This is a genomic window from Pantoea sp. SJZ147 (genome assembly GCF_007828605.1).
GTDB lineage: Bacteria > Pseudomonadota > Gammaproteobacteria > Enterobacterales > Enterobacteriaceae > Pantoea > Pantoea allii.
In genome coordinates this window covers 173015-230685 of record NZ_VIVB01000006.1, presented here as the reverse complement: position 1 = coordinate 230685, position 57671 = coordinate 173015, and the positions used below count along the sequence as shown (strand labels likewise).

At 54.6% G+C, this 57671-nt stretch carries 45 protein-coding genes and 1 riboswitch (2 of these 46 running past the window's edge); of the genes, 19 read left to right on the top strand and 26 right to left on the bottom strand.

The annotated features are described in order from the left end of the window. The 3 genes from FBY13_RS11150 to FBY13_RS11140 all read left to right on the top strand — a co-directional run. Positions 1 to 1178, top strand: the 3' portion of a protein-coding gene (locus tag FBY13_RS11150) for an amino acid permease (RefSeq protein ID WP_109717375.1). The gene continues 295 nt to the left of window position 1, outside the view; only the last 1178 of its 1473 coding nucleotides appear in the window; its start codon lies off the left edge, out of view; it ends in the stop codon at positions 1176 to 1178. Between the two features lie 134 nt (positions 1179 to 1312). After that, positions 1313 to 2389 (top strand): iron ABC transporter permease, encoded by a 1077-nt coding sequence (locus tag FBY13_RS11145; RefSeq protein WP_096010843.1) that lies wholly within the window; start codon positions 1313 to 1315, stop codon positions 2387 to 2389. Then, entirely contained in the window at positions 2389 to 3177 is a 789-nt protein-coding gene (locus tag FBY13_RS11140) for an ABC transporter ATP-binding protein (RefSeq protein ID WP_145394161.1), read from the top strand. The genes FBY13_RS11145 and FBY13_RS11140 overlap by 1 nt, the downstream gene beginning before the upstream one ends. A 36-nt stretch (positions 3178 to 3213) precedes the next feature. On the opposite strand, the gene fghA is transcribed toward FBY13_RS11140, so the two are convergent. From fghA to FBY13_RS11125, 3 genes are all read right to left on the bottom strand, one after another. Continuing rightward, on the bottom strand, positions 3214 to 4059 hold the full coding sequence (fghA, locus tag FBY13_RS11135) for an S-formylglutathione hydrolase (protein WP_063880216.1): 846 nt from the start codon (positions 4057 to 4059) through the stop codon (positions 3214 to 3216). Positions 4060 to 4070: 11 nt separating this feature from the next. Then, positions 4071 to 5195: an S-(hydroxymethyl)glutathione dehydrogenase/class III alcohol dehydrogenase gene (locus FBY13_RS11130; RefSeq protein WP_063880215.1), complete on the bottom strand. Its 1125-nt coding sequence runs from the start codon at positions 5193 to 5195 to the stop codon at positions 4071 to 4073. Positions 5196 to 5273: 78 nt separating this feature from the next. Continuing rightward, positions 5274 to 6185, bottom strand: coding sequence for a LysR family transcriptional regulator (locus tag FBY13_RS11125; RefSeq protein ID WP_063880214.1), 912 nt, complete (start codon positions 6183 to 6185; stop codon positions 5274 to 5276). A gap of 106 nt (positions 6186 to 6291) precedes the next feature. Between FBY13_RS11125 and FBY13_RS11120 the strand changes: the two genes are divergently transcribed. From FBY13_RS11120 to mglC, 7 genes are all read left to right on the top strand, one after another. Continuing rightward, positions 6292 to 7419, top strand: a complete 1128-nt coding sequence (locus FBY13_RS11120) for a YbfB/YjiJ family MFS transporter (protein WP_096010840.1) — start codon at positions 6292 to 6294, stop codon at positions 7417 to 7419. 125 nt (positions 7420 to 7544) lie between these two features. Further along, positions 7545 to 8210, top strand: a complete 666-nt coding sequence (gene folE, locus FBY13_RS11115) for a GTP cyclohydrolase I FolE (protein ID WP_014594111.1) — start codon at positions 7545 to 7547, stop codon at positions 8208 to 8210. A gap of 50 nt (positions 8211 to 8260) precedes the next feature. Next, positions 8261 to 9421, top strand: a complete 1161-nt coding sequence (gene yeiB, locus FBY13_RS11110) for a DUF418 domain-containing protein YeiB (RefSeq protein WP_145394160.1) — start codon at positions 8261 to 8263, stop codon at positions 9419 to 9421. Between the two features lie 142 nt (positions 9422 to 9563). Continuing rightward, entirely contained in the window at positions 9564 to 10604 is a 1041-nt protein-coding gene (gene galS, locus FBY13_RS11105) for an HTH-type transcriptional regulator GalS (RefSeq protein ID WP_109717372.1), read from the top strand. 317 nt (positions 10605 to 10921) lie between these two features. Next, positions 10922 to 11917, top strand: coding sequence for a galactose/glucose ABC transporter substrate-binding protein MglB (gene mglB, locus FBY13_RS11100; RefSeq protein WP_063881216.1), 996 nt, complete (start codon positions 10922 to 10924; stop codon positions 11915 to 11917). Between the two features lie 70 nt (positions 11918 to 11987). Continuing rightward, positions 11988 to 13508: a galactose/methyl galactoside ABC transporter ATP-binding protein MglA gene (mglA, locus tag FBY13_RS11095; protein ID WP_145394159.1), complete on the top strand. Its 1521-nt coding sequence runs from the start codon at positions 11988 to 11990 to the stop codon at positions 13506 to 13508. A 19-nt stretch (positions 13509 to 13527) separates the two neighbouring features. Next, complete coding sequence (mglC, locus tag FBY13_RS11090; protein ID WP_063880208.1) at positions 13528 to 14538, top strand: galactose/methyl galactoside ABC transporter permease MglC; 1011 nt, start codon at positions 13528 to 13530, stop codon at positions 14536 to 14538. 463 nt (positions 14539 to 15001) lie between these two features. On the opposite strand, the gene sanA is transcribed toward mglC, so the two are convergent. The 6 genes from sanA to metG form a co-directional block, all read right to left on the bottom strand. Further along, a complete protein-coding gene (gene sanA, locus FBY13_RS11085) occupies positions 15002 to 15718 on the bottom strand; it encodes an outer membrane permeability protein SanA (protein WP_063880207.1) in 717 nt (238 codons plus the stop codon). 134 nt (positions 15719 to 15852) lie between these two features. Then, positions 15853 to 17550, bottom strand: a complete 1698-nt coding sequence (locus FBY13_RS11080; protein WP_063880206.1) for an NAD-dependent malic enzyme — start codon at positions 17548 to 17550, stop codon at positions 15853 to 15855. 169 nt (positions 17551 to 17719) lie between these two features. Beyond that, complete coding sequence (gene cdd / locus FBY13_RS11075) at positions 17720 to 18610, bottom strand: cytidine deaminase (RefSeq protein WP_145394158.1); 891 nt, start codon at positions 18608 to 18610, stop codon at positions 17720 to 17722. Positions 18611 to 18729: 119 nt separating this feature from the next. Beyond that, positions 18730 to 19422, bottom strand: coding sequence for a CidB/LrgB family autolysis modulator (locus FBY13_RS11070; protein WP_145394156.1), 693 nt, complete (start codon positions 19420 to 19422; stop codon positions 18730 to 18732). Beyond that, positions 19415 to 19807 carry a CidA/LrgA family protein gene (locus tag FBY13_RS11065; protein WP_063880203.1) on the bottom strand — a complete coding sequence of 131 codons (393 nt, stop codon included), beginning with the start codon at positions 19805 to 19807 and terminating at the stop codon, positions 19415 to 19417. The genes FBY13_RS11070 and FBY13_RS11065 overlap by 8 nt, the downstream gene beginning before the upstream one ends. A gap of 118 nt (positions 19808 to 19925) precedes the next feature. Continuing rightward, positions 19926 to 21959, bottom strand: coding sequence for a methionine--tRNA ligase (gene metG, locus FBY13_RS11060; RefSeq protein ID WP_063880202.1), 2034 nt, complete (start codon positions 21957 to 21959; stop codon positions 19926 to 19928). A gap of 176 nt (positions 21960 to 22135) precedes the next feature. On the opposite strand from metG, the gene apbC reads away from it, so the two are divergent. Continuing rightward, positions 22136 to 23248: an iron-sulfur cluster carrier protein ApbC gene (gene apbC / locus FBY13_RS11055; RefSeq protein ID WP_109717369.1), complete on the top strand. Its 1113-nt coding sequence runs from the start codon at positions 22136 to 22138 to the stop codon at positions 23246 to 23248. Here apbC and FBY13_RS11050 read toward each other — a convergent pair. Next, complete coding sequence (locus FBY13_RS11050; RefSeq protein ID WP_145394155.1) at positions 23245 to 23700, bottom strand: GNAT family N-acetyltransferase; 456 nt, start codon at positions 23698 to 23700, stop codon at positions 23245 to 23247. The genes apbC and FBY13_RS11050 overlap by 4 nt on opposite strands. A 335-nt stretch (positions 23701 to 24035) precedes the next feature. Between FBY13_RS11050 and ahpC the strand changes: the two genes are divergently transcribed. Together ahpC and ahpF are read left to right on the top strand one after the other, a co-directional pair. Continuing rightward, a complete protein-coding gene (gene ahpC, locus FBY13_RS11040) occupies positions 24036 to 24599 on the top strand; it encodes an alkyl hydroperoxide reductase subunit C (RefSeq protein ID WP_096010829.1) in 564 nt (187 codons plus the stop codon). A 71-nt stretch (positions 24600 to 24670) separates the two neighbouring features. Next, entirely contained in the window at positions 24671 to 26239 is a 1569-nt protein-coding gene (ahpF, locus tag FBY13_RS11035; RefSeq protein WP_145394154.1) for an alkyl hydroperoxide reductase subunit F, read from the top strand. Between the two features lie 49 nt (positions 26240 to 26288). Here the strand turns inward: ahpF and FBY13_RS11030 are convergent, their stop codons facing one another. Together FBY13_RS11030 and FBY13_RS11025 are read right to left on the bottom strand one after the other, a co-directional pair. Continuing rightward, positions 26289 to 27248, bottom strand: a complete 960-nt coding sequence (locus FBY13_RS11030; RefSeq protein WP_145394152.1) for an AEC family transporter — start codon at positions 27246 to 27248, stop codon at positions 26289 to 26291. 93 nt (positions 27249 to 27341) lie between these two features. Next, the gene (locus tag FBY13_RS11025; RefSeq protein ID WP_096010827.1) at positions 27342 to 27539 is read right to left on the bottom strand and encodes a hypothetical protein; all 198 of its coding nucleotides are present in this window, start codon (positions 27537 to 27539) and stop codon (positions 27342 to 27344) included. A gap of 301 nt (positions 27540 to 27840) precedes the next feature. Continuing rightward, positions 27841 to 27937, top strand: a riboswitch (TPP riboswitch). A 31-nt stretch (positions 27938 to 27968) separates the two neighbouring features. Between FBY13_RS11025 and thiM the strand changes: the two genes are divergently transcribed. Beyond that, on the top strand, positions 27969 to 28769 hold the full coding sequence (thiM, locus tag FBY13_RS11020) for a hydroxyethylthiazole kinase (RefSeq protein ID WP_255474484.1): 801 nt from the start codon (positions 27969 to 27971) through the stop codon (positions 28767 to 28769). Continuing rightward, positions 28756 to 29556: a bifunctional hydroxymethylpyrimidine kinase/phosphomethylpyrimidine kinase gene (gene thiD, locus FBY13_RS11015; protein WP_145394150.1), complete on the top strand. Its 801-nt coding sequence runs from the start codon at positions 28756 to 28758 to the stop codon at positions 29554 to 29556. The genes thiM and thiD overlap by 14 nt, the downstream gene beginning before the upstream one ends. Before the next feature lie 34 nt (positions 29557 to 29590). Here thiD and FBY13_RS11010 read toward each other — a convergent pair whose 3' ends face one another. From FBY13_RS11010 to FBY13_RS10945, 13 genes are all read right to left on the bottom strand, one after another. After that, positions 29591 to 30277: a GntR family transcriptional regulator gene (locus tag FBY13_RS11010; RefSeq protein ID WP_145394149.1), complete on the bottom strand. Its 687-nt coding sequence runs from the start codon at positions 30275 to 30277 to the stop codon at positions 29591 to 29593. Positions 30278 to 30325: 48 nt separating this feature from the next. Then, positions 30326 to 31795 carry a mannitol dehydrogenase family protein gene (locus FBY13_RS11005; protein WP_145394148.1) on the bottom strand — a complete coding sequence of 490 codons (1470 nt, stop codon included), beginning with the start codon at positions 31793 to 31795 and terminating at the stop codon, positions 30326 to 30328. 156 nt (positions 31796 to 31951) lie between these two features. Next, entirely contained in the window at positions 31952 to 32854 is a 903-nt protein-coding gene (gene yegS / locus FBY13_RS11000; RefSeq protein ID WP_063880192.1) for a lipid kinase YegS, read from the bottom strand. Between the two features lie 230 nt (positions 32855 to 33084). Then, positions 33085 to 34458 carry a tRNA 5-hydroxyuridine modification protein YegQ gene (gene yegQ, locus FBY13_RS10995; protein WP_145394147.1) on the bottom strand — a complete coding sequence of 458 codons (1374 nt, stop codon included), beginning with the start codon at positions 34456 to 34458 and terminating at the stop codon, positions 33085 to 33087. 122 nt (positions 34459 to 34580) lie between these two features. Continuing rightward, positions 34581 to 35288, bottom strand: coding sequence for a two-component system response regulator BaeR (baeR, locus tag FBY13_RS10990; RefSeq protein ID WP_063880190.1), 708 nt, complete (start codon positions 35286 to 35288; stop codon positions 34581 to 34583). Between the two features lie 6 nt (positions 35289 to 35294). Then, positions 35295 to 36683, bottom strand: coding sequence for a two-component system sensor histidine kinase BaeS (baeS, locus tag FBY13_RS10985; protein ID WP_063880189.1), 1389 nt, complete (start codon positions 36681 to 36683; stop codon positions 35295 to 35297). Continuing rightward, positions 36680 to 38080 (bottom strand): multidrug transporter subunit MdtD, encoded by a 1401-nt coding sequence (mdtD, locus tag FBY13_RS10980; RefSeq protein WP_063880188.1) that lies wholly within the window; start codon positions 38078 to 38080, stop codon positions 36680 to 36682. The genes baeS and mdtD overlap by 4 nt, the downstream gene beginning before the upstream one ends. 12 nt (positions 38081 to 38092) lie before the next feature. Next, positions 38093 to 41170, bottom strand: a complete 3078-nt coding sequence (gene mdtC / locus FBY13_RS10975; RefSeq protein ID WP_145394146.1) for a multidrug efflux RND transporter permease subunit MdtC — start codon at positions 41168 to 41170, stop codon at positions 38093 to 38095. Continuing rightward, positions 41167 to 44289 (bottom strand): MdtB/MuxB family multidrug efflux RND transporter permease subunit, encoded by a 3123-nt coding sequence (locus tag FBY13_RS10970; RefSeq protein WP_145394145.1) that lies wholly within the window; start codon positions 44287 to 44289, stop codon positions 41167 to 41169. The genes mdtC and FBY13_RS10970 overlap by 4 nt, the downstream gene beginning before the upstream one ends. Next, positions 44289 to 45521, bottom strand: a complete 1233-nt coding sequence (locus FBY13_RS10965; protein ID WP_096010821.1) for an MdtA/MuxA family multidrug efflux RND transporter periplasmic adaptor subunit — start codon at positions 45519 to 45521, stop codon at positions 44289 to 44291. The genes FBY13_RS10970 and FBY13_RS10965 overlap by 1 nt, the downstream gene beginning before the upstream one ends. A 518-nt stretch (positions 45522 to 46039) precedes the next feature. Continuing rightward, positions 46040 to 47392, bottom strand: a complete 1353-nt coding sequence (gene yegD / locus FBY13_RS10955) for a molecular chaperone (RefSeq protein ID WP_145394144.1) — start codon at positions 47390 to 47392, stop codon at positions 46040 to 46042. A gap of 76 nt (positions 47393 to 47468) precedes the next feature. Next, positions 47469 to 50804: a diguanylate cyclase gene (locus tag FBY13_RS10950; protein ID WP_145394143.1), complete on the bottom strand. Its 3336-nt coding sequence runs from the start codon at positions 50802 to 50804 to the stop codon at positions 47469 to 47471. Positions 50805 to 50968: 164 nt separating this feature from the next. Continuing rightward, the gene (locus tag FBY13_RS10945; protein WP_063880181.1) at positions 50969 to 51583 is read right to left on the bottom strand and encodes a phosphatase PAP2 family protein; all 615 of its coding nucleotides are present in this window, start codon (positions 51581 to 51583) and stop codon (positions 50969 to 50971) included. Positions 51584 to 51862: 279 nt separating this feature from the next. Here FBY13_RS10945 and udk point away from each other — a divergent pair, with 279 nt between their 5' ends. The 3 genes from udk (at position 51863) to asmA (ending at position 54999) form a co-directional block, all read left to right on the top strand. After that, complete coding sequence (gene udk / locus FBY13_RS10940) at positions 51863 to 52504, top strand: uridine kinase (protein WP_063880180.1); 642 nt, start codon at positions 51863 to 51865, stop codon at positions 52502 to 52504. 84 nt (positions 52505 to 52588) lie between these two features. Continuing rightward, complete coding sequence (gene dcd / locus FBY13_RS10935; RefSeq protein WP_063880179.1) at positions 52589 to 53170, top strand: dCTP deaminase; 582 nt, start codon at positions 52589 to 52591, stop codon at positions 53168 to 53170. Positions 53171 to 53184: 14 nt separating this feature from the next. Continuing rightward, positions 53185 to 54999, top strand: coding sequence for an outer membrane assembly protein AsmA (gene asmA / locus FBY13_RS10930; protein ID WP_145394142.1), 1815 nt, complete (start codon positions 53185 to 53187; stop codon positions 54997 to 54999). A 10-nt stretch (positions 55000 to 55009) separates the two neighbouring features. Here asmA and FBY13_RS10925 read toward each other — a convergent pair whose 3' ends face one another. Next, positions 55010 to 56575: a TerC family protein gene (locus FBY13_RS10925; RefSeq protein ID WP_145394141.1), complete on the bottom strand. Its 1566-nt coding sequence runs from the start codon at positions 56573 to 56575 to the stop codon at positions 55010 to 55012. Positions 56576 to 57352: 777 nt separating this feature from the next. On the opposite strand from FBY13_RS10925, the gene wbaP reads away from it, so the two are divergent. Next, positions 57353 to 57671, top strand: the beginning of a protein-coding gene (gene wbaP / locus FBY13_RS10920; protein WP_063880176.1) for an undecaprenyl-phosphate galactose phosphotransferase WbaP. The gene runs 1115 nt beyond the window's last position; the window shows 319 of its 1434 coding nt (coding positions 1–319); it begins with the start codon at positions 57353 to 57355; its stop codon lies off the right edge, out of view.

Here is a 57671-nt window from a genome sequence, read left to right as displayed (position 1 = left end):
GCTGGAACTACTGGTACAACTGGGCGGTTACGATTGCTGTCGATCTGGTGGCCTCCCAACTGGTCATGAATTACTGGTTCCCGGATACGCCAGGCTGGATCTGGAGCGCCCTGTTCCTGAGCCTGATGTTCCTGATTAATTACATCTCGGTGAAGGGCTTTGGCGAAACGGAATACTGGTTCTCGCTGATCAAGGTTGTCACCGTGGTGATCTTTATCGTGGTCGGCGTGCTGATGATTGTCGGCATTATGCGCGGCGCTGAAAATGCGGGCTGGCATAACTGGCAGGTGGGGGACGCGCCCTTTGCGGGTGGGTTTGCCTCGATGATCGGTGTGGCGATGATTGTCGGTTTCTCATTCCAGGGCACTGAGCTGATCGGTATCGCGGCGGGTGAATCAGAAGATCCCGCTAAGAATATCCCGCGCGCGGTGCGTCAGGTGTTCTGGCGTATTCTGCTGTTCTATGTGCTGGCTATCCTGATCATCAGCCTGATTCTGCCTTATACCGATCCCCAGCTGCTGCACAATGATATTAAAGATATCAGCGTCAGTCCGTTTACGCTGGTGTTCAAAAATGCCGGTCTGCTGTCGGCGGCGGCGGTAATGAATGCGGTGATTTTAACGGCGGTATTGTCCGCCGGTAACTCCGGAATGTACGCCTCAACGCGAATGCTTTATAACCTGGCTCGTGAAGGCAAAGCGCCGCGTATTTTTGCCCGACTGTCAAAAGGCGGTGTACCGCGAAATGCCCTGTGGGCGACCACGGTGGTGGCGGGCCTGTGCTTTTTGACCTCGAAATTTGGCAATCAGGAAGTCTATCTCTGGCTGTTGAATACCTCCGGCATGACCGGCTTCATCGCCTGGCTGGGGATTGCGATCAGCCACTATCGTTTCCGTCGGGGTTATGTGGCGCAAGGGCGGGATCTTAACGCATTGCCTTACCGTTCGGGCTTCTTTCCTGTCGGTCCCATTTTTGCCTTTATCCTCTGCCTGATGATCACCTTAGGGCAGAATTATCAGGCGTTCCTGCAGGACAGAATTGACTGGTATGGTGTGGCAACCACCTATATTGGTCTGCCGCTGTTTCTGCTTATCTGGCTGGGTTACAGGCTGGTGCGGGGCGGTCGCATTATCAAATACAGTGAGATGGAATTCCCTCTCCATCAAGACGAGAAATGACCAGAAGCGCACGGTGAAAGCCGTGCGCTTTTTACCTTACGTCATCACTGTTAACATTCGATGAATTGATAATTATTATCACCTGCACTATTGTGGCTGCGTTTTTAATTTTGGAGCCATTACTGGGTTGAATCATGACAACGGAATCCTCGTTGATCGGTGCTGAAGAGGGCCATCAGCACACACTGACAAACTATCATCAGGTTGTGCGCCGCCGCCTGTTCTGGCTGGGCGCGCTGCTGATAGCAATACTCGCCTCACTCATTCTCGATTTTACGCTCGGTCCGGCAGGGCTTTCTTTATCCGTGCTGTGGCACACACTGCTGTCTCCCGAGAGCGTTGATGCGGGTACACGCGTGATCGTCTGGGATATCCGCTTACCCTATGCATTAATGGCCATTGTTGTCGGCCTGGCGCTCGGCCTGGCCGGGGCGGAAATGCAAACCATCCTGAATAATCCCCTTGCCAGCCCCTTCACGCTGGGCGTGTCCTCTGCGGCCGCGTTTGGTGCAGCGCTGGCCATTATTCTGGGCGTGGGTATTCCCGGTATTTCCGGGCAGTGGTTTATTTCAGCTAACGCGTTTCTGTTTGCCCTGTTCGCCGCATTAATGCTGGACGGGATTACACGCTGGACCCAGGTGTCCTCGTCAGGTGTGGTGCTGTTTGGTATCGCCCTGGTGTTTACCTTCAATGCACTGGTTTCGATGATGCAGTTTATCGCCAGTGAAGATACGCTGCAGGGACTGGTGTTCTGGACCATGGGCAGCCTGGCGCGCGCGTCCTGGGAAAAACTGGGTGTACTGAGTGCAGCCTTTGCGGTGCTGGTTCCTTTCTCCATGCTCAGTAGCTGGAAGCTCACCGCGCTGCGGCTGGGGGAAGACAGGGCGATCAGTTTTGGTATCGATGTGCGTCGCTTGCGTCTGGCGACTCTGCTGCGCATCAGCGTGCTTTCCGCACTGGCGGTCGCTTTCGTTGGCCCCATTGGCTTTATTGGCCTGGTCGCACCCCATATTGCACGCATTATGTTTGGTGAAGATCATCGCTTTTATTTGCCTGCCAGCGCACTTACCGGTGCACTGGTGCTGTCGCTGGCTTCCGTGGCGTCGAAGAACCTGATCCCTGGCGCGATCATTCCGGTCGGCATTGTCACTTCGCTGATTGGTGTGCCGTTCTTCCTGAGTATTATTCTGCGCCATCGGGGGAATGTGTGATGGAACAAGGTTTAAGCCTGGGCGGTTTCACCACCGGTTACCCTAAACGTCGGGTGATTGAAAACCTGAATGTCGCGCGTTTGCCGCGTGGCGAGATTACGGTATTGCTTGGACCGAACGGCTGCGGCAAATCAACGCTGCTGCGTGCACTGGCCGGGCTGAATAAAGGGCAGGGCGAACTGTGGCTAAACGGGGAAGACCTGATGACCCAGCCTTTCGCGCGCCGTGCCAGGCAGGTGGTTTATTTACCCCAATCCCTGCCGGCGGGTGTTCACCTGCACGTGCTGGAGTCCATTATTGTGGCGCAGCGTGCCTCTAGTGGATTACACAGTGCCGCCAGCGAAGCGGACGTGATGGTGTTGCTGGAGCAGTTGGGCATCGCTCATCTGGCCATGCGTTATCTCGACCAGCTGTCTGGCGGACAAAAACAGTTGGTTGGCCTGGCGCAGTCACTTATTCGCCGGCCTGCGCTGCTGCTGTTGGATGAACCGCTCAGCGCGCTGGATTTAAATTACCAGTTCCACGTGATGGATTTGGTCCGGCGCGAAACCGCGCTGCGCAATATGGTTACGGTGGTGGTGGTGCACGACATCAATATCGCCTTGCGCCACGCTCAGCATGCGTTGATGCTCAAAGAGGGCAAACTCATTGCTGAAGGCGCGCCGGATCACGTCATTACACCCGCCACGCTGGCGCAGGTTTACGGCGTGCAGGGCCGCATTGAGCACTGTTCGCGAGGAACACCGCAGGTCATGATTGACGGGCTGGTCCAGGAAGGGCTGGCGTAGAATCCGGGGATTGCTCAGGCAATCCCCTTTTTTATATCACCCTACCAACAGGTGTTGCGCATGGAAGCGCAGGTGATCTTCGACAAAACTGGCAATGAAGAAGTAACTGTGATCGTAGCCAGGCTGGATACGCAGTGTTAATGGAAAGCCCATCTCCTGGGCAATCGCTTCTAAGCGCTCCGGCTGGAGTTGATCGGCCAGGAACTGATCGCTGTCGCCCTGATCGATCAACAACGGCAGGCGATGCTGAACGTTATGCATCAACTGACAGCTGTCATACGCGCGCCAGGCCTGGCGATCTTCTCCCAGATAGGCCGTGAATGCTTTCTGACCCCAGGGAACGTCGCACGGGTTGACGATAGGCGCAAACGCCGAGGCAGACGCAAAGCGATTGCCCAGACGTAATGCCAGCATCAGTGCGCCATGTCCACCCATGGAGTGCCCCATGATTGACTGACGTTCACTGACCTTAAAGTTATCGGCAACCACTGCGGGCAGCTCTTCACTGAGGTAGTCGAACATACGGTAGTGGCTTGCCCAGGGCTGTTGCGTGGCATTAAGGTAAAAGCCCGCGCCCTGACCCAGATCATAGCCCTCGTCATTGGCGACCTGCTCACCGCGTGGGCTGGTATCTGGCATGATTAACACCAGACCCAGCTCGGCGGCAACACGCTGCGCGCCCGCCTTGGTGGTGAAGTTTTCATCATTGCAGGTCAGCCCCGCCAGAAACCACACCACCGGCGGTGGGGAATCACCGCGCGGGCTTGGCAAATAGATACTGAACGTCATCGGGCAGTTCAGCACCTGTGACTGATGACGCCAGCGCTGCTGCCAGCCGCCAAAAATTCGATGCTCTTCCAGCAGCTCCAGAGTAGATGTCATAGCGCCCCCGATTACTTATTAAAATGCACGACGGAGCGGATCGATTTTCCATCATGCATTAAATCAAAGGCGTCATTAATCTCTTCCAGCGGCATGGTGTGCGTGATGAAATCATTCAGGGCAAATTTGCCGTCCAGATAATCCTGCACAATACCAGGCAACTGTGAGCGGCCTTTTACGCCACCAAAGGCAGAGCCACGCCAGACACGACCAGTAACCAGTTGGAACGGACGCGTCGAAATTTCCTGACCCGCACCCGCCACCCCAATGATCACCGACTCACCCCAGCCTTTATGACAGCACTCAAGGGCAGAGCGCATGACGTTGACGTTACCGATACATTCAAATGAGAAATCCACCCCGCCGTCGGTGAGTTCAACAATCACATCCTGAATGGGTTTGTCATAATCTTTCGGGTTAATCAGATCGGTCGCGCCCAGCTTACGGGCCAGATCGAACTTGCTGGTGTTGATATCAATACCAATAATGCGACCGGCTTTGGCCATTTTTGCGCCGATGATTGCGGATAGTCCAATACCGCCCAGACCAAAGATGGCAACGGTATCGCCTTCTTTAACCTTAGCCGTATTCATCACCGCACCCATGCCGGTGGTCACACCACAGCCCAGCAGGCACACTTCTTCCAGCGGGGCTTCTTTACTGATTTTTGCCAGCGAGATTTCAGGCACGACGGTGTATTCAGAGAAGGTGGAGGTGCCCATATAGTGGAAAATGGGCTTGCCGTCTTTGAAGAAACGCGTAGTACCGTCAGGCATCAGACCTTTGCCTTGCGTGGTACGAATGGCCTGACACAGGTTGGTTTTACCGGACAGGCAGAACTTACATTTGCCGCATTCTGGCGTGTAAAGCGGGATCACGTGATCGCCCACTTCAACGCTGGTCACGCCTTCGCCCACCGCTTCAACAACGCCACCGCCTTCGTGACCCAGAATGGCCGGAAACACGCCTTCGGGATCGCTGCCAGACAGTGTGTAAGCATCGGTATGACAGACGCCGGTCGCGACGATACGCACCAGCACTTCCCCTTTCTGCGGCGGCATTAAATCCACTTCTTCGATTTTCAGCGGTTCGCCTGCGGCCCAGGCTACGGCGGCGCGGGTTTTGATCATGTTCATGCAATCCCTCTTACAGTCAGATTGTGACGCGACATGGCGTCTGGATGGTCGTGATAAGTTAAAAATAGCGCGGAAACACTATTCCGCTGCATGCAATGGATGCATCAGCTCATCATTGAGCGGACGATCGTGAAATTGTTCGATAATAAGGTACTTCAGCGCCTCAACGTTGGGCGTGAAGGCATCGCGTCGCCACATCAGCCAGGTGGCGGTGTCGCGGTATTCAGCCGGAAGGCTGTGTACCTGCACACGGGCGCGGTCTGGCATCTGTTTCAGGACCGACGCCGGTATCATGGCAACGCCAGCACCGCCCGCCACACAGGCCAGCATGGCGTGATAGGACTGAATCTCCATCACCGTGTTAGGTGCCGCCTGGCTGTCGCGATACCATGCTTCAAGTTTAACCCGGTAGGAGCAGCTGTTACGAAACGCAAACAAGGTATCCTCCTGGGTGTCCCGTGCGCAGGTCACCGGGATATGGTCAAGGTCGGTGATTAAAACCATTTCCTCGCGAAAGGCAATGCAGCCATTGAGATCGTCGTGTTGAACCGGTCCATCGACCAGGGCTGCCGCCAGGGTGCCTTCGCGCACCCGATCGATAATTTCTCCCGAGGTGCCGGTGATCAGCGATAAGGCGACCGCAGGAAAACGTTGATGGTAGGCAGCAAGAAGGCCGGGCAGGCGCGTCGCCGCCGTGCTCTCCATGGAGCCAAGCGCGAAGTTACCGCCAGGCTTACCCGCCCGGGTCATACTTAATGCTTCATCACTCAACGCCAGAATACGCTGTGCGTAATTAAGGAAATTATGGCCCATAGGCGATAACCGGATGCGCTGTTTTTCGCGAATAAACAGATCCACCCCCAATTCCTCTTCCAACTGGCGCAGGCGCGTGGTGAGATTGGACGGTACCCGATGCAAGTGTTCTGCCGCACGGGCCAGGGAACCGCTCTCTGCCACGGAACAGAACATACGTAACTGAACTAAATCCATAGTGTTCTCTTACCGTAAACAAGTTGCTTAAGATTATTCACTTTTTGTGAGTTTAAGCATCGTTCATGCTATAAGCAAGTTTCAACGCAAAAAACTGAGGTACCAGATGGCGTTTCGCGTGGCGATAAGTGCATTTTTAACCTTGTTTGTGGCTATGGGAATAGGGCGCTTTACCTTTACCCCGCAGGTGCCCTTGATGATCCAGGAACATCAGTTAACCCTCACCAGTGCCAGCCTGGTGGCGGCGTTAAACTACCTGGGTTATCTGTGTGGTTCTTTTGATGCCATGCGCGCGCACCAACGCGTTGAGCTGCGTCTGCAACTGGGAATATGGGGCACCGTTGTACTGACGGCGTTGTCAGCCCTGGCTGACGGGCCTGGATGGCATGGGGTGATCCGCTTTGTTATTGGTTGGGCCAGCGGCTGGGCGATGGTGCTGGTCGCGGCGTGGAGCAACGAGCAACTGCACCACCATGGCCGTCCCGGCCTGTCGGCAGCGGTGTTTGCCGGGCCGGGCGCAGGCATTTTTGTCAGCGGCCTGTTGGCCGTGGCGCTACACAGTTTACAGGTCAGCGCAGCACTGGCCTGGTCGGTTTATGCAGCGCTGGCAGCGGTACTGGTCGCGCTTATCAGCCGCAACCTGCCGCGCGCGGGTGAACTGCATCGGCCCGAACAGGCCCCGCAACCGCTGGTTCTGACCCGCAACCTGAAGCGACTGGTTCTGAGTTACAGTCTGGCCGGCTTTGGCTATATTTTGCCAGCAACCTTTCTTTCACAGATGGCGGCGGCGCGTTTCCCTGACAGTGCCACGGCCCAGTTTGTCTGGCCGGTATTCGGTGGGGCGGCAGTTGTGGGTATTGTGTTAGGCATTGCTACTCGCCGGACAGGCAGCAGCCATGCCCGCTTAGCCGTGGTGCTGTGGGCGCAGGCGTTGGGCGTGCTGGCGGCGGCGCTGCTCCCTGGATTCAGCGGCCTGCTAACAGGCGCGCTGCTGGTCGGCGGGGGCTTTCTGTGCGTGGTGCAGCTGTCGCTGCTCTGCGCCCGTGAGCTGGCACCGCAACATATGCGTTACATGGCCGGGCTGCTGACAACCGGATATGCGATTGGGCAGTTGGCAGGGCCGATGCTTTCCTCGCTTTCAACGCTGTTCTTACATCGCCTGGAGCCTGCCTTGTGGGTCGCCGGTGCCAGCCTGATATGGGCAGGGCTGCTGGTCTGGCGGCGGGCAGCATGAAAAGCTTTCATCCCCAATCAGATTGATTGCTGGATTACCTGCACAGAAAGTTTCACAATACGCGCTCAGTAATATGACCCGCTGGCAACAAACGGCGGGCGCAACACCTGCCGGAGAAGAGTAAGATGAGTACCTTAAGTCAGGAAGCTGCACTGGTCCACGAAGCGCTGCTGGCGCGTGGACTGGAAACGCCGCTGCGTGCACCCACGCGTGAAATAGACGATGAAACGCGTAAAAGCCTGATTGCAGGCCATATGACGGAAATCATGCAGCTGCTGAATCTGGATCTTGAAGATGACAGCCTGATGGAAACCCCGCACCGCATCGCCAAAATGTATGTCGATGAGGTCTTTTCCGGTCTCGATTATGCCAACTTCCCCAAAATCACCCTCATTGAAAACAAGATGAAAGTGGATGAGATGGTCACGGTTCGCGACATTACGCTGACCAGCACCTGCGAACATCACTTTGTGATTATCGATGGGAAAGCGACGGTTGCCTACATCCCCAAAGATAAAGTGATTGGCTTATCGAAGATCAACCGTATCGTACAGTTTTTCGCACAGCGGCCTCAGGTGCAGGAGCGTTTAACCCAGCAGGTTCTGCTGGCGCTGCAGACGCTGTTGGGCACCAACAACGTTGCCGTCTCGATTGATGCCGTTCACTATTGTGTCAAAGCACGCGGCGTGAAGGATGCAACCAGCGCGACCACGACGACCTCGCTGGGCGGCCTGTTTAAATCCAGCCAAAACACCCGTCAGGAATTTCTGCGCGCGGTACGTCATAACTAAAGCTGACAGGCGGGCGCGGCTGTCGTCTGCCTGATACTTCAGGATTCCACATGCAACGCTACCTCGTGCTGGATTTCATTCGGGGCTGTGCCATTCTCGGCATTCTGGTGTTAAACATTATTGGCTTTGGTTTACCTTCCGCCGCGTATCTCAATCCCGCCTGGCAAGGCAGCGTCACGCTCTCTGATGCCTGGACATGGGCCATTTCCGACATCTTTGCCCAGCTCAAATTCCTGACGCTATTCGCTCTGCTGTTTGGCGCAGGACTGCAAATGCAGCTGTCACGCGGCAGTCGCTGGCTGAGTGCCCGTTTATCCTTGTTAGTGGTGCTGGGATTTATTCACGGTGTCTTTATCTGGGAAGGGGATATTTTACTGGATTACGGCATTATCGGGCTGATCACCTGGCGTATGTTGCGTGATGTACCTTCAACGCGGGGGCTCATTAACACGGGCGTCCTGCTCTATCTAATGGGATGTGCCGTATTGCTGGTGTTCGGGCTTATCTCCAGCCCTGAACCTTCGCCATCGTGGCTGCCGGGTGCTGCCGGGATTCAGTATGAGCAGTTTTGGAAGCTGACGGGTGGGCTGGCTGCCGTGCAGATTCGTCTGGACCACCTTTCCTCGGGCCTGATGGCACTGGTGGCGCAGTATGGCTGGCAACTGGCCGGATTGATGATGCTGGGTGCTGCTCTGGTGCGCTGTGGCTGGCTGAAAGGCGCCTTTCCGGTGCACCACTACCGGCGCGTAGCCGCAATGTTATTGCCGCTGGGGTTACTGATCGCTACTGTCGGTGTTGCCGCACAGTGGTGGGTCGACTGGGATTACCGCTGGAGCGCTTTTTTTCTGCAACTGCCGCGTGACCTGGCCAGTCCATTGATCAGTCTTGGCTATGTCGCATTATGTTTCGGCTTTTGGCCTTCTCTCCAACGCTGGCGGCTGAGCTATGCCATCCGCTGCGTGGGCAGGATGGCGCTCAGCAACTATCTGTTGCAATCCCTGATATGCACCACGCTGTTTTACCGCTTCGGCTTGTTTATGCATTTCTCACGGCTACAGCTGGTTATGCTGGTACCGGCCATCTGGTGCGTTAACCTGCTGTTTTCTGTGCTGTGGTTGCGCTATTTCCCGCAGGGCCCAATGGAATGGGTCTGGCGTCGTCTGACGCAAATTGCGGCAGGTACCTCATCCACTTCCCCTTCTGAAAGATAATGACCGCCATCACAAAGGTTACAGAATTGTATGTAACCGTTTTCATTGATGTGACGTAATTCACGCTGCACGCCCGTCTTCCCTGACAAAATAGCGCCGGTGTTGTAACTGGCATAATGCCTTATCTCTCTGGAAGTGCTGCATGATAACGATTCGTGATGTTGCGCGTCAGGCCGGTGTGTCGGTCGCTACCGTTTCGCGCGTACTAAATAACAGCAGCGCGGTCACCGCTGAAACACGTGATGTGGTGTTACAGGCGGTTGACGCTCTGGGCTATCGCCCAAATGCCAATGCACAGGCGCTGGCAACCCAGGTGAGCGATACCATCGGGGTGGTCGTCATGGATGTGTCCGACCCCTTTTTTGGCGCGCTGGTCAAGGCGGTAGACACGGTGGCACAGCGCGTACATAAACATGTTCTGATCAGTAACTCCTGGCACCATGAAGAGAAAGAACGTCACGCGATTGAGGTACTGATTCGCCAACGCTGCAATGCGCTGGTGGTGCACGCGAAAACGCTTTCAGACGCGGAACTGGCTGATTTTATGAGCCAGGTGCCCGGTATGGTGGTGATTAACCGTAGCGTGCCGGGTTTTGAGCACCGTTGCGTCAGCCTTGATAATGTAACAGGCGCATTGATGGCCTCAAGAATGCTGCTGCAACAGGGTCATTGCCGCATTGGCTATCTGTGTTCCAGCCATCCTATCGAAGATGTCGCGCAGCGGCGGGAAGGCTGGCTGCAGGCAATGGCAGAGCAGGGTATTCGCCCGCAGGAAAGCTGGATTGCCAGCGCGGAGCCTGATATGCAAGGGGGCGAAGCGGCAATGGTGGAACTCCTGGGCCGCAATCTCAACCTCAGTGCCATCTTCACCTACAACGACAGCATGGCGGCGGGGGCCCTCACGGCCTTAAAAGACAACGGTATTCAGGTGCCCCAGCATTTTTCAGTGGTGGGCTTCGATGATATCCCGATTTCACGTTATACCGATCCTCAACTGACCACGGTCCGTTATCCTATTGTTTCTATGGCGAAACTTGCCACTGAGCTGGCGCTTCAGGGCGCGGCGGGCTGTATCGACAGCAGTGCAAAACACATCTTTATGCCGACGCTGGTACGCCGCCACTCGGTGGCGCAAAAGCAAATTGTGGAGTCCGTCACTAATTCAGGCGATTCAGCGATGTAACCGTTTTCAATCTGTGATTGTATTCACAGTTAATTAACATTGCTCTCACTATGATGGCAGCGTCTAACAGTACTGAAACATTATGTAACGCCACTCTCTTCATGAGGGGGCCGACCGGGCGTCGGTTTACATGGTTCATGACACGCACTATGGATGCATTGCCTACACGGAAGTCACGGAAGTCGAGTTTTGCATGGCACAGCAGGGGCTCCGCCTGATAAAGCGCATCCTGCCTCGCCGAATAATTCTACCTGATGTTCTGACGCCTTCTGGGCGGCTGAACAAAAAAAGACCCTGCAAAAAAAACCGGAGATACCATGAATAAGAAGGTTTTCACGCTCACAGCACTGGTTGCCAGCATGATGTTTGGTGCAACTGCTCATGCCGCTGACACACGCATCGGCGTGACCATTTACAAATACGACGACAACTTTATGTCGATGGTTCGTAAAGATATCGAGAAAGAAGCCAATACACTGGGCGGCATTCAGCTGCTGATGAATGACTCACAGAACGATCAATCCAAACAGAACGATCAAATTGACGTGCTGATGGCAAAAGGCGTGAAAGCGTTAGCCATTAACCTGGTTGACCCGGCTGCGGCGGCCGTTGTCGTGCAAAAAGCCCGTGCTAACGATATTCCCGTGGTGTTCTTCAATAAAGAGCCTAACGCTAAAGTGCTGGCCGGCTATGACAAAGCTTACTACGTGGGTACCGACTCTAAAGAGTCAGGCGTGATTCAGGGCAAACTGATTGAGAAGCACTGGAAAGCGACCCCAGCATGGGACCTGAATAAAGATGGCGTCATCCAGTATGTTCTGCTGAAAGGCGAGCCGGGCCATCCTGATGCAGAAGCACGTACCAAATATGTTATCGACACGCTGAACAAAGACGGCCTGAAAACCCAGAAGTTAGCGATGGATACGGCTATGTGGGATACCGCTCAGGCGAAGGATAAGATGGACGCATGGCTGTCTGGTCCAAACGCTAAGAAAATTGAAGTGGTTATCGCTAACAACGATGCAATGGCAATGGGCGCAGTTGAAGCACTGAAAGCGCACAACATGTCTTCCATTCCGGTATTCGGTGTGGATGCGTTGCCTGAAGCGCTGGCGCTGGTTAAGTCAGGTGCAATGGCGGGTACCGTGCTGAATGACGCGGAAAACCAGGCGAAAGCGACCATTGATATGGCGAAAAACCTTGCAGATGGCAAACCGGCTACGGCAGGCACCAACTTCAAGATGGTAGATAAGATCGTCCGCGTACCTTATGTACCGGTCGATCAAGAAAACCTGTCTCAGTTCCAGAAATAAGTTTTTGCAGATGGGCGCGGCAGCTGCTGCGCCTTTTTTATGTCATCACCGTTTTTTAGCCAGGTAAATTATGGCCAGTGATAATACGACCGCGCAGCGCGAATATCTGCTGGAAATGACCGACGTCAGTAAATCATTTCCCGGCGTGAAAGCTCTCGATAACGTTAATTTAAAAGTGCGGCCTCACTCCGTTCATGCACTGATGGGTGAAAACGGCGCTGGTAAATCGACGTTGTTAAAGTGCTTATTTGGTATCTATAAAAAAGATACCGGCAGTATTCTTTTTCAAGGGCAGGAAATTGATTATAAAAGCTCCAAAGAAGCGCTGGAAAACGGCGTATCAATGGTGCATCAGGAATTAAATCTGGTATTGCAACGCACCGTGATGGACAACATGTGGCTTGGGCGTTATCCACGCAAAGGCTTCTTTGTCGATCAGGACAAAATGTACCGTGATACCAAAGCGATTTTTGACGAGCTGGATATCAACATCGATCCTCGTGATAAAGTCGCCCATCTCTCTGTCTCGCAAATGCAGATGATTGAGATTGCTAAAGCGTTTTCCTATGACGCAAAAATCGTGATCATGGATGAACCGACTTCCTCCTTAACGGAAAAAGAAGTTAATCATCTGTTCACGATTATCCGTAAGCTGAAAGATCGCGGCTGCGGTATTGTTTATATCTCGCATAAGATGGAAGAGATCTTCCAGCTGTGCGATGAAATTACCATCCTGCGTGATGGTCAGTGGATTACGACTCAGCCGCTTGAAGGGCTGGATATGGATAAGATCATCGCCATGATGGTCGGACGTTCACTGAGCCAGCGCTTCCCGGATCGTATCAACGTCCCGGGAGAAACCATTCTTGAGGTGCGTAATCTGACCTCACTGCGTCAGCCTTCTATTCGTGATATTTCGTTTGATTTGCGTAAAGGGGAGATACTCGGCATTGCCGGGTTAGTGGGTGCAAAACGTACTGATATCGTTGAAACGCTGTTTGGCATTCGCGAAAAATCAGGCGGCACCATTAAACTGCATGGTAAAACGATTAACAATCATACGGCCAATGAAGCCATTAACCACGGCTTTGCACTGGTGACGGAAGAGCGTCGTTCTACCGGTATTTATGCCTTTTTGGATATTGGCTTTAATTCTCTTATATCCAATATCAAAAAATATAAGAACAGTATTGGCCTGCTGGATAATAAACGCATGAAAAGCGATACCCAATGGGTGATCGATTCCATGCGGGTAAAAACCCCTGGGCATCATACGCAAATTGGTTCCCTTTCTGGTGGTAACCAACAGAAAGTGATTATTGGACGCTGGTTGCTGACTCAGCCCGAAATATTAATGCTCGATGAACCGACGCGCGGGATTGATGTGGGTGCCAAATTCGAGATTTACCAGTTGATGGCGGAGCTGGCAAAGAAAGAAAAGGGCATCATTATTATCTCTTCCGAAATGCCAGAGCTGTTAGGCATCACCGATCGTATTCTGGTAATGAGTAACGGTCTGGTAGCCGGCATTGTTGATACGAAAACTACCACGCAGAACGAAATATTGCGTTTAGCGTCATTACACCTTTAATGAAGTAAGGGCTGTTAACATGAAAGCGACTACAAAAAAGAATGCGCTAACCTGGCTTAAAGAGGGCGGCATTTATGTCGTACTGCTGGTACTACTGGCTATTATTATTTTCCAGGACCCGACATTTTTAAGTTTAATGAACCTGAGTAACATTCTCACCCAGTCCTCGGTGCGTATTATTATCGCATTGGGCGTCGCCGGGCTGATTGTGACCCAGGGTACGGACCTGTCAGCAGGCCGTCAGGTGGGACTGGCGGCGGTTGTCGCGGCAACGCTGCTGCAGTCGATGGATAACGTCAATAAAGTGTTTCCACACATGGAAACCGTACCGATCCCAGTGGTTATTCTGATCGTCTGTGCAATTGGTGCAGTGATTGGGCTGGTTAACGGTATTATTATTGCCTATCTCAAAGTGACGCCGTTTATTACCACGCTCGGCACCATGATTATCGTTTACGGTATTAACTCCCTGTATTACGACTTTGTGGGTGCGTCACCTATCGCAGGCTTTTATGACGGCTTCTCAACCTTTACTCAGGGGTTCCTGCGTTTCGGTGATTTCAAGCTGTCGTACATCACGTTCTATGCGCTGGTTGCCATCGTTTTCGTCTGGATTCTGTGGAATAAAACCCGCTTTGGTAAAAACATTTTTGCCATCGGGGGCAACCCGGAAGCGGCGAAAGTCTCAGGCGTCAATGTTAACCTGAACCTGATTTTAATTTATGCCTTGTCCGGTGTGTTTTATGCCTTCGGCGGCATGCTGGAAGCGGGCCGTATCGGCTCAGCCACCAACAACCTCGGCTTTATGTATGAGTTAGATGCAATAGCAGCCTGCGTCGTCGGCGGGGTCTCCTTCGCCGGTGGTGTGGGTACTGTTGCGGGCGTGGTTACCGGTGTTCTGATCTTTACCGTTATCAACTACGGTTTGACCTACATCGGTGTGAACCCTTACTGGCAGTACATCATCAAGGGCGGCATCATTATCTTTGCTGTGGCGCTCGACTCGCTGAAGTATTCGCGTAAAAAATAACAGCAGTGGCAATCATACAAGCGGCCTCCGGGCCGCTTTTTTTGGGCCGTGCACATGCGTCTTCGTCAGCTGGTCTTTAGGCCGGGCACGGCCTTAATATCATCAGTTCATCAGCTAAAATCGCAAACCCGCAAACCCGCAAACCCGCAAACCCGCAAACCCAGAAATCCGTAAGTCGATAAGTGCATAAACTGGCCAGTGAAGAACAGTCTTCTGCGTGCCTGCTCGTCTTCTGCCCTCGACGGGCGCTGGATGCGATGTTGCCTTTTCGTATGATTTCTAACACTGAGAGTAGAACGGCAGAACGGCAGAACGGCAGAACGGCAGAACGGCAGAACGGCAGAACGGCAGAACGGCAGAACGGCAGAACGGCAGGATGAAAAGATGGCAGGGCAGGAAGCGCCGTGCGAAGTCTCGTCAGCCCTTTCAGTTAAGGAAAAGCAGCACTGAGCTGGCGGGATAACTAACGGCGTTTCTGTTCGAGTTCCAGCAGTTGTTCCGGGGTCACGGCCGGATAGCTTTGTGCATCTTCAGGTATCTCATGCACGGCAGGGATCGGTACCAGCGGGCCAAGGAAACGCGGTTCGCGCTTCAGTAAAAACAGGTCCGCCAGCGCGCCAAGACGTGCACCCACTTCTCGCATCCGCACGCTGAGCATATTTTTAGGGGACGGCACCGCGTAGCACTGAGCCTGAATGCCGAGATGCAAGGCGATAAACAGTGCCCGCTCGCAGTGAAAGCGCTGGGTGATGATAATAAAGTCATTGGTATCAAATACCTTGCGCGTGCGCACAATCGAATCCAGCGTACGGAAGCCGGCATAGTCCAGCACGATATCAGCAGGATCGACACCGCCTTTAATCAAATCGCGCCGCATTGTCATCGGTTCGTTGTAGCTTTGCTGTGCATTGTCACCGCTCAACAGCAGGTAGTTAACTTTACCGCTGTTATAGGCGTTGAGCGCGCCCTGCATTCGGTAGAGGTAATACTGATTAATCACACCCGTGCGGTAATATTTCGCCGTCCCCAGCACGACGCCCACCTGACGATGGGGGAGCGACGCGAGGTTGTCATAAATATAAGGTGCCGTTTTCCAGCTGATCCAGCGATCAAGGCCGAACGCCGTCGCCACCATCGTTAAGATGATGAAAAGCAGAGCAATGAAAACGCGTTTCAGCATGCGCCTGAGCACTCGAGATCAGAAGTTTTGGTGGGACAAGGCTACTTGAGCTACACCTGCTAAGCAAGTTTACCCCGTTTGGCTGGTGTAAATTTGAGCTGCGCTGAATCAATGACGACCCAGCGCAGCAATTTTTAGATCGAGGTACGGCGATAATGGCGGTATTGAGGCAGCCAGAAATTGTTCGCGATGGACTGTGACAGCACGTCTTCTGAGGTCACCACTGCCACGCCAGCCAGCTGCGCGGCTTTACCCACTTCCATGGCGATAATCTTCGACACGCCCTGAATATCTTTGATTTCAGGCAGTACCGGCCCTTCACCGTCGTTCACCAGCGGTGAGCAATCCGCCAGCGCACGGCTGGCTGTCATCAGCATGGTATCGGTGACGCGGGACGCGCCAGAGGCGATCACACCCAAACCGATACCCGGGAAGATGTACGAGTTGTTGCACTGCGCAATCGGGTAGGTTTTGCCGTTCCAGGAAACCGGTGAGAACGGGCTACCGGTGGCCACCAGCGCTGCACCATCGGTCCAGGCAATAATGTCTGCTGGGGTGGCTTCAACGCGCGAGGTTGGGTTGGAAAGCGGCATCACAATAGGACGTTTGCAGTGCTTATGCATCTCACGGATGATCTCTTCCGTGAACAGGCCAGGCTGACCTGACACACCGATTAAAATGTCGGGCTGTGCATTACGCACGACGTCCAGCAGGGAGATAGCGTCGCTTGACGTATCCCAGTCTTTAAGATTGTCGCTTTTCTGCACCAGCCTGCTCTGGAAATCCAGCAGGTTAGGCAGTTTGTCGGTCAGCAGACCAAAGCGATCCACCATCATAACGCGACTACGTGCTTCGTCGTCGCTCAGACCTTCCGACTTCATTTGGGCAACAATCTGCTCAGCAATACCACAACCGGCGGAACCTGCGCCCAGGAAAACGACCTTCTGCTCGCACAGGCGGCTTCCGGCAGCGCGGCTTGCGGCAATCAGGGTGCCGACGGTCACGGCAGCGGTGCCCTGAATGTCGTCATTGAAGCAGCACACTTCATCACGGTAGCGCTCCAGCAGCGGCATCGCGTTTTTCTGTGCAAAGTCTTCAAACTGCAACAGCACTTTCGGCCAGCGGCGTTTAACGGCCTGAATGAATTCATTTACAAAGGCATCATATTCTTCACCGGTGATACGTGGATGACGCCATCCCATATACAAGGGATCGTTCAGCAGTTGCTGGTTATTGGTACCCACATCCAGCACAACGGGCAGCGTGTAAGCCGGGCTGATACCGCCACATGCGGTGTACAGTGACAACTTCCCGATTGGAATGCCCATACCGCCAATGCCCTGATCGCCCAGGCCAAGGATGCGCTCACCGTCAGTGACCACAATCACTTTTACGTTCTGCTTGGTGGCGTTTTGCAGCATGTCTTCGATGTGCGCACGATTGGGGTAGGAGATGAATACGCCGCGTGCGCGACGATAAATTTCCGAGAAATGTTCGCAGGCGGCACCGACGGTTGGGGTATAAATAATCGGCATCATCTCTTCGAGATGGTTGTCCAGCAGGCGGTAAAACAGCGTTTCGTTGGTGTCCTGAATGTTGCGCAGGTAAACATGTTTATCGTTATTGTTTTTAAAGTCCTGAAACTGACGCCATGCGCGTTTTGCCTGCTCTTCGATGGATTCTACTGCTTCAGGCAGTAAGCCATTGAGATTGAACTCATTGCGCTCTTCGATGCTGAAGGCGCTGCCTTTATTCAGCAGCGGAAATTCCAGCAAAATAGGGCCAGCATAGGGAATATATAGCGGGCGTTTACTTTCGTATTCGAGTTCCATGCAGTCATGCTCCGGTTGCAAGTTTTCCTGGCGCAATAATCAAAGAGTAGGGTGGACGCCAGTTTTATTGTGATGACGAAGGCCTGGCGCCAGATCCTATGAAATTTCTCGCCGATGTACAGCTTTTGTAAATAAAAGATTTAGAAACTGTTTAAAACCGTGCCGCACATTACGCTTTTGCCAGGGGCACCTGCGTCAGTTGATCGCAACCCAGCGCGCGTAATGTCGCCTGAGTAGCCGAAAACTGATCCAGAGCAGGCTGGTGCGTCTGGGCCAGTGCGGCGGCCTGGATATCGTGACAGGACTCACCTGCCATGTTCAGTAAAATCAGTGCGGCCTGCAGCGGCGGCAGGCTGGGATTGAACGCCGCGTTTTCTGCATAGCGTCCGCTAAAAATTCGGCCTGAGACGGTCTGTAACGCGACACCGCTAAACGCCCGGCTGTAAGGTGCATGAGAGCGATTGGCCGCCTTAACCGCGGCCTGAGCCAGCGCATCGCCCGTTACTACGTAGCCCTGGTCCACATCATCCATCAGGCGTTCCATAATCTGCAGATCACCCGGGCCAAACGCATCGGGCAGGTAATGCGCCAGCGTCTGTACGTCACGCTGCGGCAGGCTGATGCGAATGTCTGTACCGCTGTTGAGTTCGTTCATGAACTGGCGACAGTGACCGCAAGGCGTGTAGTTGACAGTGATGCTTTCAAGGCGCGATTCGCCACGCAGCCAGGCGTGGGTGATGGCGCTTTGCTCCGCATGAACGGTTTGCTGCATGGTCGCACCGGTAAACTCCATATTGGCACCGAAATACCAGTTACCGCTCACGCCACGCGCGATAGCACCGACGTTAAAATGCGACAGTGTCGCCACCGCGCAGGCGGCGGCGACCGGCAGCAGCGCCAGCGCCAGGGCATCTGCATCCAGTTTGGTTTGCGCCTGCAACAGGGTGACCTGCTCGGCCCGCAGCATCGCGTCAAATCCCGGCTCGCTCAGCACCGGGCGAAGCGCGGTTTGCAGTGCAGCGGGGAGTCCTTCAACGGCAGAGTGGAAACGTGGATGCATGGAAGCCTCATTCAATCATCAGAGCGGTATGCCAGACATCGGTTTATATGTGATCTCCGTCGCTCTGACAATGCAACTTGTCTTACAGTTTTCAACTTTGCGAGATCTCTCCCAAAGTTTTAGCCAAACCAGTGCAGCAACAGCGGGAAAACAAAGGGAGCCAGTAACGAGGTGATGATGCCGCAAATCACCAATGCCAGCGAACTAAAGGCGCCTTCCTGAAAATCAATTTCCGCCGCCCGTGCCGTTCCCAGTGCATGAGAGGCATTACCAATCGCCAGGCCGCGTGCCGCTTTGCTCTTCACGCCTAACAGATTCAGTAGCATATGACCAAATACGGCGCCCAGCACGCCCGCGATCAATACACAAATCGCGCTAATCGCAGGAATGCCGTGCAGCGATTGGGAGACCGCCATGGCAATCGGGGTGGTCACCGATTTTGGCAAAATCGTGGCGGCGATTTCTGGGGTTGCGCCCATCCACAGCGCAATGGCGGTGCCCGAAATCATTGCCGTCAGGCTACCAATCACGCACACGCCGATAATGGATTTCCAGCGGGCACGGATTTGATGCATCTGTTCATACAGCGGCAGCGCCAGGGCCACCACCGCGGGTTGCAGCAGCTGATTCAGCACCTCGCTGCCAGCGAAATAACGGGCATAGGGCATGTGCAGTAACAGCAGGATGGGAATAATCACGGCCATGGAAACCAGTAACGGATTCAGCAACGATATCTTCAGTCTTGCCGCCAGCTTGCGCGCCAGTAAAAACGCCCCGACAGTGAGTGGCAACGACCACCAAATATCACTCATCGTTAACCTCTTTGGCCGTAGGTCGTGAATGCAGTTTATGGGCACTTAACCCCACAATGGCAAGGACAGCGAAGGTACTGACAAGGCAGGAGACGACAACAGGACCGAATTGCGCGGTGAGGATATCGGTGTAATTCATGACGCCCACGCTGATGGGCACAAACAGCAGCGCCATGTAGCGGATAATCAGATGACAACCCGGCTTGACCCAACGCACGGGCAGGATTTGCGACGCAAGCAGCGCAAACATAATAAGCATGCCGATGATGCTGCCGGGCAGGGTGATGGGCAGCAGCAGGGCTATGCCGTTTCCTGCATATAAGCAAAGATAAATAATGATAAAAGCGCGCAGATAACGCCAACTCATCGTTAGCACGGTGTGCATGACAGGCTCCTGTTTTTAACGGGTTTTATCATACGCACTAACGGCCTGGCCTGCCAGCAATCAGCCGTGTGGCTGAAGCGCCATCCCCGGCGGTAAACCGCAGAGGATGGCCAGAGGACTATTTCACCGGCATGCCAGGTACGGCACCGCTGTCTACGGACAGGACAAACAGATCTTTGCCACCGGGGCCGGCAGACAGCACCATGCCTTCCGACACGCCAAACCGCATTTTACGCGGCGCAAGGTTGGCCACGATGATGGTCATCTTGCCGACCAGCACCGCAGGATCGGGATAGGCCGCACGAATGCCTGAGAAAATCTGGCGCTTCTCACCGCCCAGATCCAGCTCAAGACGCAGCAGTTTGTCCGACCCTTCGACTAATTCCGCTTTCTCAATCAGCGCGACGCGCATATCCACTTTGGCAAAATCGTCGATGGTAATGGTATCGCCAATGGGCGCATCCGCCAGTGGGCCGGTTACCGCCGGTTTATTGGCTTCTGCCGCATCCACTTTTGATGCCTCAATCAGGCCTTCAACCTTCGCCATTTCAATACGACCATAAAGCGCCTTAAATGGCGCGACCTGATGATTCAGCAGCGGCTGTTGAATCGCATCCCAGTGCAGTTCGCTGTTCAGGAACGCTTCAGCACGTTCGGTCAGCGATGGCAGCACCGGTTTCAGCCAGGTCATCAGGATGCGGAACAGGTTGATGCCCATTGAGCAAATGGCCTGGAGGTCTGCATCACGGCCTTCCTGCTTCGCCACCACCCAGGGTGCCTGCTCATCAACATAGCGATTCGCCAAATCGGCCAGCGCCATGATTTCACGAATGGCCCGGCTGAATTCACGGCTCGCCCAGGCTTCACCAATCTTCTCTGATGCGTCCAGGAAGGTTTGATACAGGGCGGGATCGGCCAGTTCCGCTGACAGCTTGCCGTCAAAACGTTTAGTGATGAAACCGGCATTACGCGAGGCAAGGTTGACCACTTTGTTGACGATATCGGCGTTGACGCGCTGGACAAAATCTTCCAGGTTCAGGTCAATATCATCGATACGTGAAGAGAGCTTCGCCGCGTAGTAGTAGCGCAGGCTGTCGGCATCCAGATGCTGTAACCAGGTGCTGGCTTTGATAAAGGTACCGCGTGACTTCGACATTTTTGCGCCATTGACGGTCACGTAACCATGCACAAACAGGTTATTCGGTTTACGGAAACCGCTGCCTTCCAGCATGGCCGGCCAGAACAGACTGTGGAAGTAGACAATGTCTTTACCGATGAAGTGATACAGCTCCGTGGTTGAATCCTGCTGCCAGAATTCGTCGAAGTTGATATCGCCACGCTTGTCACACAGGTTTTTAAACGATCCCATGTAGCCAATAGGTGCATCCAGCCAGACGTAGAAATATTTGCCCGGCGCGCCAGGGATTTCAAAGCCAAAGTAGGGCGCATCACGGGAGATATCCCACTGCTGCAGTCCCGACTCAAACCACTCCTGCATTTTGTTCGCGACCTGCTCCTGCAGTGCACCAGAACGCGTCCAGGCGCGCAGCATTTCGCTGAACGACGGCAGATCAAAGAAGAAGTGTTCAGAGTCACGCAGGACCGGCGTCGCACCGGAAACCACGGATTTCGGGTCGATCAGCTCAGTCGGGCTGTAGGTCGCGCTGCACACTTCACAGTTATCACCGTATTGATCGGGTGACTTACATTTCGGGCAGGTGCCTTTGACGAAACGGTCCGGCAGGAACATGCCTTTTTCCGGATCGTACAGCTGAGAAATCGTGCGGTTTTTAATAAAACCGTTCTCTTTCAGGCGACCATAAATGAGCCCGGCAAGCTCACGGTTTTCATCGCCATGCGTAGAGTGATAGTTGTCATAGCTGATATTGAAACCGGCGAAATCTGTTTCATGCTCGTGTTTCATTTCAGCAATCATCTGCTCCGGCGCAATACCAAGCTGCTGCGCTTTCAGCATGATCGGTGTGCCGTGAGCGTCATCGGCGCAGATGAAGTAAACCTGATTGCCACGCATTCGCTGATAACGCACCCAAATGTCCGCCTGGATATGCTCGAGCATGTGACCGAGATGAATTGAGCCGTTTGCGTAAGGCAGGGCGCAGGTTACCAGAATTTTTTTAGCGACTTGAGTCATAGTTTGCGTAGCTTTCAGTTAAGTAAAAAAACGGGCTTAGATGGTAACCGATGGGCACAGCCGCGTAAACACAAGGGATTTCCGATGCGCAACAGCCCGCGAAACGATCGGCATCTGATAGAATTGTTATTACCTCGCTGTAACACAGCGCAAGCACAGCAGAAAAAGGAGTGGGGATGACAGCGCAATCCCGGGAACCGCATACACCAGAAGCCTTACGCGCCGTTGTTGTCGGCGTGCTGAGCAGCTTTGAACATCCGACGCTTCAACGTAACCTGATTGCCCTCAAGGCATTACATCATGTGGCGCTGCTCGATGGCACGCTGCACATTGAATTGCTGATGCCGTTTGCCTGGAACGGTGCATTTGAAGACGTTAAAGCCGAAACCAGTGCTGAGCTGCTGAGGCTAAGCGGCGCGCAGGCGATTGACTGGCGCTTAAGTCATGATATCGCCACCCTGAAACGGGTTAAGAATCACCCTGGCGTCAACGGGGTGAAAAACATCATTGCCGTCAGCTCCGGTAAGGGCGGTGTCGGCAAATCGAGTACGGCAGTCAATCTGGCGCTGGCGTTGATAGCGGAAGGTGCGCGCGTGGGTATCCTTGATGCCGATATCTATGGCCCGTCCGTGCCCAACATGTTGGGTTGCGAAAAAGAGCGTCCCACGTCGCCCGACGGCACGCATATGGCCCCTGTTCTGTCCCACGGGCTGGCAACCAACTCCATCGGCTATCTCGTGACAGATGATAATGCGATGGTATGGCGCGGGCCGATGGCCAGCAAAGCGTTGATGCAGTTGCTTACTGAAACCCTGTGGCCAGACCTGGATTATCTGGTGCTGGATATGCCGCCAGGTACCGGCGATATTCAGCTCACCCTGGCGCAAAGTGTGCCGGTGACCGGCGCGCTGGTGGTGACCACGCCGCAGGATATTGCCCTGATTGATGCGCGCAAAGGCATGGTGATGTTTGAGAAGGTTAACGTGCCGGTGCTGGGCGTTGTTGAAAATATGAGCATTCATATTTGCAGCCAGTGCGGCCATCATGAACCGATTTTCGGCACGGGCGGTGCGCAACGGCTGGTGGACGATTATGGCACCCGGCTGCTGGCGCAGCTTCCGCTGCATATTCACCTGCGCGAAGATCTCGACGATGGCGAACCCACCGTGATCCGTCGTCCGCACAGCGAGTTCGCGGCACTTTATCGCCAGCTTGCCGGGCGGGTGGCTGCCCAGCTTTACTGGCAGGGTGAGGTGATTCCGGGCGATATCGCCTTCCGGGCGCTTTAGCGCGCGTCGGCATCGCTGGTGTAAAGCGAGGCCGCGGGATAGTGCATCAGCACATAGTTGCCCTGTTCGCTTTCACCCTGTGAAATGATTTTCCAGCCGCGCTGCAAATAAAAGGTTTGCGCGGCTTTATTCATTTCCAGGCACTTCAGTGCTCCGGTAGAGGTAAAACGTGACTGCACCTCGTCAAGTAAAGCGCTGCCCACGCCACGACTCTGGAACGCAGGATCGACATACAGGCTATGCAGGAAGTTATCGTTTTCCATCAGCCCGGCAAAGCCCGCCCGATGACCATCCAGTTCGGCAACCAGAACGGTTTCGCCAGGGATGACCCGATCAAAGTCTTCAAGCTGCCAGTCATCGTTTTCAATCCAGTTCCAGTTATGACGGCGTGCGGCCAAAAACAGGGTTCGCAAAAAGGGGCGATCGGCCTCAGTAAACAATCGAATATGCACATCATGCTCCGTTAAGTCTTTTTAACAAACCTGGCAGGGATTGCCAAAAAAGCAAAAGCAGAACAAATGTCATCTTTTTCACGGTACACTGCTCGATGGTGCCGTTTGGGGAGAATGCGATGCGCCGTCAGTTTTTACGCGTGGTATTTGGCGCATAAGCAAGTAAAGAGTGACGTTACGAACAGCACCGCTCGCAAAAAAGCGGTTTTTTCCCTGAAAGATCATGACGATCGGCGTTTGATAGCTTTCGTTTATTTTATTGATAACGAGCGCTTATTAGATGTTGGCCCAGAAAATTTGTAACCTGCATCACATATTCTAAAGGAGGCCATCACATGTCCATTATCAATACCAAAATTAAGCCGTTCAAAAACAGCGCTTTTAAAAACGGCGAATTCATTGATGTAACCGAGAAAGACGTTGAAGGTAAATGGAGTGTTTTCTTCTTCTATCCAGCTGACTTCACTTTCGTTTGCCCGACCGAACTGGGCGACGTAGCGGATCACTACGAAGAGTTCCAGAAAATGGGCGTGGACATCTATTCCGTGTCTACCGATACCCACTTTACCCACAAAGCCTGGCACGGTTCTTCCGACACCATCGCTAAAATCAAATATGCGATGCTGGGCGATCCAACTGGCGCGCTGACCCGCAACTTCGACATCATGCGCGAAGACGAAGGTCTGGCTGACCGTGGTACGTTCATTGTTGACCCACAGGGTATTATCCAGGCGGTAGAAATCACCGCTGAAGGTATCGGTCGTGATGCGTCTGATCTGCTGCGCAAAGTGAAAGCAGCACAGTACGTCGCGTCTCACCCAGGTGAAGTGTGCCCGGCAAAATGGAAAGAAGGTGATGCTACGCTAGCGCCGTCTCTGGACCTGGTTGGCAAAATCTAATTTCGCATCGATACGTCGATCATTTTCTCATCGGGTGCTGCGGCACCCGATTTTTTGACCAGGAACTCACTATGCTTGATACCAATTTAAAAACGCAGCTCAAAGCCTACCTTGAGAAACTCACCAAGCCTGTGGAGTTGATTGCGACGCTGGATGATGGCGCAAAATCAACGGAGATTCGCAATCTGTTGGTCGATATCGCGAGCTTGTCTGACAAAGTCAGCTTCCGTGAAGAGAACGATCGTCAGGTGCGTAAGCCCTCATTTTTAATCACCAACCCTGGTGCGAATAACGGCCCACGTTTTGCCGGTTCCCCGCTGGGTCACGAATTTACCTCACTGGTGCTGGCGTTGCTACAGACCGGTGGGCACCCGTCCAAAGAAGCGCAAAGCCTGCTCGATCAGATTGTGGCAATGGATGGGGATTTCCATTTCGAAACCTATTATTCACTGTCGTGCCACAACTGCCCGGATGTGGTGCAGGCATTAAACCTGATGGCGGTGCTGAATCCCCGCATCAGCCACACCGCGATTGACGGCGGTCTGTTCCAGAATGAAATTCAGGAACGCAATGTGATGGGCGTGCCTGCTGTCTATCTGAATGGCAAAGCCTTTGGTCAGGGACGTATGAGCCTGGCCGAGATCGTCAGTAAAGTTGACACCAATGCAGACAAGCGTGCAGCAGAAGAGCTGAACAAACGCGATGCTTACGAGGTTCTGATCGTCGGTAGCGGCCCGGCTGGCGCGGCTGCGGCCATCTATTCTGCACGTAAAGGCATCCGTACTGCGTTACTGGGCGAGCGTTTCGGTGGACAGGTACTGGATACCGTCGATATCGAAAACTACATTTCCGTCCAGAAAACGGAAGGGGCCAAACTGGCCGGCGCCCTGCGTGCCCACGTAGATGACTACAATGTGGACGTCATTGACAGCCAGAGCGCCATTAAACTGATTCCGTCTGCGGTCAAAGGCGGCTTGCACGCCATTGAAACCGCTTCCGGCGCGGTCCTGAAATCACGCAGCATCATCCTTGCCACCGGTGCGCGCTGGCGCAACATGGGCGTGCCAGGGGAAGAGCAATATCGCACCAAAGGCGTAACCTACTGCCCACACTGTGACGGTCCTCTGTTTAAAGGCAAACGCACCGCGGTGATCGGTGGCGGTAACTCTGGTGTCGAAGCGGCTATCGATCTGGCGGGCATTGTTGAACACGTGACGCTGCTGGAGTTCGCCAGTGAAATGCGTGCGGACAAAGTGCTGCAGGACAAACTGCGTAGCCTGAAAAACGTGGATGTGATTCTTAATGCACAAACCACCGAAGTGAAAGGCGACGGCAGTAAAGTCACGGGCCTGCAATATCTGGATCGCACCAACCAGACCACCCATGAGCTGGCGCTGTCGGGCATTTTTGTTCAGATCGGCCTGCTGCCTAACACCAACTGGCTGGAAGGCGCGGTTGAACGCAACAAGATGGGCGAAATCATGATCGATGCGAAATGCGAAACCAGCCTGAAAGGCGTTTTCGCAGCAGGGGACTGCACCACCGTTCCTTACAAGCAAATCATTATTGCCAGCGGTGAAGGTTCAAAAGCCTCTTTGAGCGCGTTTGACTACCTGATTCGCACCCAGCCTGCGCACTAAGTTTTCGCGCGCATGATCAAGGCCCGGTAACCTGCGTTACAGGGCCTTTTTAGTATCCCGCCAGCGTCATTAACATCATCCACAGCGGCGTGGTTATCGCCGCGAAAAGCGTGGAAAACAGCATACTGGCGGCCGTCGTCCCGGTAATCACATTGAATTTCTGCGACATCAGATACACATTCACCCCAACCGCCATTGACCCCAGCAGCACCACCACTTTGCTTTCCAGCGCGGGCAGGCCGGTTAGCCAGGCAATCGCCCATACGCACAGCGGTTGCAGAATGAGCTTCAACGCACAGATGGTGTAACTCTCTTTCAAGCCTTCACGAATCCGGTAGTGCGCCAGGCTCATGCCAAGGGTGATCAGGGACAGGGGCGCAGCAATGGAGGCCAGCATGCGCAGAGGTTCGGCAGCAATAACCGGCAGTGGGCGCTGCAGCGGGCTCCAGGCGGTACCGGATAAAATTCCGATGATTAACGGATTTTTTAGCACGCTGATCAAGGTGCGTTTAAAGCCGCCCAGTGAAAAACTGCCCTGTTTTGACCATTCCACCGACACCGTTAATAACGTCCACAGTATCAGGCTGTTAAACACCAGCACCAGGGCGACGGAGGGCAGGGCCGCAGGCCCAAGCAGGACGGTGGCAACCGGAATCCCCAGCATCACATTGTTCGAGAACACGCCGCCCAGGGCAAAGACCGATCCGGCTACGCCATCCAGTTGAAACAGGCGCGAGGCCACAATCCGGCCCACAATGAAGACCAACAGGCAACTGCCAAAAAACGCCAGCAGCAAGCGCACATCGACCGGTGGACTGTTATAAAAGTCACTCATGATGCGAAACAGCATGCAGGGCAGGGCGACGTTAAACACAAAACGGTTCATGCCTTCACTGACGGTAACGGGCCATTTGCCGAACCGGATAAGGCAGAATCCCAGAAAAATCAGGATAAACAACGGGGCCGAAAGATAAATCTGGTGTCCTAAAGTATCCAGCAGGAAAGGCATAAGCGTTCACACGTAAAAAATCACTGGACGTGAGATTAGCAAATTACGCCAGCAACGTAACCTGCCGGTCAGTACCAGGTCGTAATTTTATGATTAGCCCAGCCAGCGCCGCGCCTGTTCATCACTGATATCACGATAGTAAACACGGTGAATGACATCATCGCAATGTGTGCAGCGGGCAGAAATATAAGTGGAATAATAGTGTCGACCAGAAGGAGAAACCGCACCCTGACGGGTTATGTTAATGTCTGTCCATCGGTGACGATGAGGAATAAGCGCTAAGAATCGCATCATGCTTCCTGTAAAGTATGAAGTGTTCTGTTTGTTTATTAACTACATGAATTATATGTTTTTTGTTGCGATGTCTAAGGCAGGCTTTATTTATTAAAAGGCGGTGTAATAGATACGAATATTATTATTAAATAGCGGAAATGTTTTCACGACTATTACGTATGAATTTACAGCCCGCAGCATTAAGCCTTTTTTTGTGAGGTTGGTGGTTGATCGAGATCATGCAAAACGTTTGCATATCCAATCGAAAAAATAATAAGTGCCTTGCTTAAAACAGGGTGCTTACTTATGCTTCTGTTCGTAACACGACTCGGGGTGCCCTTCTTCGTGAAGGCTGAGAAATACCCGTATTACCTGATCTGGATAATGCCAGCGTAGGGAAGTCCGATGCCTGACCGCATTCGCCTTCTTGTCCGCCGGTTGGGAGTTATGATGATACATCAACCGCAGCACCTTTCTGATGCGCAATGCGCGCCCATCCTGCAACAGTTTCGCCGTCAGTCACCGCTGGTGCACTGCATGACCAACGATGTGGTGCAAACGCTAACCGCTAACGTCTTACTCGCCCTTAATGCCTCACCGGCCATGGTTATCGACGCTGAAGAAGCGGCGCAATTTAGCGCTATCGCCGATGCGCTGCTGATTAATGTCGGTACGCTAACCCACGATCGTAAGCAGGCGATGCAGGCTGCGGTGCTTGCAGCTAATCAGGCTGGCACGCCCTGGGCGCTGGACCCGGTGGCGGTGGGCGCACTGACGCTGCGCACCGTGTTTTGCAAGCAGCTGCTCGCGCAGTCGCCTGCAGTGGTACGCGGCAATGCCTCAGAGATTCTGGCGCTGGCGCAGCAGGCCGCAGGCGGACGCGGTGTTGACAGCCTGCACCCGGCCGAAGCCGCACTGCAGGCAGCACAACAGCTGGCAAAAGCCTTTCATACCTGTGTGGTGGTGACCGGCGAAGTGGATTATGCCACTGACGGCACGCTGACCTGGGCGATTCCGGGCGGCTCGCCGTTGATGACGCGGGTGGTGGGCACTGGCTGTGCGCTTTCGGCGGTGGTTGCGGCCTTTGCCTGTTTGCCAGGTGACCGACTGATCAACATCGCCTGCGCCTGCCGGGTGATGGCGCTGGCCGGGGAAAAGGCCGCGCACGTAGCAGATGGAGCGGGCAGCTTTGCGCCTGCTTTTCTGGATGCCCTCTGGACGCTGGAGGCGCGCGATGAAACGCATTAATGCCCTGACGATTGCAGGAACCGATCCCAGTGGCGGTGCCGGTATCCAGGCCGATTTAAAAACCTTCTCTGCACTGGGCGCGTACGGCACCAGTGTGATTACGGCGCTGGTGGCGCAGAATACCTGCGGCGTGCAGTCGGTATACCGTATTTCGCCTGAATTTGTGACCGCCCAACTGAACTCAGTGCTGGATGATGTGCGCATCGATAGTGCGAAGATTGGCATGCTCGCTGAAACGGACATTGTGGAGCGCGTGGCACATGGCCTGCAGCGGCGGGACATTCCTTTTGTGGTGCTGGATACGGTCATGGTGGCAAAAAGCGGTGATGCCCTGCTGAACCCGGATGCGATCGCCTGTGTACGTGAGCGCCTCTTGCCGCAGGTGTCATTGATTACACCTAACCTGCCTGAAGCCGCTGCATTGCTGGGATGCCAGGTGGCAGTCAATGAAGATGAGATGCTCACCCAGGGCGAAGCCTTGTTGCTGATGGGCTGTCAGGCGGTACTGATGAAAGGTGGTCATCTGGATGACGATGAAAGCCCGGACTGGCTGCTGACCCGGACAGGACGGCAGCGCTTTAGCAGCGTACGGGTAAATACGCGCCATACGCACGGCACCGGCTGCACGCTGTCCGCCGCGCTCGCAGCCTTGCGGCCGCGCCATCACAGCTGGGAAGCGACGATCAGCGAAGCGAAAGCCTGGCTGCAGCAGGCGTTACTCGCCGCGGATTCGCTGGAGGTCGGCAACGGGATTGGACCGGTGCACCATTTTCATCAGTGGTGGTAGCCGCCATGCTTGCGCCTGGCTGTCCGGCAAGGCGTTAATCCTCGTCGAACCAGGCGCTGTTTTGCTTGATGACGGGGGTGATCGAAAACTTCATGGCCTGCAGATGGTGGCGCAGTGCTGCCTCTGCCATCTCGGGATCGCTTGCTTTCAGCGCGGCAAAAATAGCGTCATGCTGCTTAATCAGCGTTTCGGCGGGTGCAACGTCGTTCAGGGTTAAATAACGTACCCGGTCCATGGTGGCTTTGATGTTCTCTACCGTTTGCCATGCCAGCGGGCAGTTGATGCTCTCAGCGATCAGACGATGAAACTCATCATCCAGGCTTAAGAACATCTGACTGTCGCCACGGGCAGCCGTGATGCGCTGCAACTGCAGATTATGTTCCAGTGCCATCAGTCCCGGCTCACCGATTTCCTGAGCCGCACGGCGGATCACGGCAACCTCGACAGCCTCACGAATAAAACGGCCATCTTCGACCCGTTTAGCCGAGATCCTGCGGACAAAGGTGCCGCGCTGCGGCAGGATCTGCACCAGCCCCGCTTCCGCGAGCTTGATAAAGGCTTCACGCACCGGCTGACGAGAGAGGTTAAACCTTGCGGAAACCTCTTTTTCAGAAAGCGATGCGCCCGGCTGAATCACGCAGGTCACGATATCGCGGCGCAGGTAGCGGTAAACCTGCTGATTTACCGGCTCGCTGGTGGTGATGGTGTAAGAAAGTGTCATATTGCTGTCCATGTAAAAATCAGTCTGTCCGGGCGTTGGGCTATCGCATCAGTGCTGCGGCTGGCTGGCGGTAGCCTGCTGTACGCTGGCGCGTGCACCCTGTGTAGCAAGCTGCTGGTAACAGGCGGTAAGTTGTTTAACCAGCTCACCGTTTTTGGCAAGGTCATCGCCAAACACCCTGTTCAAGCGCAGCAAGGCCCGCACGCGTGCTTCACCGTCATCACTCTCGGCCACACATGTCGCCAGTTGCGCTTTCAGCGGATCGCGGATCTCAATAGGCTCGCCTTTGTCATCGACCGCACTGACATAACGCATCCAGGCGGCAATGCCCAGCAACAGTAACGGGCAAGGCGTGCCGTTATTCAGGTGCCAGCGCAGGCTGTCCAGAAAGCGCTGGGGCAGTTTCTGTGTGCCGTCAGTTGCAATCTGATACGTCCGGTGTTTGATCGCGCGATTGGCAAAGCGGGCAATCAAAGCATCGGCGTACGCGGGTAAATCAACGCCCTGAATAGTGAGCGTGGGTGCCTGCTCATTGACCATCAGTGCGCGAGCCGCTGCCCGAAACGCATCATCTGCCATACAGTCGCTGATGTGTTCGTAACCGGCAAGATAGCCAAGGTAAGCTAAAAATGAGTGGCTGCCATTGAGCATGCGCAACTTCATCTGCTCAAACGGCAGGACATCCTGCACCAGTTCGGCACCCGCTTCATCCCAGTCAGGTCGACCGCTGACGAAATTATCCTCAATGACCCATTGAAAGAAGGGTTCGGCTTCGACGGCCACCGGATCATGGGAACCGATGCGCAGACGTAACGCGTCAAACGCCGCGTCATTCATGGCGGGAACGATACGATCCACCATGGTGGAAGGAAAGGTGATGTTCTGTTGGATATACTCAGCCAGTAAGGGATCGTGCTGCTGGGCTAACTGCATAACGACGTGACGCGTCACATGGCCATTTTCCGGCATATTATCGCAGGACATGACGCTAAACGGCGCTAAGCCGAGATCGCGACGGCGGCGGATTGCCGCAACAATCAGACCCGGCAGAGACTGCGGGTGTTCGGGATGCGCCAGGTCATGCTGAATGTCGACATGCTGCATGTCCAGGTTCCCGCTGGCGGGCAGGTGACAGTAGCCTTTCTCGGTGACGGTCATCGATACAATGGCGACATCAGGCTGGCACATCGCGTCAATCACGGCTGCGATACCGTCCGTTTTGCCGTGTAACGCGGCGGTGATAATGCCGATTACGCGGGTCTCAACCGCATCATCACTTTTCTCTGTCAGCGTGTAGAGCAGATCTTGTTCACGCAGCGCCTGAATGAGTGCACCGCTGTTAAGGTTGACTTCACAGTATCCCCAGTCACTGCCATGTTCGGCCAGCTTATCGCTGCATAACGCCTGATGTGCGCGATGAAACGCACCAAAACCGATATGCACCATACGGGTTTTAAGCTGGCGACGGTTGTAGGCTGGACGCTGGACATCAGCGGGAAGGTGGTCAGTTTGCAGCATAATGCATCCTTGTAGCGGAGAGGACGACAGGCCATTCCGGCGTTAAGGATGAAAAATTACGCGTCCTACTACTACCATACAAGTTGGCGTAACAAAATTGTGAATGTAATCACGAACTGTTTACATCTAAGCCGGGAGCCTTCACTCCCGGCGCACTCAGTTCAGCAATGCGCACTGCGGTGGCAGACGGCAGCTTAACGCGCCCGGCATAACATCAATCGTGAATTCCTGCCCGGACAGCGGCTCGCCATCCAGATTAAATGTCATCTCGTGGGGCGAGCGAATCGTCAGGGACGATAAACGGGTCGAAATGATGCTGGGATTATCTTCATCGCCGCCGGTGAGGGAATGCAGCAGGGTGGGCAGTAACTCCTGCGCGGTGACCACGCTGACGTCGAGCAGGCCGTCATTAATCAACGCAGAAGGGCATAATCGCTGACCGCCGCCCGCCTGGCGACCATTGCCAATGCCGATGACCAGCGCATCGCCTTGCCAGTGGAAATCGGGCCCGCTGATTTCACAGCTGTCGGGTTTCAGAGTGTCCATGCGCATCAGGCCGTGAATAAAATAGGAAACCCCACCCAGCGCCGATTTCAGCTTTTCCGGCGTCTCGGTGGTAATGCGCGTGCCGAAACCGCCTGTCGCCATATTGATAAAGTAGTGACGCTGATTCACCCGGGCCAGATCGATGTCGTATGCTTTGCCCTGAATAGCCAGCCGTAAAGCCGGTTCGATCTCTTCGGGGATGCCGACGCTGGTGGCAAAATCGTTCGCCGTGCCCAGGGGAATAATCCCTAAGACAGGACGATCGGCAACATTTACCGACGCCAGTGCGGTGGCGATTTCATTGACGGTGCCATCGCCGCCGCCCGCCACCACGGTTACCGCCTGTAATTCCAGCGCTTCTTCGACGTAGCGTTCACCGTCGCCTTTTTCATATGTCACGCGCACGGCAATGTTGTAGCCCTCATCGCGCAGCTTAGTGACCGCTTCACGTAGATCATCATTGCCTGCGCCTTTACCGTTAAGGATCAGCAGCGTAAGCGATTCTTTGTCCATTATCTGTTCCTTGAAGATCTAAAGCGTAGGTAGTGGTTATAGCACAGCCTGGAGAGAAAAATGATGGGCGAAAGGGAGAAAAAAGAAAACCCGCACGGGGGAGCCGGGCGGGTGAATGAGGTGGATCCAGGTACAGCTGCTGATAATTGTTACTCATTGGTAGCAGGCAGCACTATAGAGCAGCAAAATTAAGCCGTCTGTGATCCTTCTCGTGCTTTTGTCAAAATGTGTCAACCTGTCACACCGGTGGCATGAGGCGCGCGCGTATCCTGACCATCGGTAAAATTGCGCAGCAGCAACGCAAATTGCAGATCGACCTGTGGAGGCACCTTCATCCAGACACGATGGCCGTCTCCCGGTGCCACGTCCGTTGGCTCGCCCCGGCTGTTTTGTAAGGCATCCAGGGTACAAATCAGGTTACCAGAGGGCGTCATGATCTCCAGGCTGTCATGCAGGACGAATTTATTCTTCACCACTACCTCCGCCCAGCCATCACGCTGCTCACCACTGAATTCGCCGACAAATTGTTGGCGCTCAGAAACAGAATAGCCGTTCTGGTAATTTTGATAGCTGTCATGTGTATGGCGACGTAAGAAGCCTTCGGTATAGCCGCGATGCGCCAGACCTTCCAGGGTTTCCAGCAGGGCAGGATCAAAAGGTTTGCCGGCGGCGGCATCGTCAATCGCTTTGCGATAGACTTGCGCGGTGCGGGCGCAGTAATAATAAGATTTGGTTCGGCCTTCAATTTTTAATGAGTGAACGCCCATCTGGCTCAGCCGTTCAACGTGCGCCACGGCACGCAAATCTTTCGAATTCATGATGTAGGTGCCATGTTCATCTTCAAAGGCACTCATCATCTCGCCGGGTTTCATCTTCTCTTCCAGCAGAAAAACCTTGTCACTGGGCTGACCGATGCCCAGGGTTGGCGTGACCTCCTGCACCGTCACCGGCTGATGGATTTCAACAATATTGCCGACGTCATCTTGTTTGGCCTCCTGCAACTGATATTCCCAGCGGCAGGCATTGGTACAGGTTCCCTGGTTCGGATCGCGTTTATTCATGTAGCCGGAAAGCAGACAGCGCCCGGAATATGCCATACACAGCGCGCCGTGCACGAAGACTTCCAGCTCCATGGTGGGCACCTGCTGTCGAATGTCGGCAATCTCTTCCAGCGACAGTTCACGTGACAAAATCACCCGACTCAGGCCCATCTGCTGCCAGAACTTCACGGTCGCCCAGTTAACGGCATTGGCCTGAACGGATAAGTGAATGGGCATGGCCGGAAAAGCCTCGCGCACCAGCATGATCAAACCGGGATCGGACATAATCAGCGCGTCCGGCTGCATCTCAATCACCGGCGTTAAGTCGCGGATAAAGGTTTTTAGCTTGGCGTTATGCGGTGCGATATTGACGACGACGTAAAATTTTTTACCCAACGCATGGGCTTCGTTGATGCCTTTCGCCAGGTTTTCATGGCTGAATTCGTTGTTACGAACCCGCAGGCTGTAGCGTGGCTGGCCGGCATACACGGCATCTGCGCCGTAGGCAAAGGCATAACGCATATTCTTCAGCGTACCCGCTGGAGAAAGTAATTCTGGTTTCATGGCGTACTCACTGATGTCAGGTCAGTATGCCGCCTCAGGCGGCACGTGCAGGGGCGTTACCCCTGCATAAGGTGCGGAATTGTAGGCAGTGAGAAAAAGGAAGTAAATTGATCTGAATCAATCTAAATCAAATGACAGATATCGGCTTCCCAGCGATAGCCCATGCCATACACGGCGCGAATGAAAGGCTGCTCGCTGTCCAGGTTTTCCAGCTTTCTGCGCAGGTTCTTGATATGACTGTCAATAGTGCGGTCAGTGACGACCCGATAATCGTCATAGAGGTGGTTTAACAGCTGCTCGCGTGAAAACACTTTTCCAGGCTCAAGGGACAGCGTTTTTAACAAACGAAATTCCGCAGGCGTTAAGTCGAGCGGTTCATCGCGCCAGCTGGCCTGGAAGCGACTTTCATGCACTTTCAGCAGCGACGCAACCGGGGCTTCTTCAGGCGAACGTTTCACCCGACGCAAAATGGTTTTCACCCGCGCCACCACTTCACGCGGGCTGAACGGTTTACAGACGTAGTCATCCGCCCCAATTTCCAGCCCCAGCAGGCGATCGATTTCTTCTGTCCGCGCAGTCACCATAATAATCGGCAGTTCAGAGTCACGGCGGATTTCACGGCACAGCGTCAGGCCGTCCTTACCTGGCAGCATTAAATCCAGCAGGATGAGATCGGGCGGGGTCTGATGAACGTAGTCCAGCACCTCATTGCCATGCGCCAGATGGTGGGTGCGGTAGTTGGACGCCTGTAAATAATCGATCATGAGTTGCGCCAGCTTGGGTTCATCCTCAACCACAAGGATTAGCGGATAGGTGTTTTCCTGATTCATAGTCTTCTAAACGGGAGGAACATAACGCAATTGTAGCGCGATTTTCAGTCCACCTAAATCAGCGTGCGTCGCGGTTATGGTTCCGCCATGCGCATCAACAATATTTTTACAGATTGCCAGACCCAAACCTGAGCCGCCGCTGGCCCGATTGCGGGACCCTTCGGTGCGGAAAAACCGTTCGAAAATTTGCGCCTGCTGATCGCCATCCACACCGGGTGCGCTGTCCTCAACGGTGACGTGCCAGTAGGGTGCGTCATACCAGAGTCGAACCTGGACCGTGCCGCCCGCATCGGTATAACGCAGGCTGTTTTCCAGCAGATTGATAAACAGCTGCATCAGGCGATCGGGATCGCCAAAGAAGGGCGCATCTTCAGGCATAGCCAGTTTCAGTGTCAGGTCATGGGCACGGTAGCGTTCGGTAAAATTGCCTGCGCTGACCTCAATGAGCTGCACCAAATCCGTGGCCTGCTTGCGGTAGGCCAGCGCACCCACGTCAGAAAGAGACAACTGATGCAGGTCGTCTACCAGCTTCGTCAGCAACGCAACTTCACTTTGCAATGAGGTAATGGCGTCGGGCGTCAGCTGACGAACGCCATCCTGCATCGCCTCCAGTTCACCGCGTAAAATAGCCAGCGGCGTTCGCAACTCATGAGAAATGTCGGCCATAAACGCCCGGCGCATACTTTCATTTTTCTCCAGTGAGCTGGCCAGCAGGTTAAAGTCATGTGCCAGCTGGCCCAGTTCATCCTGGCTGCTGACCTCCACCCGGGTGGCTAAATTTCCCTCGGCCAGATGATGGGTACCGTCCACCAGCCTTTTTACCGGAGCCAGCAAGCCTCGCGCCATCAGCCAGGTCACCAGCGCGGCAAGCAGAGTCGACAAGCCGACGATATACCAGCTGGTTCGTCGCTGTTGCTGATCAAAATTAATGTCGGTACTGCGCGTCAGGCGTTCGGGCGGTGAGCTGATGATCCAGCCCACCACCTTGCCGTTGCTGGTGGTGATATTGTGGCGTATTCCCTCTGGCGGTACCTGTGAGCGCGGTCCAACCATCACTTTATATTGCTGATCGAGCACCCAGAACTGGGTTCGCCAGCCGTGCGGCGGAAGCTGATTGTTGCTGTCGGGATTCTGCTCCAGCGAGCGCAGCATGGTAAAAATCAGTCGGTCATTGTTGCGCAGAAAATCCCAGTTGCCATGCTGCTCGTACTGATCGGCCAGCGCCGCGCCCAGCAAATTCAGTCGCTGTTCATTACCGCGTTTGATGTAGTCGACGAAGCCATGCTCAAAGCTCAGCCTGACGCCCCAGTGCATGGTAATCAGTACCAGCATGCAGGTGGAGAAAATAGCCATAAACAGCTTGGCACCGATGCCAACGCGCAGAAACGATCTCATTCACTTCTCCGGCGTCGCAGATCGACGCTTTTACTCTCTTCTTTCGGGACACGCCAGAACACCAGCGCAGGCAGAATAATGATCAGGGCCATACAGAGATAAACATAGATAAAGGCCTGGTGGCTTAACCCCTGTTGCCCCAGCGCCGACTGACCAAACGCGCCCAGCAGCAGGCCCGCGACGGTTACCCCGATACTCATTGAAAGCTGCATGATCATCGACAGCAGGCTGTTACCGCTGGATGCCAGATCGTCCGGCAGCTCTTTCAGCGTCAGCGTGTTCATTGAGGAGAAGCGAATCGCATTCACCATCCCTTGCAGGAATAACACCAGCGGCAGCATGGCCGTCCAGCCCAGCATAGCCACCAGCGGAAACAGCAACACCACCAACGCCAGACCGACGGTCGATCCCACCAGCACGTTGCGATAGCCGAACAGGTTAACGATACGGACCACGATGCGTTTCATGCCCATATTGCCAAGCACCATCGCAATCATCATTAAACCGGCATGAAACGGGCTGAAACCCATTCCGATCTGTAAAAAAAGCGGCGTCATAAAAGGTAACATCCCGCTGCCGATGCGGCCCGCCAGGCTACCGAGTAAACCGATGGAGAACACCCGATTATCAAACAGCTTCAGGCTAAACAGCGCGTCGTCGTTGTGGCGCGCATGCAGCAGGTAAAACAGCAGGGAACCTGTGCCTGTCAGGATCATCGCCGCCAGCAACAACGCGGAGCCGCCGCTGCTGCGCTGGCCATCAAGCGCCAGCGTCAGGGTTGCCATGCCCGCAGCCAGCAGAACAAAACCCAAAAAATCGAAGCGTCGTGGCGGCATGGCGTAGTTGGGTAACAGCTTTAAGGTGGCGATAGCGCCGATCACGCCAACCGGGATATTAATCAGGAAAATCCAGTGCCAGCTGGCATATTCCACCAGCACCCCGCCGAGTGCCGGACCCAGTAGCGGACCAATCTGGCCGGGCAGGGTGACGAACGTCATGGCGGACATATATTGATCGCGCGGCACAATGCGCATCACCGTCAGCCTGCCTACCGGCACCATCATGGCCCCGCCGATGCCCTGCAGTACGCGTGCCACGAGCAGCTGATCCAGCGTGTGGGATAACCCGCACATCAGCGAACCCAGGCTGAACAGCACGATGGCGCTGAAGAAGATATTTCTGACGCCAAACCGATCGGCCAGCCAGCCACTCAGGGGCAGGGTGACCGCCACCGTTAACACGTAGGCGACAATGACCGAATGCATATGCAATGGGCTCACGCCCAGATCGTGGGCCATGGACGGGATGGCCGTATTGACGATGGTGGTATCCAGCGCCTGCATAAAGAAGCCAAAGGCGACAATCCATAACTGCCAGCGGACCGTTACGCTCTGCATGATAGTTACCCCTTAGTGCTGCGTCGCATTCATTGTCTGAGTGCGCTTTTTGCGTCGCAGTTTATCCATCATTAAGTACACCACTGGCGTGGTATACAGGGTAAGGAGCTGGCTCATGATCAGCCCGCCCGCAATGGTGATCCCTAACGGCTGGCGCAGTTCCGCGCCATCTCCGCTGGTCAGCACCAGCGGAAGTGCGCCAAACAACGCGGCCAGGGTAGTCATTAAAATAGGGCGGAAACGCAGCAGGCAGGCCTGGAAAATGGCATCGCGGGCTCTCAGGTTACCCTTACGTTCTGCCTCCAGGGCGAAGTCCACCATCATGATGGCGTTCTTTTTAACGATCCCGATTAATAACAGAATACCGATCAGGGCAATCAGGCTGAACGGCGTATCAAACAGCTCCAGCGCCAGCAGCGCACCGACGCCTGCCGAGGGCAACGTTGAAAGAATGGTCAAAGGATGCACGTAGCTCTCATAGAGAATGCCCAGCACAATATAGACTGCCGCAATGGCGGCCAGCATCAGCCACAGCTGGCTGCTCTGCGACTGCTGGAAAGCCTGCGCGGTACCGGCAAAGCTGCCGCGCACGCTGGACGGCACGCCCAGCGCGGTCATGGTGCGGTCGATGGCCTCCGACGCCTGTGACAGGGAAACACCTTCTGGCAGGTTAAAGGAAATGGTCGATGCGGCAGACAGCCCCTGATGATTGACGGACAGCGGGGCATTAGCCGGCTGCCATTTGGCAAACCAGGCGAGCGGGATCGGTTTGCCCTCGCTGTTAATCACAAACATCTGATTCAGCGCGCTGATGTCCTGGGTATAGCGGGGGTCCACTTCCATGACGACCTTGTACTGGTTCAGCGGCTGGTAAATGGTGGAGATCTGGCGCTGACCAAATGCATCATTTAACAGGGCGTTGGCTTCTGAGACGTTGATTCCCAGCCGGGCCATGCTGGCGCGATCGTAGGTCAGGGCCATTTCACTGCCCTTATCCTGTTGGTCGGAGTTGACGTCAGCCAGTTCCGGCAGGGCGGTAAAGGCCTGGCGGATTTGGGGTTCCCAGGTGCGAAGCGCAGCAAGATCGTCTGACAGCAGCGAGTACTGATAGCTGGCATTGGCTTCGCGACCGCCCACCCGAATATCCTGCACCGCATTGAGATACAGGTTGGCTCCGGGTTCGTTTGCCAGCTTCGTACGCAACCGGGCAATCACCGCCTGAGCATTGTCTTTTCGTTCAGACAGCGGTTTCAGAGAAATAAACATCAGCCCCATGTTGGTGCGCATCCCGCCAGTAAAGCCCACTACGCTGGACACATCGGGATCGGCACCGACGATTTTCATAAAGTCTTCCAGCTTACCGCGCATCGCCTGGAACGAAATACTTTGGTCGGCTGAGATAAAGCCCGACAACCGGCCAGTGTCCTGCTCGGGCAGGAAGGTTTTGGGAATACTGATAAACAGCCATACCGTCAGGGCCACCGTCCCCAGCAGCAGCAACAGTACCCAGCGCGCGTGGTTCAGTACCACGGTCAGTGAACGGGCATAACCGCGCTGCACCGCCAGCAGCAGCCGTCCAAATCCCCGTCGTTGCGGTTGACTGCGCGGCGCATGGGGCTTGAGCAGGTAAGCACACATCATCGGCGTCAGCGTGACAGAGACAAACAGGGAGATCAGGATGGCGACCGACAGCGTGATAGAAAATTCGGCGAAGAAGCGACCAATCAATCCGCCCATCATTAGCAGCGGCAGGAATACCGCAATTAATGAGAGGCTCATCGACAGCACGGTGAAGCCGACTTCACGCACGCCTTTTAGCGCGGCAGCCATGGGTTTCATCCCGGCTTCCACATGACGGGCGATGTTTTCCAGCACCACAATGGCATCATCCACCACAAAGCCGGTGGCGATCGTCAGGGCCATCAGCGACAGGTTATTCAGGCTGAAGCCGCATAAATACATCGCGGCGAAGGTGCCGATCAGCGATACCGGCACCGCCACGGCAGGGATCAGCGTGGCGCGACCAGAGCGTAAAAACACAAACACCACCAGAATCACCAACGCGACGGCAATTACCAGCGACTGTTCCACTTCCTCAAGCGAGGCGCGGATGGTGGGCGAGCGGTCCTGCGCCACCTCAAGGTTAATGGCCGCAGGGATAATCTCATGCAGTTCGGGCAGTTCGGCACGAATGCGATCCACCGTGTCAATCACGTTCGCATCGGCGGTTTTGCGTATGACCAGCAACACCGCCGGTTTACCCCGTGACATCCCGGCGTTACGCACGTCCTGTACCGAATCCTGCACCGTGGCAACATCCGACAGGCGCACCGCTGCGCCATTGTTGTAATGCACCACCAGGGGCTGATATTCACTGGCGGTTTGCAGCGCATCGTTGGTGCGCAGCTGCCACCGCTGTTGACGATCTTCTAGCGCGCCCTGCGGACGACGCTGGTTGGCGTTAGAAATGGCCTGCCGTACCGCGTCCAGGGAAACGCCCTGGTTAAACAGAGCCTGGGGGTTCAGCGCAACGCGCACGGCGGGCAAAGAGCTGCCGCCTACGGTGACATCGCCAACGCCGTTAATCTGCGACAGCTTCTGCGCCAGCTGTGTGGAGGCGTAATCGTAGAGCTGAGCCGGGCTGAACAGGTCGGAGGTCAGCGTCATGATCATGATCGGCGCATCAGACGGGTTAGCTTTGCGATAGGTCGGGCGCGAAGGCATACCGGTGGGGAGCAGGCTTTGCGCAGCGTTGATCGCCGCCTGGACATCCCGCGCCGCACCATTAATGTCACGATCAAAATCGAAGACCATAATGATGCGCGTCGATCCCAGGGAACTGGTGGAGGTCATTTCGCTGACGCCGGCGATGCGGCCCAGGGAACGTTCCAGCGGCGTGGCGACTGACGAGGCCATCGTTTCCGGCGAGGCACCGGGCAGAGAAGCCGACACCATAATCACCGGAAAATCCACCTGAGGCAGCGGGGCGACGGGCAGCAGGCGAAAGCCCAGCATCCCGGCCAGCGCAATCGCCAGCGTCAGCAGCGTGGTGGCAACCGGGCGATGGATAAACAGCGCAAAAAATTTCACTGCTGTTCCTCCGTGTGACCGAGGCGGCGACGCAGGTTATGCGCCAGTCGGTCAAACAGCAGGTAAATAACCGGTGTGGTAAACAGGGTCAAAATCTGGCTGAGGATCAGGCCGCCGACCATAGCAATACCCAGCGGTTGGCGTAATTCTGCGCCGACGCCGGTGCTGAGCATCAGCGGTAACGCCCCCAGCAGCGCGGCCAGCGTAGTCATCAGAATAGGGCGGAAACGCAGCAGGCAGGCCTGATAGATCGCGTCATACGGCTTCATGCCCTGTTCACGCTCCGCGGCCAGGGCGAAGTCAATCATCATGATGGCGTTCTTTTTCACAATGCCAATCAGCAAAATGATGCCGATGATCGCCACGATATCCAGCTCGTTGCCGCTTATCATCAGGGCCAGCAAGGCACCCACACCGGCGGTTGGCAGGGTTGAAAGAATGGTGATGGGATGAATAAAACTCTCGTACAGGACGCCCAGCACGATATACATCGCCACGACAGCCGCCACAATCAGCCACACCGTGCTCGTCAGTGCCGCTTCAAACGCCAGGGTGCTGCCCTGGAACTGCGTCATCACTTCTGACGGCATACCAAGTTGTTCTTCGGCCTGGGTTATCGCCTTTGTGGCATCTTCCAGCGAATAGCCCTTCGCCACATTAAACGAGAAGGTGGCAGACGGAAACTGGCTCAGGTGGTTGATGGTCAAAGGCGCATGGCGCTGCTCAATGCTGGCGATGGCATTTAAGGGAACGCTGCCGCCGTCGGTGCTGATCAGGCGAATACCCTCCAGACTTTGCAGGCCCTGCGTGGTGCTGTTGTCCTGCTCCAGCACCACGCGGTACTGGTTTGCCTGAGTATAGATGGTGGAGATCAGTCGTTGCCCAAAGGCGTCGTAGAGCGCGTTATCCACATCCGCCATGCTGATACCCAACCGGCTGGCGCTGTCACGATCGACTTTAATATAGGCTTCCAGGCCCTGATCCTGCCAGTCGCTGCTGACATCTCGCAGTGCGGGCAGTTTCTGCAAGGCGCTCACCAGCGCAGGAACCCAGGTGCTGAGTGAGTCCAGCGATCCGGACTGCAGCGTAAACTGATAGGGCGTGCGGCTGGCCTGGGTATCAATCGTCAGATCCTGAACCGCCTGAAGCCACAGCGTGACGCCGGGGATCATGCTGATTTGCTGTTGCAGTCGCTGCTGGATCTCAGGAATACGTTCGCTGCGTGCATCCAGCGGCTTAAGGTTGATCTGCAACCGGGCACTGTTGAGTGACGGATTGGTGCCGTCGACGCCCACAAACGAAGTCAGGCTTTGTACCGCGGGATCTTTCATTATCACCGAGGCAACGTCACGGGTGCGCTCAGCCATGCTGGCGTAAGACACCGACTGCGGGGCCTGCAGAGTGCCCTGGATGATGCCGTTATCCTGCTGTGGGAAAAAGCCTTTAGGAATCGCGATCCATAACAAGACGGTAAGCAGCATCGTGCCAAGTGCCACGGATAGCGTCAGCCAGGGATGGTTAAGCACCCGACTCAGCCCGCGACCGTACACCGCAATCACTCGCTCAAACATGGCTTCGCTGGCGCGGGAAAAGCGGTTTTGCCTGCGCAGCGATTCTGCGCTCAACATGCGGGCACACATCATCGGCGTCAGGGTGAGCGAGACCACGGCTGAAATCAAAATTGCCACCGCCAGCGTCACCGCAAATTCGCGGAACAGACGGCCGATGACATCGCCCATAAACAGCAGCGGGATTAGCACCGCAATCAGTGAAAACGTCAGAGAAATAATGGTAAAACCAATTTCGCCCGCGCCCTTCAGGGCGGCCGTCATGGGTTTTTCGCCTTTCTCGATATAGCGCGAGATGTTCTCAATCACGACGATGGCATCGTCTACGACAAAGCCTGTGGCGATGGTCAGCGCCATCAGCGTCAGATTATTGATGGAAAAACCCAAAAAATACATCGCCGCAAAGGTGCCAATCAGCGACAGGGGCACTGCCACGGCCGGAATAATGGTGGCAGGCACGTTACGCAAAAACAGGTAGATGATCATCACCACCAACCCCATTGCCAGCATCAGTTCATGCTGGGTGTCGCTGACGGACGCACGAATGTTGGTGGTGCGGTCAGTGACCAGTTTCACGTCGACTGATTTAGGCAGGCTGGCGATCAGTGACGGCAGCATGGCGCGAATGCTATCGGCGGTGGCAATAATGTTGGCACCTGGCTGGCGTTGCACATTCAGCACAATGGCTGGTTCACGGTTGGACCAGGCACCCAGCCAGCTGTTTTCTGCGCCCTGTTCAATGGTTGCCACATCCGCCAGGCGCACCGGTGCACCATTTTTATAACTGACGATCAACTGGCGGTAATCCTCTACCGATTTCATCTGATCGTTGGCGGAAAGCGTGACCGAGCGGGTAGGGCCATCCAGGCTGCCTTTCGCGGAGTTGACATTGGCATTGGTGATCGCCGTGCGCACCGTTTCGCTGGTCAGCCCCATGGCGGCCAACGCCTGGCTGTTCATCTTCACGCGCACCGCCGGACGTTGACCGCCCGTCAGCGTCACCAGACCGACGCCGGTGACCTGCGATATCTTCTGTGCGACACGGGTTTCCACCATGTCCTGCACCTGGGTTAACGGCATGCTGCTGGTGGTGACGGCCAGGGTCATAATCGGTGGATCGGCCGGATTGACTTTGCTGTAAACCGGCGGATTTGGCAGGTCACTGGGCAGCAGGTTGGTGGCAGAGTTGATCGCCGCCTGCACTTCCTGCTCCGCCACATCAAGCGGCAGCGTCAACTGAAATTGCAGCGTGACGATTGAGGCGCCACCCGAGCTTTGCGATGCCATCTGCTTCAGTCCGGACATCTGGCCGAACTGACGTTCAAGCGGGGCGGTAATGGAGGAGGTCACTACATCCGGGCTTGCCCCGGGATACAGCGTAACGACCTGAATCGTCGGATAATCCACCTCAGGCAGGGCAGAGACCGGCAAAAAGCGGTAACCCAGAATCCCCGCCAGTAAAATGGCAATCATCAGTAAGGTGGTCGCGACCGGACGCAGGATAAACTGGCGTGACGGCCCTCCGCTGTGGTCAGGAGGCATAACCTGCATTACTCAGATTCCCCTTTGGACGGCAAGCTGGTGCGGGTCTCTTTTGTGGCGCGACTCTGCGCGGCAACCACTTCGACTTTTGCCCCTTCTGTCAGGCGGTCCAGCCCGTCGGTGACGACGCGATCGCCTGCGTTGAGTCCGGCGCTGATTACCACTTTCTGGCTGTCCTGCAAACCGGCGGTCACGCTTTTCTTACTGACCTTGTCTTCACTGTTGATCACCCAGACAAAGTGGCCTTCATTCCCCATTTGCAGCGCTGCGGTGGGAATCACGACGGCATCCTGTAAGGTATTCACCTTCAGGCGCGCATTAACAAACTGGTTAGGAAAGAGCAGGTCATCCTGATTATCAAAGCGCGCTTTAATTTTAATCGTGCCGGTGGTCACATCAATCTGGTTATCCAGGCTGAGCAGTTTACCGCGGGTGATCAAATGCTGATTGCTGCGATCCCAGGCTTCGACCAGTAAAGGTTCGCCAGTTTTCTGCGCCTGCATGATCTGGCTGATAGTGTTTTCAGCCACGCTGAACACCACATCGACCGGATGCGTTTGAGTAATCACCACCAGGCCATTGGTGTCGCCGCTGGTAATGTAGTTGCCGATATCAACCTGCTTCAGACCCACGCGGCCATCGATAGGTGAAGTGATGCGGCTGTAAGTCAGATTCAGTTGGGCGCTGGCAACGCTGCCTTCATCGGCTTTTATCGTGCCCAGGGTTTCATTCACCAGGGCGCTCTGTGTGTCCAGATCCTGCTGGGAAACCAGCGAGGTTTTCGCCAGCTTCTGGTAACGGGCTAAATCGCGGCGTGCGTTCGCCAGGGTGGCCTGGTCGCGCGCCAGCTGACCCTGTGCCTGCATGAGGGCTACCTGATAGGGACGGGGATCGATCTCGGCGAGCAGATCGCCGGCTTTCACCTGCTGGCCTTCTGTGAAGTGGATAGCCATCAGATTCCCATCCACCCTGCTACGCACCGTCACGGTGTTGGCGGCTGTCACGGTGCCTAACCCATTCAGGTATTGCGGCACACTCTCTTTGACCGCACTGGCCGCCTGCACCGGCGCTAAGGGCTTATGCGCGCCACTGCCTCTTTTACCATGTGCAGACTGGCCGGATGCGTCACCGTCGCTTGCGGGTTGGGCCGGATGCTTCCACCAGTAATAGCCGCCTGCGGCCACGGCAATCACCACCAGCGCAATCAACGCTTTTTTCATAACAGGGTATCGGTTGTTCATTGTTGTTGTTGCTCTCCAGCACTGTCTTTCCAGGGCGCGGGCTTAAAAGGTCGCCTGCAAACCACGAATTGTAGTCGTCCCTGCGGGTAAAAATTTGAAGGAATTAAGGATATCTGTCAGCACTGCGTAATTATGTCGATTTTCTGAAGACATATTGTCGTTTAATTGATGGGCCGTATTCATAACGCATTTGAATGAGTGTGCCACAGAATAGCGCGTGATGAGCTGTTGTGGTCAGGAAATGATTTATTAAATTCATCAATGGCAACAAGCGCAAAAAGCCAGAAGGGGCAGGTGTCGGGCGGCAATACGCCGCGCGGAGCGGCGTGAAAACGCCAGCGTTTCCCCGCAGGAAGGGGAGCAAAAGGCATGAGGTGACGTCAGGTGAACGAACGATGAAGAGAGGGCGCCTCAGCGGCGCGAGGAGCGCAGAGCCGTAATACCGACTCTGGCGACATCGCTGGCCGTTGGCGCTGTCCTTTTACTGTCACAACAGGCAGCTGTCTCACCCGGCAGGATCAGGCAAACATCACCTCTGCCCAGCGTGCCAGACCTGCGGTGACCGAGGCAAAATCGTCTCCACCGGCAATGGGCGTACCCGGCAGGGCCTGCTGCAGTGCTGCGCGTAAAAGAGGCGAGCGGGCGCTGCCGCCGGTGAGATAGATCACCTCGGGTTTGATATTGCTGGTTGCCAGCGCCAGTTGTACCTGCTCCAGAATCTTCTCCAGCGGCTGGCTGATTGCATCCTGCAGGGTGGTCACGCTGATATCGGTCTGTAAACCGGCGGTGATAAAATCCAGGGATGCCGTAAAGTCGGGGCGATCGGACAGGGCGATCTTGCTTTCTTCGGCGGTCCGGACCAGGCGATAACTCAGCTTTTGCTGCCACACCTTGAGTAAATGGGCGACGGCGACAGGATTTTCTGCCTCGCGGACTAAATCGCGCAGCATCTTGCCGCAGGCGGTGCTGTAAAAATCGCTTTGTGCAGGCACATCGTTGATGGCGACGGCGTTCCACCAGGGCAGGGCAGGCAGAGCAGTGCCTTTCTGGGTGTTACCGCCCGCGCCCAGTAAGGGCATCAGCGCCTTGAATGCCAGCATAATATCCAAATCGTTCCCGCCCACGCGACAACCGCTGTGGCCCAGCAGACTTTCACGCCGATCTGACAGGTTGCGCCACTGCGGGCCCATCAGCAGCATCGAGCAGTCGGTGGTTCCCCCGCCAATATCGACCACCAGCACGCGGGTTTCTTTATCCAGAGTCGCCTCAAAATCCAGGCCCGCCGCCACCGGCTCAAATTGAAATTCCACATCCCGGAAGCCCGCGCGTTTCGCCGCACGTAACAAAATGCCCTGTGCCTGCTGATTCGCGTCTTCGCTGCCTAATCCTTGAAAGTTAACCGGACGGCCTATAACCGCCTGATCGATCGGCTGCTGGGTCTGCGCTTCACCCTGTTGGCGAATGTGCAGCATCATGGCGCAGACCAGATCTTCAAAAAAGGCAATCTGCTGCGGTTTCAGGCCCGTGGCACCCAGAAAAGATTTTGGGGATTTAACAAACCAGACATCTTCAGGATCGACCATGTAATGCTGGAGCGCGGTCAGGCCAAACTGAATGCTGTCGGGTAAAACATCGATATCTTCTTCGCGGTTATAGCGTAGCGCCCGCTGCAGCAACGCCGTGCTTTCCTGTTCAGGTGTGGCAACCTGATGATGGCGATAGAGCCATTCCGTCACGGCTTCACGTGTAGGGGAGCAAATCATGGACGGCAGCAGGCGTTGACCCTTCTCCAGCGTTAACAGCCGTGGCGAGCCATTTTCGCTGACCGCAATGGAACAGTTAGCCGTACCGTAATCGAATCCAATGAACATTTTTCGCCCCCAGGCAGGAAAAAAGGGGGCGACTTTAGCGCAGCTGAAAGGTCGTGGCAAGCGGTGAGCGGCAGAATTAGCGAATCGCGAAAAGGGACTCTTCCGCCAGTTTACTCAGTGGCTGGCGTTCTGCGACCGCGCTTCCCCAGACGCCGTCAACGTCGAGACGGGTGAGTGTGGTGAGAACGGCTGGAACCGAAACCGGGCCTGCAAGCAGGGTAATTTCACGCTGGCTGGTCTGGCTCTGAATAATGGAGATCAGCATCTCATCCATCAGATTATTGTGCAGGTTAGCAACCAGCTCCGGGGCCAGAATCAGGCAGTCAACGACCTTGCCGGTGAGCTGATTAAAGGCATCCAGATTACGGCCAAAATGCTGCAACACGATGCGACAGCCCGCCTGGCGTAGTTTCGTCAACGCGCCGATCAGGCGCTCACCGCTGGCAAGGACGCTGGCGGCGTTAAGCGCAATCCCGCTATGGCTGTCTGCAAGACCCGATTCCGCAAAGCGAAAACACAGGTTTTCGACAAAGGCCGGATCGTAAAGCGCGTTCACATCAAGGGGCAATATCAAGGCGATGCCTTTTTGGCTCATTGTTGAAATACGCTGACCGAAAAAGGCTGCAACGATATTGTCTTCCAGCCGGCGTTTCAGCGCCTCATCGGTCAGGTTGTTACGCAGCAGATGCTCATCAATAAGCAACCCTTCCTCGGTGAACAGCTGAATCTCCACCAGCCAGACGCTGGCAGAATGAGGCTTACCTGGCGGCGCAACCGCCCATACCTGCATTTCAACCTGCAAGGCATCCACCATCGTCAGATCCAGGGCGTGAGGGTTTCCCATCAACGCGAGAGGATGCTGCTCATACACCATATAGCGGCCCCGGCCGCTTCGCTTGGCGTTATAACAGGCAATATCCGCCTGCGAGAGGACATCACTGCTCTGCGCGTTTTGAGCGGAGATTTGCGTAATGCCCGCGCTGGCACCGACCTGATAGGCGCGCCCCAGCCATTCAAAACAGTAGTCACTGACGGCGCGAACGATGTTTTCGACCTCTTCGCAGGCCTGATCGACCCGGCATTCGGGCATCAATATGGCAAACTCGTCGCCGCCGAGCCGGGCCAGGAAGTCGCTGCCGCGCAGGCGGTGGCGCATTAAGTCCGAGAGTTCGCTTAGCAGGGCGTCCCCGGCGGCGTGTCCCGCGCTGTCGTTGACCGCCTTAAATTTATCGAGGTCAATAAACACCAGCACGTGCTGATTCTGATGCTCGACAGCGTCGGAAAGCAGTCGCTTAAGTTGCAGCTCAAAGCTGGCCCGGTTAGGCAATCGGGTCAGCGTATCGTGCAGGGCGCTGTAACTCAGACGTTTCATCACTTTACGTGACTCGCTGACGTCCTGAATAACCAGCACCGCACCGCGCTCGGTGCCAGATTCAGATTTGAGCGGCGTAATACTGTAATGGATATCAATATGTTCGCCGTTCAGCGTGTGCAGTACCCACTCTTCAGACAGGTAGGGCGCGTTTTTTTCGGATGGGATGTGGCTTAGCAGCAGGTTTTCGACTTCAGGGCCATGACGACCATGGGTGATATGCAATAGCTCGCTGACCGGTTTACCTGCCGCCGCGTCCTGAGACCAGCCCGTCATTTTTTCCGCCACAGGGTTCATAAAGGTCACGCGCATCTCCTGATCGGTACTGATAACGGCCTCACCGATTGAGTCCAGCGTGATCATCATGCGCTCTTTTTCCTGAAACAGTGCATCATTCAAATTACGTAACGGCGTGATGTCTTGAGAGATCCCCAGGATGCGCTCAATACGGCCATCTTTACTGAGCAGGCGGTTAGCCTGGGTACGAATCCAGTAGTGCCCATCCTCTCGCACCACCCGATACTCCATCTGGAACGCACTGCTTTGTTCAATAGCGCCTTGTATCGTCATCACGCAATATTCACGATCGGCGGGATGGACCATCTTCACCCAAAGATCGTAGCTGGGCGATTCATGGGATTTCATGCCAAACAGCTCGTACATGCGCTTATCCCACAGTACTTCGCCGCTGATCATGTTCCATTCCCATACGCCGATGCCGCCCGCTTCATTCGCCAGCGTAATCCGCTCCATCAGACGCTGATTCACCAGTTCGCTCTGTTTCAGTTCGGAGATATTGATAATCTGCGCAATAAAATAGAGCGGTTGCTGCGCGTTATCGCGCACCAGGGAGATGGTCAGCCGTACCCAGACTATTTCGCCGTCTTTGCGAAAATAGCGCTTTTCCAGCGTGTAGGAATAAATTTTGCCTTCGAGCAGCTTCTCCAGGCGCTTCTGATCGTCATAGATGTCGTCGGGATGAGTAATTTGCAGGAAGGTCAGTTTGGTGAGTTCATGCTCGGGATAACCCAGCGTATCGCACAAGGATTTATTCACCTGAAGCCATCGGCCTTCTACAGAAACCAGCGCCATGCCAATGGCTGAATACTCCATGGCATGACGAAAACGGGTTTCGCTCTCGCTAATGTGATGCTTTTCATGGCGGAAAGCATCCATCACTAACGACATGATATGACAGGGGATTAAAACCATCAAAAACGGAAGCCAACTGGTGATGACCGCATAGGCGCTGACGGTAGAGGTGACCTTAATCCAGTCTAATGACAGCAGTAACGCCATAAAGCTGGCGTTAAGAAAAAACAGCACAAAGGCTTCGACCTTGGGCAGCCGCACGGCACACCAGAACAGCACGACCAAAACAAAGGTAAACGGCCAGGGTAAGAACCGCAGCGATAAATAGCTGGCCGTGAGCGTCAGAGCTAATGTGATAAGCGTTTCAAACAGCGACGCGCGTTTCAGATAATCGTGCGGCAGTGGCCAGGAGAGCAGCAGCAAAACCGGGCCGAGGGCGAGCATGCCAATAATTTCTGAAATCACCCAGGTATAAAAGAAGGCAAACGACGCCTGTTCACCCACGTGCAGTACCCACAGGGCAAGGGTACCGCCAATAACCGGAGAAATGATGCCGGTGGCAATGACAAAGCGTATCCAGTCATTTAGCGAAACCAACGGCGCATCCCGGTTAAGTAATGCGCGTAATAAAAATCCGCCCATCAGGGCCTGCAACAGATTAAGCAGCGCAAATTTTAAATTTGAAAGGGCAGGGCCGATGATCAATGCGTTTGCCACCGCCGTACCAATGAGGCAGGCAAGGAGCAAAAAGGGCAACTGGCGTGAAGTGCAACGAAAAACCACGATGGTCATTAGTGCCGTTGAGAACCAGAGGGGCGAAATTTTACCGCTGACCACAATAAGTTCAAGACAGAACAACGTCAGGACGAAGGAAACCAGGCTAAGCCAGCAGGCGTGTAGCCACGTGTTAGGTGATTTATCTGACGAGGCCAGTGTCTCAACGATCATTTATCGATCCAGCAGGAAGCAAGATAGTGCAATGGAATGCGGTGCGCGAGCCATTGTTATTGGAAGAATGCTAGCACATTTGGTAGAAAAAACAGGGGGGAAATCATTAAATTGCGGTATTCGTTGGATTGAATGGCACGCGCCAGCACGCGCCATTCAGTTTATCAGTCGCGGAAAAGATCGGCCCTTGTATAAGGTTTTTCCATGCCAGCCAGACGGGCAGAAAACTGCTCCAGAAACTGTTGTGTCGTGGCTATCCGACCGTGCCCCAGCAGCAGTACCGGGACCAGGAGCGCCGCGGCAATTTGTGGCCAGCTAAAGCCCTTCAGCGCCGTTTGCCGTTGCGACAGTAAAAACGCGGTACTGAGCGTAAAGCCCAGCAACAGCCCGGTCAGTACCTCACTAATGGAATGGGCATGAATGACCAGTCGTGACAGACCTACCATCAATGGAATGACATAGCCCACACCAATAGCAAAGACGCGCCACCGGCTTGACCAGCGCCCTGATATTAACCAAAGCATCACTGGCCACAAGGTAGCGGACATGGCGCTGTGACCGCTAAACCCGGTGAAGTTAAAGCGGGCGCTACCGATACCAAAACCAAGAAACAGTATTTTGGACACGCTGACAACCAACCCGGCTAAACCAAACGCCATGATCCAGTACCATACGGTGCGGCGGTTATCGCTTTTCCACGGCAAAATCAGTGCAATAATCACCGCCGTGGGAATCAACAACATACTGTCACCAAAATAGGTGAGGGTCTTCCAGAGCATAGTCTTCCTTTATTCTTCTTCGGGCAAAACGCCCTTATTCATCAGCCACATCAGGCCCGACAGGTGCTGTGCGTCGTCATTCTGTTTTGTGCTGCTAGTTTATCGGTGAAATCCGTTAGGTTAAAAGGGGAAAGTCTGAAAAGGGAGAATGCCATTTCTCTGGCATCAAAAGGCCGAAATCCCTATACTTAGCGCCAACTCACCCTCTCCGTTCAGCCCCATTAACTGGGTGCGCAGTTTGCGCACAGTTTCTGGCTCCAGTATCAGGTTTTTAAAAGTATGACTGACAAGTCTCATCAGTGCGTGATCGTTGGCATTGCAGGTGCATCCGCATCCGGTAAAAGTTTAATCGCCAGTACTCTCTATCGTGAAATCCGCGACCAGGTGGGCGATGAACATATCGGCGTTATTCCTGAAGATGCGTATTACAAAGATCAAAGTCACCTCACCATGGAAGAGAGGGTTAAAACCAATTATGACCATCCCAGCGCGATGGATCATGATTTGTTATTACAGCATTTGCGTGCGGTAAAAGCAGGACAGGACATTGAGTTACCCGTGTACAGCTATGTCGAGCACACCCGTACGAAAGAAACGCTGCAAATTAAGCCTAAAAAAGTCATCATCCTTGAAGGCATTTTACTGTTGACCGATGCGCGCCTGCGTCAGGAACTGAATTTCTCCATCTTTGTGGATACGCCGCTCGACATTTGTCTGATGCGTCGTATGAAGCGTGATGTGAATGAACGTGGTCGTTCAATGGACTCCGTGATGAGCCAGTATCAGAAAACGGTTCGCCCTATGTTTCTGCAGTTCATTGAACCCTCCAAACAATATGCAGATATTATTGTGCCGCGCGGGGGTAAAAACCGTATCGCCATTGATATCCTCAAGGCGAAGATTAACCAGTTCTTCGAGTAGTTTACGTCTCAAAGGACGTGGCGCGAACAGGTTAACAGCACAGATGCGCCCTGTTCGCTACACTTACTTCATGGAGTTACCGCAATGAGATTATGCGACCGCGATATTGAAGCCTGGCTTGATAGCGGAAAACTGGCGATTACGCCGCGGCCACCCGTAGAACGTATCAATGGTGCAACGGTTGACGTCCGTTTAGGCAATCAGTTCCGTACTTTCAGTGGACATACTGCTGCTTTTATCGACCTGAGCGGCCCGAAGGACGAAGTGAGTGCCGCGCTCGATCGCGTGATGAGCGATGAGATCGTTCTCCCCGAAGGCGAGGCGTTCTTCCTGCATCCAGGAGAGCTGGCTCTGGCGGTAACGCTGGAATCCGTCACCATTCCTGACGACCTCGTAGGCTGGCTGGACGGACGCTCCTCGCTGGCGCGCCTGGGTTTGATGGTCCATGTGACCGCGCACCGTATCGATCCAGGCTGGCAGGGCCGTATCGTGCTGGAGTTCTATAATTCGGGCAAACTGCCCCTGGCGCTGCGCCCCGGAATGCTGATTGGTGCCCTAAGCTTTGAGCCGCTTTCCGGGCCAGCCGCGCGCCCTTATAATCGCCGTGAGAACGCGAAATATCGAGGCCAGCAGGGTGCTGATGCCAGTCGTATCGATAAAGACTAATTCATGAGGATGTGATGAGAAGAGTGATAACCACGCTGGCCATCTTACTGGTGGTGGTCGTAGCAGGCTTGACCGCGCTGGTTTTGCTGGTCAATCCCAACGACTTTCGTAGCTACATGGTACAACAGGTCGAACAGCGCAGCGGTTATCAACTTACCATCAACGGCGATTTGCGCTGGCATGTCTGGCCAAAACTCAGCATTCTTGCCGGTCGTATGAGTCTGACGGCGCCCGGTGCGTCGCAGCCCGTCGTTTCTGCAGACAACATGCGCCTGGATGTAAACCTCCTGCCTTTATTGTCGCATCAGTTGAGCGTCAGCCAGGTGATGCTGAAAAATGCCGTGGTGCGGGTGACGCCTGACAGTGCCGCACAGGCCCCGCAGGATGCGCCGCGCGGCCCGCACAATACCGAGCCGACCTCTTCTGCCCAGTGGTCATTCGATATTGACAAGCTTCAACTCTCGGACAGCCTGTTTATCTGGCAACAGCCTGGCGGTGATGCGTTCACCTTCCGCAATCTGAATCTGGATATGGAGCAGGATCAGTCCAGCGTGGCCACGATCACGCTGAATACCAGCCTGACGCGCAACCAGCGCACAGCGCTAGTCAATCTGAAAGGTCGACTGGACAAATCACAGTATCCTCATCAGCTAAGCGGTCAGCTCGATCAGCTTGATTACGATCTGTCTGGTGCCAGCCTGCCGCCGCAGGGCATTAAAGGTACGCTGAGCTTTCAGGGTCGCTGGAATGCCGACAGGAATACCTTTGCCGTCACCGACCTGAAGCTTAACGCCAACGACAGCGTTCTCAGCGGCAATGCGCAAGGCAACCTCACGCCACCGCAACAACTGGCGCTGGACCTTCATGCCACTTCACTCGATATGGACAACCTGCTGTTTATCTCATCACTGACCCAGCAGGTGAGTGGGCAAAGCAGCCAGATTGCCCCTGCGCCGGTGATTGCCGATCAGCGCGAACCCACGAATGCGGACTCGCCGCTCAACGATATCGATCTGGACGTCAAACTGCAGGCGGATAAGGCGGTGTGGCGAGGTCTTAGCCTCACCAAACTCGCTGTGGATGCGGTTAACCAACAGGGCTTGATGACACTGCGCACGCTGTCTGGCTCAGTAGGACAGGGCAGTTTCTCTGTTCCCGGCAGCATTGATATTCGTCAGCCCGTTACCCATGTCACCTTTAAGCCGGTGCTGAACCAGGTTGATATCCAGCCCTTGTTAAAGGCGCTTGCCTTGCCGCAGTCGTTACAGGGAACGGTGGATCTTAATGGCGATTTGGCGGGTGATAATCTTACCCTTGAGGATGCGAAACGCAGCTGGCAGGGCAAAGCGGATATCCGTGTGAGCCACCTCAAGCTGGCACAAATTGACTTGCAGCAGATGGTGCGTCGCGCCGTCGCACGCGTCAGCGACCGTATCAGTAGTGACGATCAGGCATCCGGGCAGGGCATCGACGACATTAGCGGCCAGCTTGCGCTGAAAAAAGGGCAACTCACCTTTAGCCATCTTAACGGTACCAGTAAGCAACTGGCATTACGGGGTGAGGGCAGTGTCAATATGGTGCAGCAACAGTTAGACGTGACGCTGGGCCTGACGCTGAGTGGCTGGCAGGGTGACGAAAAACTGGTTGCAGCGCTCTCCAGCCAGGCGATCCCATTTCGTATCTACGGCAGCTGGGATAATCCACAATATACGCTGCCGGTTGACGACGTGCTCCGTGATAAGTTGCAAAACGAGGCTAAAACACGTCTGAATCAGTGGCTCGATCGTCAGCAGACCAAAGACAGCCGCCAGGATTCGCCGCGCCCATAAAGGTGCGGCTTCAGTGCGGCGCGTCGGGGTTTGGCAGGATTTCTACCTTCTGAATCCGGTGGTGTTCAACCTGCAGGGTGCGTAACCGGTAATCGCCGAGTGCGATCTCTTCGCCTTCGTGCGGGATCGTCTGCAGTCGATCCATCACCAGCCCGGCAAGCGTGTGATAATTACGTTTGTCGTCCAGCGGCAAGGTGACATACATTGCCAGGTCTTCTAACGGCATTTGGCCATTGGCAATCCAGCCGCCAGCACCGTTAGGCTGAATGTCATAGCGCGCATCGGTCTCACCTGCCTCATTGGGCAGACTCCCGGCGATGGTTTCCATCAAATCGCTCAAGGTGACAACGCCTTCCACAGAACCAAACTCATCAACGACAAAAGCAAAGTGCGTGTGCCCCTGACGAAACAGCTCCAGCGCCTGTAACAGGGTGATGCGTTCATGAAACACCAGCGGCTGGCGGATCAGGCTGCGTAAATCGAGTGAATGGTGGTGCAGTGACTGATGCAGCAAATCGTTAACATGCACAATACCGAGCGGTTCGTTGCCGTTATCCGTGATAACGATACGCGTATGCTGATTACTGTCGAGATTCGCCATAATGACGGCCGGATCGTCACTTAAGTCAATATGCTGAACATCGTGGCGCGTCGTCATAATGCTGTTTACGTGACGCTGTCCAAGCCCCATGACTCTGGCGATCATCACGCGCTCCTGACGATTGAACAGCGCGACTGAATCGCCATCGGCAAGCATCGACGACGTTTTTGCATCCAGTTCTGCCCGTTCGGCTTCGCCGCGTAACAGGCGTAAAACCGCTTCGGCGGTACGCTGCCGTAACGGACGACCGGCAGACAGCACCTTGCGACGGTTAAACTGCGCAAGCTGGTTCAGGGCTTCAATGAGCACCGAGAAACCAATGGCGGCATAGAGATAGCCTTTAGGAATGGCAAAGCCAAATCCTTCCGCCACCAGGCTAAAGCCAATCATCAGCAAAAAACTCAGGCACAGGATAACGATGGACGGGTGACTGTTGACGAAGCGGGTAAGGGGCTTACTGGCCAGCAACATCAATAAAATGGCGACGGTGACCGCGACCATCATCACGGGCAAATCGTTTACCATACCGACAGCCGTGATCACCGCATCCAGCGAAAATATCGCGTCCAGCACCACAATTTGTGCCACTACTGGCCAGAATTTAGCGCCGCCTTTTTGTTGAGCGTTGTCGTCATCGCTACCTTCTAGTCTTTCGTTCAGTTCTGTTGTCGCTTTAAACAATAAAAACAGTCCACCGAACAGCAGTAACAGGTCACGGGCGCTAAAGGCGTGATTATCCAGAGTCATCAATGGCTGGGTCAGTGTTACCAGCCAGGAAAGGGACGCCAGCAGCAGCAGCCGGCAGACCAACGCCATCAGCAGGCCAATAACCCGGGCCCGATCGCGCGACGCGGCGGGAAGCTTTTCGACCAGAATGGCGATAAATACCAGGTTATCGATGCCCAGTACCAGTTCAAGAACGATTAGCGTGACTAAACCTGCCCATAACGCGGGGTCGGCCATTACCTCCAACATGCTTTATTCACCTGAATGTCTAAAAATAAGCTTTATCTGATGATAGTGGAGAGAGGGCCAGGGGACAAATAGCGACCTTACAGGTTCTTTACGATTTAATTGAATACCGCATACATTAATTACAGGATAATTCTTCAGCAGATTGATTAATGCGGGGACGACAGTAGCGGAAAAAGGTTGCAGATTAATGTCACCGCATTTCTCATTCAGAGGAATTTCTTATGCGATTATTCCTGGTGCCAACATGGAATAAATCTGATTTTTTTCCACCTCAAAGCCGAAAATGGGCGGGTTCAATACTTATTACTGGTAGTCTTTTTCCTAAAATAGTCCAGGGATGGCGGGGTCTACTTGTAAACATGCCAGTAATAACTAGTATAGCAACGAGTTAGTCAACGCCTGCGCCTGAATCTGTAATTTGCGCGATAATCCGTCATGGTATGTAGCGGAATGTCAACGCATTCTGCACAAGGATGTTTTGTGCGCAATCGCACGCGGTGCAGCGAAAAACAGTGGCAATCAGGGCGGTATTGGCAGCGACAGCCAAGGGCGGTAGCGTGTCTGAGTTGCCGCTTCGGTTTGATATTTAATCAGCATGTTGCTGATAAAGTCAGAGTAATCTGTTGGTATTGAGTACGGTATTATTGGTTTCATAGTCAATGACAATGGCGTAAATGCCGCAGGAGCTCCCCTCAGAAACGCTCGGGCTTAAGGGACAATGCTGGTCGCTTAAGAGTCTGGTGTGGTGGGTTAAGGAAATAAAATAAAGAGTTAAATATGCGCGATAACGAATTTACGTTTAAAAGTCTTATCACCAAATTATTATTGGCTTGTTCTGATTTAATATGTTTCAACGCGGCATTATTTATCGCGATGATGCTAATTAATATGACATCTCCTTCACTGTTGTCGGATATGTCTGATCGGGAATTAAATTTAAAAGTTGCTACACACATCTGCCTGTCTGTAATTTGCGTGTTCTGGTTCTGGGTCAGGCTGCGTCATTACACCTATCGCAAACCTTTTTGGTTCGAATTAAAAGAAATTTTTCGTACCATTCTCATTTTTTCCGTCATTGAACTGTCGATCACGGCCT

What these genes read in the sequence shown, in the direction of transcription:
- FBY13_RS11145 (WP_096010843.1), top strand. Translation starts at nt 1,313, where the DNA reads ATGACAACGGAATCCTCGTTGATCGGTGCTGAAGAGGGCCATCAGCAC.
- FBY13_RS11140 (WP_145394161.1), top strand. Translation starts at nt 2,389, where the DNA reads ATGGAACAAGGTTTAAGCCTGGGCGGTTTCACCACCGGTTACCCTAAA.
- fghA (WP_063880216.1), bottom strand. Translation starts at nt 4,059, where the DNA reads ATGACATCTACTCTGGAGCTGCTGGAAGAGCATCGAATTTTTGGCGGC.
- FBY13_RS11130 (WP_063880215.1), bottom strand. Translation starts at nt 5,195, where the DNA reads ATGAACATGATCAAAACCCGCGCCGCCGTAGCCTGGGCCGCAGGCGAA.
- FBY13_RS11125 (WP_063880214.1), bottom strand. Translation starts at nt 6,185, where the DNA reads ATGGATTTAGTTCAGTTACGTATGTTCTGTTCCGTGGCAGAGAGCGGT.
- FBY13_RS11120 (WP_096010840.1), top strand. Translation starts at nt 6,292, where the DNA reads ATGGCGTTTCGCGTGGCGATAAGTGCATTTTTAACCTTGTTTGTGGCT.
- folE (WP_014594111.1), top strand. Translation starts at nt 7,545, where the DNA reads ATGAGTACCTTAAGTCAGGAAGCTGCACTGGTCCACGAAGCGCTGCTG.
- yeiB (WP_145394160.1), top strand. Translation starts at nt 8,261, where the DNA reads ATGCAACGCTACCTCGTGCTGGATTTCATTCGGGGCTGTGCCATTCTC.
- galS (WP_109717372.1), top strand. Translation starts at nt 9,564, where the DNA reads ATGATAACGATTCGTGATGTTGCGCGTCAGGCCGGTGTGTCGGTCGCT.
- mglB (WP_063881216.1), top strand. Translation starts at nt 10,922, where the DNA reads ATGAATAAGAAGGTTTTCACGCTCACAGCACTGGTTGCCAGCATGATG.
- mglA (WP_145394159.1), top strand. Translation starts at nt 11,988, where the DNA reads ATGGCCAGTGATAATACGACCGCGCAGCGCGAATATCTGCTGGAAATG.
- mglC (WP_063880208.1), top strand. Translation starts at nt 13,528, where the DNA reads ATGAAAGCGACTACAAAAAAGAATGCGCTAACCTGGCTTAAAGAGGGC.
- sanA (WP_063880207.1), bottom strand. Translation starts at nt 15,718, where the DNA reads ATGCTGAAACGCGTTTTCATTGCTCTGCTTTTCATCATCTTAACGATG.
- FBY13_RS11080 (WP_063880206.1), bottom strand. Translation starts at nt 17,550, where the DNA reads ATGGAACTCGAATACGAAAGTAAACGCCCGCTATATATTCCCTATGCT.
- cdd (WP_145394158.1), bottom strand. Translation starts at nt 18,610, where the DNA reads ATGCATCCACGTTTCCACTCTGCCGTTGAAGGACTCCCCGCTGCACTG.
- FBY13_RS11070 (WP_145394156.1), bottom strand. Translation starts at nt 19,422, where the DNA reads ATGAGTGATATTTGGTGGTCGTTGCCACTCACTGTCGGGGCGTTTTTA.
- FBY13_RS11065 (WP_063880203.1), bottom strand. Translation starts at nt 19,807, where the DNA reads ATGCACACCGTGCTAACGATGAGTTGGCGTTATCTGCGCGCTTTTATC.
- metG (WP_063880202.1), bottom strand. Translation starts at nt 21,959, where the DNA reads ATGACTCAAGTCGCTAAAAAAATTCTGGTAACCTGCGCCCTGCCTTAC.
- apbC (WP_109717369.1), top strand. Translation starts at nt 22,136, where the DNA reads ATGACAGCGCAATCCCGGGAACCGCATACACCAGAAGCCTTACGCGCC.
- ahpC (WP_096010829.1), top strand. Translation starts at nt 24,036, where the DNA reads ATGTCCATTATCAATACCAAAATTAAGCCGTTCAAAAACAGCGCTTTT.
- ahpF (WP_145394154.1), top strand. Translation starts at nt 24,671, where the DNA reads ATGCTTGATACCAATTTAAAAACGCAGCTCAAAGCCTACCTTGAGAAA.
- FBY13_RS11030 (WP_145394152.1), bottom strand. Translation starts at nt 27,248, where the DNA reads ATGCCTTTCCTGCTGGATACTTTAGGACACCAGATTTATCTTTCGGCC.
- FBY13_RS11025 (WP_096010827.1), bottom strand. Translation starts at nt 27,539, where the DNA reads ATGCGATTCTTAGCGCTTATTCCTCATCGTCACCGATGGACAGACATT.
- thiM (WP_255474484.1), top strand. Translation starts at nt 27,969, where the DNA reads ATGATGATACATCAACCGCAGCACCTTTCTGATGCGCAATGCGCGCCC.
- thiD (WP_145394150.1), top strand. Translation starts at nt 28,756, where the DNA reads ATGAAACGCATTAATGCCCTGACGATTGCAGGAACCGATCCCAGTGGC.
- FBY13_RS11010 (WP_145394149.1), bottom strand. Translation starts at nt 30,277, where the DNA reads ATGACACTTTCTTACACCATCACCACCAGCGAGCCGGTAAATCAGCAG.
- FBY13_RS11005 (WP_145394148.1), bottom strand. Translation starts at nt 31,795, where the DNA reads ATGCTGCAAACTGACCACCTTCCCGCTGATGTCCAGCGTCCAGCCTAC.
- yegS (WP_063880192.1), bottom strand. Translation starts at nt 32,854, where the DNA reads ATGGACAAAGAATCGCTTACGCTGCTGATCCTTAACGGTAAAGGCGCA.
- yegQ (WP_145394147.1), bottom strand. Translation starts at nt 34,458, where the DNA reads ATGAAACCAGAATTACTTTCTCCAGCGGGTACGCTGAAGAATATGCGT.
- baeR (WP_063880190.1), bottom strand. Translation starts at nt 35,288, where the DNA reads ATGAATCAGGAAAACACCTATCCGCTAATCCTTGTGGTTGAGGATGAA.
- baeS (WP_063880189.1), bottom strand. Translation starts at nt 36,683, where the DNA reads ATGAGATCGTTTCTGCGCGTTGGCATCGGTGCCAAGCTGTTTATGGCT.
- mdtD (WP_063880188.1), bottom strand. Translation starts at nt 38,080, where the DNA reads ATGCAGAGCGTAACGGTCCGCTGGCAGTTATGGATTGTCGCCTTTGGC.
- FBY13_RS10970 (WP_145394145.1), bottom strand. Translation starts at nt 44,289, where the DNA reads ATGCAGGTTATGCCTCCTGACCACAGCGGAGGGCCGTCACGCCAGTTT.
- FBY13_RS10965 (WP_096010821.1), bottom strand. Translation starts at nt 45,521, where the DNA reads ATGAACAACCGATACCCTGTTATGAAAAAAGCGTTGATTGCGCTGGTG.
- yegD (WP_145394144.1), bottom strand. Translation starts at nt 47,392, where the DNA reads ATGTTCATTGGATTCGATTACGGTACGGCTAACTGTTCCATTGCGGTC.
- FBY13_RS10950 (WP_145394143.1), bottom strand. Translation starts at nt 50,804, where the DNA reads ATGATCGTTGAGACACTGGCCTCGTCAGATAAATCACCTAACACGTGG.
- FBY13_RS10945 (WP_063880181.1), bottom strand. Translation starts at nt 51,583, where the DNA reads ATGCTCTGGAAGACCCTCACCTATTTTGGTGACAGTATGTTGTTGATT.
- udk (WP_063880180.1), top strand. Translation starts at nt 51,863, where the DNA reads ATGACTGACAAGTCTCATCAGTGCGTGATCGTTGGCATTGCAGGTGCA.
- dcd (WP_063880179.1), top strand. Translation starts at nt 52,589, where the DNA reads ATGAGATTATGCGACCGCGATATTGAAGCCTGGCTTGATAGCGGAAAA.
- asmA (WP_145394142.1), top strand. Translation starts at nt 53,185, where the DNA reads ATGAGAAGAGTGATAACCACGCTGGCCATCTTACTGGTGGTGGTCGTA.
- FBY13_RS10925 (WP_145394141.1), bottom strand. Translation starts at nt 56,575, where the DNA reads ATGTTGGAGGTAATGGCCGACCCCGCGTTATGGGCAGGTTTAGTCACG.